Consider the following 55,593-nt stretch of genomic DNA (forward strand, 5'->3'; position numbering starts at 1 on the left):
AGCCCGCTGAGCTCCAGCCCTAGGTTCCCGAGGATGCAATGGCTTAGCTGTACTCCACGCGATGCCATGCAATCGACTTCAAGTACTTGACGACTTAATAGGCCCTGGCTTTGCTGGTAAGTACTAGCTTCCCAGCGCACTCCCGAATGTGCCCTGTGCGCTTCAGACGCTGCAGCGTGCGCGTTACCGTGACACGGGTGGTGGCTGTCATCGCAGCAATTTGTTCATGGGTGAGATGAATGTCAACTAGCAGCCCCTCAGGATGAGGCTGGCCGAGTTGCTGTGCCAGGCGCTCGAACAGCTCTAGGATTCGGTCTTCAGGCTTGCGTGAAGCCAAGCGTATGAAGCGGCTCATCATGATGGCCAGCTTCTGGCTGCTGATCTCGAATAAAGCGGCGCCGAAAGCGGGATGGTCACGAAATACCGCCGTCATGTCGGGCAAGGTGAATTCGATAGTCTGAGTGTCGCACAGCGCGAGCGCGCGCGAGAATTTTTGTGTGGTTGGAAAAGCTGAACCCTCGCCCAGGACAGTGTTCGGGCCCATGAGCTCGAGGATCAGTTCCAGCCCATCGGCGGTGATCATGGACACCTGAACCATACCGGAGCGTATGAGATGAAAGCCGAGCGTATGGCTTCCCTGTTCGTACAAGACCTGCCCGGCGCGGTAACGACGTTCCCGGCCCAGGTGAGCGTGTTCCATGAGCAGGGTGATTTGCTCTGTAGGCAGGCGCCAAGTGCCGTGCTCAGTTGCCATAGCATCGATTGGAAGGGACCGGTGAAAGGGAATATTTGTTGGTATCTCGGTATACCGATGACCATGCATGTTGCCACATATAGTATCCCCATTCATCGATTTCAGCGTCAAGCAAGTGTAAGGTCACTTTATATGGATGTCATCATGAGCCGGGTGCGGGAAGGCAGTGAAAACCCAACACTTAAGGCAGTAAGCGCGATCGTTCCGTGGTTGCGCGAGCAGGCGGGCCGCATCGAGTCCGAACGTCGAATTCCATCCGACGTACTCGAGCGGCTGACCGAAACAGGGCTGTTTCGTGTCGCTATTCCCAAGCAGCATGGCGGGCTGGGTCTGCCGTTGGATCACATATGGGAAGCGGTGCTGGCGGTGGGTGAAGGCTGCTCTTCTTGCGGCTGGATCTCCGGCCTGGGCAGTGCCAACCTTCTCATGCTCGGGAAATTCAGCCATGAGGCGCAGGCTGAGGTTTTCGGCGGTGCGCAGCCGGTGATCGTACCGGTGTTGACAGGCGGTGTTGGGCGAGACGTAAAGGTCGAGCTTCGCGACGGAGGGCTGCAGCTGTCTGGTCATTGGCGGTATGCGTCGGGCATAGACGTCGCCAGCTGGGTGGCACTGCTGGTAGATGTTCCGCAGGTCTGCGGTTCGCAAGTGACGCCGCATGTCGTGCTGGTGCCTCGCAGCGAGTTCGGGGTCGACCACGACAGCTGGCAGGTGCTGGGCATGCGCGGTACGGGCAGTAAAGACGTGTGGCTCGATGGAACGTTCGTGCCCGAGCATCGCTGGATGCCGTGGGAGGTGATACAGCAGGGCGGCCGGCACGAAGACTCTCGCAATGGCGCGGCGATCTATGCCAGCCCGGTTAATCAACTTTTCATGTTGTCGGGTCTTGCGGCAATTCTGGGTGTGGCTAGTGGTGTGGCGCATGAATTCCGTCGCTTGGTCGGAAACCGGGTGCGGGCCGCCACGCGTACAAGGCAGATCGACGAACCGGTGTCCCAGATAGATCTGGCTACAGGTACCGCCACTATCCAACTGCTGTGCGACAGCCTGTTGCTGGAGTCACGCCGCATGGAGCAAGCCTTGGCTCAAGGTGCTGGGCTCGATACTGCGGATCGCGCGGCAATGCGCATGCGCATGGTGCTGGCATTGCGGATGGCCGTCGGAAGTGCGCAACGTATGTTCACGGCATGCGGCGGTTCGCTGCTGCCGCAGGGCGCAACCATGGAGCGGCTGTTCCGTGATCTACATGCCATGAGCACACATTTTCTGTTTCAACCCGAACCAATAGGTGAACTGTACGGCAAGCTCCTACTGGGAATCGAATTGCCCCAGGGTACCCGCATATGACATGTACTTGAACTGGATGAGGTAACGGATGAAGCAAGCATACAACCCCACGGATCCGCAATTTCTGACTTCCGATGGCAAACAAACCATTTTCGAATGCTTCGGCTATTCGGCCGCTGTGCGCGGTGGTGATTACATATACATATCTGGCCAAATCGGTCTGGCGCCGGATGGCAGCATTCCCGAGGATGTAGAGGTTCAGATACGCTGCGCGTTTGAGCGTTTGGGGCTTGTGCTTGCCGGGGCTGGTGTCGGCTTTGACGATCTGATCGAGCTGGTGTCCTACCACGTCGGGCTCGCCGATCAGCTCGCGCAGTTCACGCAAATCAAGCGCGAATACGTGTCCGAGGAGCCCGCTCCTGCCTGGACCATTCTCGAGGTAGCGGGCCTGGCGAGGCCAGGGCTTGTCGTAGAGATCAAGGCGGTGGCCTATGCGCCACGCAACTAAGTAACCAAGCATGTAGCCGTTCGACAATACGTTCGACAATATGGAGGAAGACAACCATGTATAAGATCACCAAGTGGCTGGGTATGGCCAGTCTGGCAATGGGACTGTCGGCGGGCGCGCCGGCCATAGGCGGAGAGGTGACGGAGCTAACCGTATCGTCCTGGCTGCCGCCCGGCTACTTCTTTGTCACCAAGGCGCTCCGCCCTTGGGCGGAAAGTGTCGAGCAAGAGACTCAAGGCCGTGTAAAAATCACCATCCTTCCCGCAGCGCTGGGCCGCCCTGCTGCCGCATTCGATGTGGTGCGTCAGGGCCAAGCGGATATTTCCTATGGTGTGCATGGTTACCAGCCCGGCCGCTTCGAGCTATCTAAGGCGGTGGAGCTTCCGTTCACTGGTAACTCTGGCGAGGCGATATCTGCCGCATACTGGCGTATTTTCAAAAAGTACTTCGAGCAGGCTGGCGAGCACCGCGGCGTACAGGTGCTGAGCGTATACACCCACACGCCTGGTCACATCTTTCATACGTCCCGGCCCATGACCACAATAGAAGATCTTCAAGGGCAGAAAATGAGGGTCAGTGGTGGAATTGTCAACGAGGTGGCACAGGCGCTCGGCTTCAGCCCGTTGCTGCAGCCAGCTTCAGAGGTCTATCAAATTCTATCTAATCGGGTAGCCGATGGCGTGCTGTTTACCAACGACTCCATCGAAGGTTTCAAGCTGTCCAGCGTAATCAAGTACTCCACACAGATACCGGGTGGGCTGTACAACACTTCGTTTTTCTTCATCATGAACCAAGATAAGTTCCAAAGTCTGTCTAAGGAGGACCAGGACATTGTCATGCGCTTGTCGGGAGAAGAGTTCGCGCGCATGGCGGGCCGCTCTTACGACGATGTCGCCAAGACTGCATTTGACTACATGAAGACGCACGGCATCGAAGTACAAACCGCTTCCGACACCCTATTGAGTGCCATCCGTGAGCGCTCCGAGCCAGTGGAGGCCGGTTGGATGGAGCAAGCACAGAAGCGTGGCGTCGATGGCAAGCAGGCATTGCACGAGTTACGCACGCTTGCTGCAGAACTGGCTCAATAGAAAAAGTAAGCGAACCGTTCGGCGGACTAGAACAAAAGTCACAGGACGCAATTATAAAAGTCACAGGGCGCAATTATGTTCACAATAAAAAAATGGTTGAGTTTGGCCACGCTGGCTATAGGCGGTGCATTGGGCCCAAACGCGCCGGTTCTAGCCACCACCGAGTTGACGGTATCCTCATGGCTCCCGCCCGGCTACTTCTTCATGTCCAGGGTGCTCCGACCATGGGCCGAAAGCGTCGAAAGAGAAACCGAGGGGCGCGTCAAGGTCGTTATTTTGCCTGCAGCCTTGGGACGCCCCGCGGCCGCGTTCGACGTTGTGCGACAGGGCCAAGCTGACATTTCCTACGGCGTGCATGGCTACCAGCCAGGGCGCTTTGAACTCTCTAAGGCGGTGGAACTGCCATTCACTGGCAACCATGGCGAGGCAGTGGCGGCTGCGTACTGGCGCATCTACAAAAAGTACTTTGAGCAGGCTGGCGAGCATCGCGGGGTGCAAGTACTAAGCGTATACACTCATACGCCTGGCCATATCTTTCATACCATGCGTCCTATGACGACGATGGAAGACCTGCAAGGGCAGAAGATGAGAGTAAGTGGCGGTATCGTCAACGAAGTAGCGCAGGCACTTGGCTTCAGCCCGCTGATGCAACCGGCTTCGGAGGTATATCAGGTTCTTGCCAATCGGGTGGCCGACGGTGTGCTGTTTACCAATGATTCCATCGAAGGGTTCAAGCTATCGAGTGTGATCGCGCATTCCACGCAAATACCCGGTGGACTGTACAACACTTCGTTTTTCTTCATTATGAATGAAGAAAAATTTCGCGGTCTGACCAAAGAAGATCAGGACACCATAATGCGTCTGTCAGGTGAGAATTACGCGCGTATGGCGGGGCGCTCGTTCGACGAGATGGCAGCCAATGCCTTCGAGCATATGGAGGGGCATAACATCGAGGTGCAGACTGCCAGTGATGGCTTGTTGGACGCTATACGCGAGCGCACGTCGCCGGTTGAGGCAAGCTGGGTCGAACAGGCTGAAAAACGAGGCGTCGATGGCAGGAAGGCACTTGACGAGCTGCGCAGTATAGCAATGGAGATCTCGGCTGAAATTGAGAGCCGCAAGCCATGACAGGCCGTCTTTATTCCTTGCTCGACGGGCTGATAGATCATGCAGCCCAATGGTTGCGCATGGCAGTAGCTTTAGTGTTGTGCGGCATGATGTTGTTGACCGTCGTCGACGTGTTTGGACGGTATATATTTAATCGCCCAGTGTTGGGGTCATTTGAAATTACTGAAGTATTGCTGGCGGGCTTGGTGTTCTGCACGCTGCCACTTGTATCGCTAGCTCGTGAGCACATTGCCGTTGATCTTCTTGAGCATCTGTTCAAAGGCTACGCGGCAATCGTGCAAGAGCGCGTGGTGGCCCTGTTGTGCGCAGGTTGCATGGCCTTCTTGGCATGGCATCTGGCAGGCAAGGCGCGCGAGGCGATGGAATACGGTGATGTCACGGCGGCCCTGCTCATCCCAATGGGACCATTGGCCTGGCTGATGTGCGCCATGAGCGCCCTGGCAGCATTTATCATGTTGATGCAAGCGCTGCGTGGACGGTCGATGTCTCGTGCTCAAACAGCGGTGTCTAGCACCGAGCATGCGTCGGCTGCAACTTCGGACGACACACTACCATGACCGCCACTCTGCTTGGATTCGTCGTGTTATTCACGCTGATGGGGCTGCGGGTGCCTATTGCCTTCGCTATGGGCTTGGTCGGTTTTGCAGGCTTCGGGCTATTGGTGAATTGGGGCGCTGCAGCGGCCATGGTGACCAACACCGCGTATGAAACTGGCTTGACATATAGCTTGGCGGTCGTGCCACTGTTCATCCTAATGGGCAACCTGATTACCCAGGCAGGGTTGTCGCAACAATTGTATGCGGCCTCGTACGCTTTGCTGGGCCATTATCGCGGTGGCTTGGCCATGGCGACTATCCTGGCCTGTGGCGGGTTCAGTGCGATTTGCGGCTCCAGCCTCGCTACCGCCGCCACCATGGCCAAGGTGTCCATGCCGTCCATGCGGAAGTACGGATACTCGCCCAGCCTGGCCGGTGGGTCGATCGCGGCCGGAGGCACACTGGGTATTTTAATCCCGCCCAGCGTGATCCTCATCATCTATGGGCTCATGACTGAACAGGACATCGGTAAGTTGTTTATTGCTGGACTGTTACCGGGCATACTGGCCGTCGTCCTGTATTTGTTCGCCATTATGGTGGTGACATTGATAGACCCTAAAGCCGGGCCGCCGGGCCGCCGCCAGACTCTGCGCGAGCGCCTGCGTGCGATTAAAGACGTATGGGCTATCGGAGCGCTGTTCTTACTTGTCATTGGCGGTATCTACGGCGGCGTCTTCACACCAAACGAAGCGGCTGGCATCGGGGCCGCTGGAGCTCTTGTGATCGCGTTGACGCGTAGATCATTGACTTGGCGAATGTTTTTTAACATTCTCACTGACACCGCACGCACCACTGGCATGGTTTTCGCTGTGCTGATCGGCGCCATTGTGTTTTCCAATATGATCAACATGAGCCAGACTCCCCTGTTGCTGACGGATTGGATTTTGGCACATGGCTTCTCACCGTTGCTCGTCATACTCGTGATTGTCGCGTCATACCTAGTGCTGGGTTGCGTCATGGAAAGCATGTCCATGATCTTGCTCACCGTGCCAGTGTTCTACCCGATCATCGCAGCATTGGATCTGAGCTTTATGATGCCGCCCGAACTGGTGCTTATATGGTTTGGCATTGTGGTGGTCGTGGTAACGGAAATCAGCCTGATCACGCCACCGGTAGGCATGAATGTGTTCATCATTCGAGCGGTAATCCCGGACGTTTCCACGGCCACTATCTACCGCGGGGTAACGCCGTTTTGGCTAGTCGATATCGTGCGCCTTGCCCTGCTCGTATTCGTGCCGTCCATCTCGCTCTGGCTGCCGTCGATGATGAAATAAGTTAAGGCACGTGGCAGCTAAAAATAGCGCGATCAAGTCGATCAGCTTGCAGAAGCTGTCTTATCCGATTGGGGTGGACGGCATTGCGTTTTTCTGTCCTAACAATTGGCTAAAAGTGTCATTACAATGGTAACGACCAACTTCCTTGCTGTGCCGGATGCCCACTTGGTACGGCCGGGTTAATTACATCGAAAGGGTCCACTCCCGATAATGCACGATGCATTTTCAACCATCTGGTCGACGTTGGCGCAAGAGTTTTCCGACGTTGGCGACATGGCCGATGCCACCCGCATCGCCGTGCGCTTGCTTATGGCCGTGCTGCTGGGCGGGCTCATCGGTTACGAACGCGAGCAGCGGCGCAAAGCGGCCGGTCTTCGCACTCATACGCTGGTGGCGTTAGGCGCGGCCGTATTCGTGCTTGCCCCGCTGGAAAGCGGCATGGAAGTGGCAGACCTCAGCCGCGTGATGCAAGGCGTTGTGGCCGGTATCGGCTTTTTGGGCGCGGGCGCCATCATCAAGCTGGATCAAGAAGGCATCATCAAGGGCCTGACGACGGCTGCGTCGATTTGGATGGCGGCGGCAATCGGCGTTACCGTGGCGCTTGGTCGCGAGGTTACCGCCATCATGGCCACGGTGTTGGCTTTGTTCATACTGATTGTTTTGCGCTGGATTGAAAGCAAGCATCCAGGGCGGGATCGTTAACTATTCAACCCGCGCGGCTGGTGGGGCATATAAGCTGTATAGATGGCCGGCATGCCGACCTGAAATTTTTGTTGGATGGGTCTTCGCCGCTGGGCGGCTACGTGTTTTTCCTGCTATTTGGTGCTTTGGCGAGCCCGCCACGCGCCGCAGGCATGAAAAATGCCGGCTCGTCGAGAAGGGCATATACGCATATACTGTAGATAGTAAGACTCAATACGTGCGCGCAGCAGCGATACCAACTCGTTGTTTTTTCTGGTCGACGACCACGCACGGCACTTTCGATTGGGTTCAAGTCATGGAAAATCTAGATCTCGTCGTATTACGCGCCTTGCGCGACTGGCGCTTGGCAGGGCGTCGCGCCCTGTTGGCCACCGTAGTGCGTACCTGGGGTTCGTCGCCCCGCCCCATTGGTTCCATCATGGCCTTATGCGAAGACGGCACGGTGGTGGGCTCAGTGTCGGGCGGCTGTATCGAAGACGACTTAATCTATCGCTTCACTCGCGCTTATTCCGGCGAGGGCGGGGGCGGTGAAATCCCCGAAGGCGCGCCCGAGCTTTTGAAATACGGCATCAAGGCCGACGAAGCCCATCGTTTCGGCCTGCCTTGCGGCGGTACGCTGCAACTGCTGCTGGAATTCGACCCCGAGCCCGAGCCTCTAAGCAAGCTTGTCAGGCAGCTTGAAAACGGCAAGCTCATGCAGCGCGAGGTGAATCTTGCCGATGGCAAGGTTAGCCTGCACACCGCCGAACAACCTTCTGAGCTGTCTCTTTCCGATACGACCTTGCTAAACAATTTCGGGCCCGAGTACCGGATGCTGCTTATCGGCGCCGGCCAGCTAACCGAATACCTGGCCACCATGGCGCTGTTCAACGGGTTCACGGTAACGGTATGCGATCCACGCGAAGAATATCGCGGCAATTGGTCGGTAGACGGCGTCACCCTCACTTCCGAAATGCCCGATGACGTGGTGCGCGAGTTTCGCGCCGACCGCCGCACCGCCATCATAGCCCTTACCCATGACCCCAAGCTTGACGACCTGGCCCTGCTAGAGGCGCTCGAGACAGAGGCGTTCTACGTGGGCGCCATCGGCTCGCGCAGCAACAACAACCTGCGGCGCGAACGCCTTATCGAATACTTCGACCAGACCGAAGAATCGCTGGCCCGTCTGCGCGGCCCCATCGGCATATACATCGGCAGCAAGACGCCGCCCGAGATTGCGGTTAGCATCATGGCCGAGGTGCTGGCAGTGAAGAACGGTGTGACGTTGCCGCGCGATTTGGACGTGGCCGCTGCAAAAGACAACATAGGTGTGCCGCCCAACGATACGGAATTGGTCTGCGCGATCTAAGGTAACTTGGCTATCGGCAGTTCAACCCAGTTCTCCACGCATTTAGATCTGGTCGTCATCCCTATACCAGCCGGTCAGGCTCCAGCGCACACGCCGGGCTGGCAGAACCTCATGGGGAATTGTGTCGCTTCGAAATAGCACCAGCCGGCCCGCTTGAGGCAGAAGCTTCGCTGCGGATGCCTCGGCTGGCAGAGGCGGTGCCTCGTGCGTTGGCGCAGAGGTTGTGTCAGAAGCCGGCGCAGGCGTGGACTCTTGCTCCGGCCCTATCGTCGGTTCGGCATCGTACAAGCAGAGCTCGCCGCCGTCGCCGGCTTCCCAATCTTCGTTCAAGTACAACACCAGCGATATTTTGCGCGCGCCTGAGCCTATGTGCTGGTCGACGTGACGGGCATAGCCGTGGCCGGGCTCATAGCGGGCGAAATGAAATTCCTGCGAGCGCAGGCTAAGAAAAAAATGTCGATTTAGATCTTGGCGCAACTGGTGCGCCCAAGCCTGGAATTCAACGATCGGCGCAGCAGGGGACTTCTCATCAAGCCAACAGATGGCGTCGCCGCGGACATCGGGGTCGTGGACCAAGCCGGCGTTGCGGCCAACCGAAGCAGGCTTGAAAAAGCCCTGCTGCCACAATTGGTGGGCGTGGTTATATAGAGCCTGGGTAAGCGCCGGAAGAACAATGCGATCACTGATCGCCCAGCCTTGCTCTTCGAGCGACTGGAACAGCACATCTTGAGTGGCCATTGGGGTTAGACCGCCTAAAGCAGGTATTGTTTCACAGAAACGTCTGTCAAGATCGGCTGCCGGGGCATCTTTGTATCAATGGCGTTAACATAGGCACATGTTCAAGTCTTGCAATGCGTATACGATATGACGTCCGGTGAAATCATCGTTTTGCTGCTTTTTGCAGTGGGTCTGGTCTGTTCGCTGACTTTGCTTACTTGGTTAGTGCGGCTAGTGCGCCGCGATGCCAAGAAGTCACGAGACTCTTAACCATGGCGCTCGGGGCGGATACTCGGCGTCAAGCTGTCCCTGAACAGACGCCGACAGCTACGCCGGCGGCGCTACCACTTGAAAGTCAAGTCGAAGCAGGCGCCCGTATGCCTGCCGAACATTTGGTGCATATCGAGCCATCCACTTATCCCGTCGAGATAGACCTGGTCTACGCCGGCTCCAACAATTTTGTCTGCTTGCCCATCTATGCGGCTGATGCGCCGTGCCTGCTGCATCGGGATGCGGCCGCCTGCTTGATGCGAGCGGCTGTTGCGGCGCGACGATCAGGGCTTACGCTAAAAATCTTCGATGCGTATCGGCCGCCGGCGGCACAAGAAGTCTTGTGGCGCTTGTGCCCGAATCCGCAGTATGTGGCGGACCCGGCTGTGGGATCGAACCATAGCCGAGGGGTGGCAGTGGATGTGACTTTGCTCGATGAAAGCGGCAAGGCTCTGGACATGGGCACGGGTTTCGACGAGATGCGCGAGCAATCGCATCACGACCGCGATGATCTTCCGGCGCCGGCTCAGCGGAATCGGACTTTACTGCTGGGAATAATGCTGCACGCGGGGTTTGCGTCTTTGCCTACCGAGTGGTGGCATTACCAGTTGAATGATGCGGCAAAGTATCCATTGCGGTTCGAGGAAGGTGTTTCGCTAGTTGAAAAAACGCGTTGATCCGCGATTTTTTTTAGATACAATGGTCGCGGGTTTCGGTTTCATTTGATGCCGGAAGGTTAAATGTATTGGTCGGGCCGCCAATGCGATTTGCTGACGACCTCCTATGGACCTTGCCGCCCGCCACGCGAATTGCATACTTCGCTTACCACTTTCTACTTGCTCGCGCCGTCGATTTTTCGAGGCCGAGAGCCAAGCCCGCCTTCCCTTCTCGCTAGTCCGTTTCGTCTTATGCGTCAATAGCGTACGAGACGTTTCGACGCGCGCGCCTGCCCCTGCGCAGCCCTATAGCATGCGCGTACTGAAGCGGGCAGTACTGTTTAGTCCTTTGAGGCGCCGATGACATTACTGTCTATCTTATCGCTTGCCTGCTTTGGCTCTGTCGTGGGATGGCGTGTCGCGTTGCTCGAAGGAACGTTGACCCGCTATTTGCCCGCGCTTCTGCCGGTTGGATTGTTTATTGCGTTTGCACAATATGTTCGCTCAGTTGCCGCCGGAGAGGTCGTAAGTGAGTTCTTGCCGTGGGTGCCGTCGCTGGATGTGGTGTTCTCGTTGCGTCTTGATGGTTTTTCGCTCTTATTCGCGTTGTTGATTACGGGCATAGGCACTTTAGTGGTTCTTTATGCGACCGCATATTTCTCTACCGCTGCCAGGCGTGATCGAGCGAGATTCACCTTCCTCATCTTGGCTTTCATGGCCACGATGTTGGGCACCGTGCTTTCGGACGATCTCATTGTGATGTTCGTCTTCTGGGAGGCCACGAGTTTTCTTTCGTTCCTCTTGATTGGATTCGAGTCGCACAAGGCAGGCGCGCGCAAAGCCGCGTTGCAGTCATTGCTGGTCACAGGGTCAGGCGGGCTGGCATTATTCGCGGGAATATTGCTGGTTGGAATCGATATGGGCACCTTTTCGCTGACAGAGATCAGCGAACGCGCTGACGAATTGCTGGCCAGCCAATGGCTGGCACCCGCTGTGATCTTGATTATGTTGGGCGCCTTTGCAAAATCAGCCCAGTTCCCCTTTCATTTTTGGCTTCCACAGGCAATGGCCGCACCGACCCCGGCGTCGGCTTACCTTCATTCGGCCACGATGGTGAAGTTAGGCGTATACCTCTTGGCTCGCTTTGATCATATTCTGGCAGACCTGTGGTGGTATGGCGATACCCTGGTAATCATTGGCATGGCAACGATGTTGGTGGCGGCGGCCCATGCTATACGCTCCACCGGGTATAAGGCTGTACTCGCCCAGTCTACTGTCGCGTCGCTAGGGATTCTTGTGATGCTCATCGGTTTGAACGGCCCGACGGCGGTGATGGCTGCCTGCGCGTTCATGCTGGCCCACGCATTTTATAAGGCCGCCTTGTTCTTCTGCGCGGGCACGGCAATCCATGCAACAAGTATTAGTGACCTGCGCAGGCTCGGAGGTTTAGGCCGGTTTTTGCCGTTTACCGCCTTGGCGGCGATTTTGGCAAGCATGTCGATGGCCGGATTTCCCCCGTTTCTAGGGTTCATCTCTAAAGAATTTCTTTTCGAAGCGCAACTTGGCAGCAACTGGAACGCCATACCCGTTGTCGTCGCAGTGATCGTCAATAGCGTCATGGTCGCCATTGCCGCGGTGGTCTCGTTGAGGCCATTTGTTCGCAGCCGGCATAGGCCTGCCTCCGTGCTGCATGGCGAGTCGCCCGGATTGCTGGCAGGGCCTTTGGTTCTAGGATTTCTGGGAGTCGTTGTGGGGGTGGCTCCCGGGTTCTTCTCCACCTACCTGATTACCCCAGCCGTGGTTGCTATTTATGGCGCGCCTGTTGAGATGTCCATTTCGTTATGGCATGGACTTACGCCCATGCTGGCCCTGAGCGGTGTGGTTATCCTGCTTGGAACCGTCCTGGCATGGAAGTGGGACGCTGTGCATCATGGCTTGGCAAATACGAAATTATTGTCTCGCGTGGAAGCGAATGCGGTTTACCAGGCAGTGGTCGATGTGATTTTGGCGAGTGCCCGCTGGTCTACACAGCAACTGCAAAACGGTGACATGCGGCGGTATACCTTGATGACAAGTCTTGCGCTTGTGGGTATTTCTGCATGGTCCATTAGTCATAGTACTGACGGAACTCTTTCTTTTGGCGGGAAGCTGTATCTGTTGCCGGCGGCCCTGTTGATTTTCGCGGTGCTGGGCGCCGTAACTGCGGCCTGTTCCCGGGAGCTCTTGCTGGGCTTGATAGGCGTGGGAGTCGTTGGCTATGGCTCTGCGTTGATTTTCCTGCTGCACGGCGCTCCCGACTTGGCGCTGACTCAGTTCGCGGTCGAAACACTCGTATTGATTGTGCTTATGGCCGTAATGGTCCGGCTTCCCGATCGCGTGAAAACCGGGCGTAGCGCCCGAGAGCGTACCGTCGACCTGGTTGTTGCTGCCGCTTTCGGGATTGTGGTGTTTGTCGCCTTGGCCAGCATGCTGGCCCAGCCATTCGACAGCCGCTTGTCTGAATTCTTCGGGGCCTCCAGCTTTTTTGAAGCACACGGCCGAAATGTGGTCAATGTCATCATCGTCGATTACCGGGCTTTGGACACCCTCGGAGAGATTGCCGTGGTCGGATTCGCCACACTAGGGGTGTGGGGCCTATTAAGGCGGCGCAACCGCACACGCAGCCCCAAGACTGCTGGCCAGCACAACGTCAGGAAGATGTCATGAATTCTTTGATTTTTTCGACGACTGCCCGACTGCTATTTTGGGCAATGATGGCTGCCTCGCTCGTGATCCTCTGGCGGGGACACAACGAGCCCGGCGGTGGGTTTGTTGGAGGGCTGGTCGCCGCAATGGCCATCAGTTTGATCGCCTTGTCTCAAGGTGTCCAAAGGGCGCGCGAGGTATTGCGAATTTCACCCGTCGTGTTGGCGGGGGCAGGCGTGGCCTTCGCCATTCTCAGCGGCGTTCCGGGCATGGTTGCCGGAGACGGCTTTCTGACACATAAATGGCTGATTTTCGACAACGGCTTCAAACTTGGCACGACATTGTTGTTTGATATTGGCGTTTATTGCACTGTCATGGGTGGCATGCTTTGTATGGTGCTGCGCCTCTACGAGAACGAGGAATAACGTGAATCTGATCTATGCGGCCTGTATCGCGGCAATTATGGCTGTAGGCCTGTATTTGCTGCTATCCCGGCATATCGTCCGGATGATCTTTGGAATCATGTTGATATCCGCGGCCGTCAACCTGGTAATTTTCTTGGCGGGCCGTATTGGGCGTAACCCGCCACCCGTGATGGCTGGGCTTGAGGAAGTGCTTACTGCGGGGTCTGCCAATCCTCTGCCGCAAGCCTTGGTGTTGACAGCAATTGTGATTGGCTTTTCGTTAATTTCCTTCGTGGCTGCACTTGCCCTTAGAATTTATCGCGACACTGGCACGCTCGACAACCGTGATCTGAACGATGCTGAAGCTTTAGGAAGCGCCATTGACAGCCACGCAAAGCTTTCTGAAAAGCAACGAGCACAGGGGGCGCCAGAGTGATCCAGGTGCTGGAAGCCCACATCATTTTGTGGCCTGTCTTAATTCCCATGGCGGCGTCGGCGCTATGCATGGTGCTGTGGCGGCAGCCAGGTGCGCAGCGCATTGTGTACTTATCCGCGCTTGCGCTCATGTTGGGCGCAGCCTTTGCGCTGTTGTGGCAGGTGTCCGTAAACGATGTGCTGGCTATGACAATAGGCGGCTGGCAGGCGCCGTTTGGCATCAGCTTTGTTGCAGATCGCTTAGGTGCGGCGATGGTGGCTGTTACTGGCACGCTGGCCTTGGCCATTGGTGTGTACAGCCTTTCGGTCACTCGGCGGCGACACGTGCGCAATGGTGTGTACCCGTTGATGTTCGGACTCTTAGCCGCCGTCAATGGCGCCTTTCTTACAGGCGATATTTTCAACCTGTATGTCTGGTTCGAAATCATATTGATCACCTCGTTGGGCTTGCTGGTCATTGATCACAGCCGAGCCCAGCTCGATGGCGCCATCAAGTACGCGGCACTGAATCTGCTGAGCACATTATTGTTTTTGCTGGCAATTGCAATTCTTTACGGCGTTACCGGGACGCTCAATATGGCTGATTTGGCTCGAGTGCTGCCCCAGACCGAGGCCAGTATCGCATTGACAACATCCGCCGCGTTTTTCTTGCTGGGCTTCGGTATTAAAGCCGGCTATTTTCCGATTTTTTTCTGGCTGCCCGCGTCCTACCATACGATCTCGATTGCGATTTTGGCCATTTTTGCCGGCCTGCTCACCAAGGTCGGTGTCTACGCCTGCTTCCGTGTGTTTTCACTTTTATTTTTGGGCGGCGCTCAGTTGCGCGAAATCATTGCCCTGATGGCTGCGGGCACGATGCTTTTCGGCGTTTTCGGTGCAGCGGTGCAGTGGGATATACGGCGAATCTTGTCATTTCATATCATCAGCCAGATCGGCTACATTCTTCTTGGCCTTGCGCTGGGAACCACCGCGGCGATGGCAGGAGCCATTTTCTACATCGTGCATCACATTATCGTCAAGGCCAATTTGTTCCTGATTGCGGGCGCCGTGCATCGCACTACGGGTACTTATGATTTACGGCGCGCGGGCGGTTTGATGCGCAGTCAGCCATTATTGGCATTGCTTTTTGCGATACCGGCTCTTTCCTTGGCTGGAATACCACCGCTATCCGGCTTCTGGGCCAAGTTTTTGATTATTGACGCGGCATTCGAAGCAGATGCGGCGTGGTTGGCGGCGATAGGACTATTTGTCGGTTTGTTGACTATTTTTTCAATGAGCAAGATCTGGATCGAAGCGTTCTGGAAGCCCGCAAAGTTTGAACGTACTTTCGCCTGCCGCGTGCCCGGGCCCATGAAAGCGGGAATTGGCGCCTTGGCGTTGGTCACGCTGTGGCTAGGCTTGCAGCCCGAGGCATTGATCACATTCTCGCAGTTGGCGGCCGATTCGTTGTTGAACCCCGACCATTACATATCCACGACGCTCGACTCATCTCATTCCACGATGGGAGTCTCGCCATGAAGCCAGGCTTTTTTCGCCGAGCCGTAGCGTGCCTTAAGCTTTGCGTAATATTTTTGCGCGAGCTGATGCTTTCTTCCTGGTCAGTGGCTCGGGCGGTATTCGCGTCTGATCAGGCTTTTCGATCAGCGGTCATTGCGGTACCGATACGGGTGAAAACCGATATGGGTATAGCCACGCTGGCCAACCTTATTTCCCTTACTCCAGGTACAACTTCTTTGTACGTTGGCGATGATCGGAAATGCCTGTACGTGCACTGCCTGGATGTCGACTCAGAAGAAGAAATCGTTAACGGCATACGCGGTGCGTTCGAAGACACGATTTTGGTGATTGAAGGATGACAGACCTACTTATACAGCTCACTGACATTGTGACGATGGTTTCTCGAGCTCTGCTTGTTGCTTTGATCGCGCCATTGGCTATGACTATAGTTCGAATGCTTCGCGGGCCGACACATGCCGATCGTTTCGTTGCCTTGGATATGCTGACCGGATTGGCGGTGGCGGCGGCCGCTTTAACGATGGGTGCGACGGGACGTCGCGAGTTTCTGGACGTGGGGCTTGGGCTGGCGGTCTTTGGCTTTATGGGTACCTGTGCGTTGGCGATCTTTCTCGAGAAGAAGGGCAGGCAATGAATATGGCCAACGTGTTATTGATACTAGCCTTGCTGCTGCAGCTTTCCGGCTTCGCCTTTTTATTTACCGCAAGCCTGGGGGTGCTGCGCTTTAAGGATCCGTTGCAACGCATGCATGCGGCTACAAAGGCTGGAACGATTGGGGCGGGCCTAACCGTTGCGGGTGTAGCGCTCGCAAGCCGCGATGCTTATACGATGGGTATCGCTGCGCTTGCTGTCCTTTTTCTGGTGTTCTCTATTCCTGTCGCAGGGCACTTGCTGGGCCGCGCCATCTACTTCTCCGGAGCATCTTCGCTGGGGAAGCATAGCCGGGATGACTTGAAGAAAAAGCCAAACCCTTAAGCGTTTTACCCACGTGAGCCGGCTTATAACAATGTGCCCGCCAGTGTTGCGACGATCAGCATCACGCCCACCGTCATGTTCGAGCGAAACAGCATGAAGTTGCGGTCGGGCCGTGCGAGGTTGAAGGTGAACATCTGCCACAGGAAATGGCCGCCTATAACCGCCAGCACCACAAAGTACGCAATATGATGCCCCAGGGCCAAGCCGCCGTACAGCCATAGCAGGAAGGTGGCCAGGTAGAAGCCGCTGATCCAGAGCTTGCCGTGTTCGGCGAAACGCATGGCGGTAGACTTGACGCCCACCTTGAGGTCGTCGCGCACATCGACATAGGCGTAGATCGAGTCATAGCCCACTTGCCACAGCACCGCGCCGACCCACATGGCTACGCCGGCAAGCGGAATATAGTTTTGCGTGTCGGACCAGGCCATCAGCATGCCCCAATTGAAGCCGATGCCCAGAACGATCTGAGGCCAATAAGTAAAGCGCTTGCACAGCGGATAGATGATGACGATGGGCACCAGCGCCACGGCCAGCCAGCGGCTGTATTCGTTGATGGCGAAGAGCAGCAGCGCGCAGATGGCAAACTGGCCCAGCAAAAAATACAGCGCATTGCGCAGTGTGATCTGTCCGCTGGTCAGGGGGCGGAAGCGGGTGCGTTCGACCTGGTGGTCAAGATCGCGATCAAAGATGTCATTGAGCGTGCAGCCGATGCCGCGCATCAACAGCGCACCCAAAGAAAAAATAAACAGGCGCCACAGCGTGGGCCAGCCCTCGGCGGCCTGCACCAGCGCGGCCAGGCATGGCAGCAGGGTCAGCCAAGTGCCCACGGGCCGATCCAGCCGGCATAGCCGCGCATAAGGCCCCCACGACCTTGGCAGCCAGCGTTCGACCCAATCGTCGTGGCGCATGTCTGACAGGTCGGGTAGCGGGTTGGAGGCGTGGTTGTCCGGTGGAGGCTGGTGTATCGACGACATACGGGAAAATCAGACTGCCGGCTGGCCGGCGGCGGAGGGGTTGACGGCGTTGTCGGGCGCGGCAGCCAAGGCCATGGACGCGGCATCTGCTTCATCGAGCGCCTTCGCTTCCGTTTCGCTATCTGTGGCTTCGCTTTCAGCGATCAGGCGGCCCAACACCGCGATGCCTTCGCGAATGCGGGCCTCGGGAACGGTGACGAAACTTAAGCGCAGCGTATTGTGCCGCGCCTCGTCGGCAAAGAAGGGCGCGCCGGGCACGAAAGCGACTTTCTGTTCAATGGCTTGGGCCAGTAACGCTTGCGCGTCGATGTGCGACGGCAGGGTGACCCAGATGAACATGCCCCCTTCAGGCCGTGTCCAGGTGGCAGTTGAAGGGAAGTGAGCCTGCATGGCGTCGAGCATGTAGCCGCATTGTTCGCGGTAGATGTCGCGCACGGCCGGAAGATGCTGGTCTAGGAAACCGTCTTTAATGGTTTCGTATACGGCCATCTGTGTCAGCGTTGATGTGTGCAGGTCGGTGGCTTGCTTGATTTGCACGAGCTTGCTGATGATGGGCGCCGGGGCAACGATATAGCCCAGTCGCAGGCCCGGGGCCAGTACTTTCGAGAACGAGCCCAGCCGAATCACGGTGGCGCCGGCCTGACGGCCCAGGGCGAATAACCCGGGCAGGGCTTCGCCTGCGTAGCGCAGATCGCCATAGGGGTCGTCTTCAATAATGGGCAGGCCCGCTTGGGCGCAACGTTGGACGAGCTTCTTGCGGCGCTCCAGCCCCAGCGTGCGGCCGGTGGGGTTTTGAAAATTCGGCAAGGCGTAGATGAAGCGCGCTTCGCGCATTTGCTGCTCGGATAAGCCTTCGGGAATAAGGCCGCCTTCGTCGGTGGGCACGGTAAGGTACTGGGGCTCGTACAGCGAGAACGATTGCAGGGCGCCCAAATAGCTGGGCGCTTCCACCAGCACCTTGCTGCCCGGATCGATGAACAACTTGCCCAATAGATCAAGCGCCTGCTGCGACCCGGACACGATCAAAACCTCGTCAATACTGACGCCCTGCGCGCCGCGTCGTTGCATGTCTTGCGCCACCCACTCGCGCAGCGGCTTATAGCCTTCGGTGGGGCCGTACTGCAAGGCGGAGTGTCCGCTTTCACGCAAGACGCGGTCGATGGCCTGGTTTACGTTCGCAATCGGAAACCCGACGGGCGCGGGCAGGCCGCCGGCGAACGAGATGATCTCGGGCCGTTCGGTAACCTTGAGGATTTCGCGAATGGTCGAACTGGTGATGTTTTTCGCGCGTTGCGAGAACGTGTACGCAGAAGGGGTGGGCATGATGAAAGCAGGTCCGAAAAAGAGCGATCCAACCGCTTAGAATACTTCAGATCGCCCAGCTACGCAGCCCGCAGGGGCCTTATCAGGCGCCTCAACTTCAGTGCGGCGTTTCATCTCGGAGTCGTGAGCCCCCGTATCATGATCGCGGGATGCTTGGCCGCTACGGCAGATGCTCGCCCGTTGATCGTCCCTTGATTTACCCGCGCCTGCCCTCATTTACTTGGCGAAGGCCAGGCGCCTTCTGGGTGGTAAACGGCAAAAACAGCTAAAATCACGCGTTATCCGTGGTTTTCATAGTCTGATTCGGCCGATGCCACTATCCGGGCTGATGCTATGCCGCGCGTCGCACGTTAAGCGCGACCCCAGGGCGGCAGCCGGCGGTTTTCCTTAGACTATTTTTCTTGGGATTTTTTTCCGTGCCTATCTATGCATACAAATGCAGCGATTGCGGTCATGCGCAAGACGTTCTGCAAAAGATGTCCGACCCCATTCTTACCGATTGTCCCCAGTGCGGTAAAAGCACCTATGTCAAACAAGTTACCGCTGCAGGCTTCCAGCTTAAAGGCTCGGGCTGGTATGTAACCGATTTCCGCGACGGCGGCAAAAAACCGAGCGGGGCCGCCGAGGGTTCCTCCAGCGGCGACTCTTCCGCCTCGTCGACTGCGCCGGCTTCCAAGCCCGCCGACACCACGTCTGCTACGGCATCCACACCGGCGGCCGCCACCTGATTCCCATCGGCGCCCTGGCGGCGCCGCGTTCCGCGGACCAGGGCCATTGCGGCCCTGCCGCCGACACCAACAGATTCAACAATACGGAGCACTCCTTCATGCGTACCTGCTACACCGGCGAGGTCAGTCGAGAACAACTGGACCAGACAGTCACCTTGTTTGGCTGGGTGCATCGGCGCCGCGATCATGGCGGCGTCATCTTCATCGACTTACGCGACCGTGCCGGCCTGGCGCAGGTGGTGGTAGACCCTGACAATATCGAAGCCTTTGCCACGGCCGAGCGCATCCGCAACGAATTTTGCCTGCGCATCACCGGCTTGGTGCGCCTGAGGCCGGAAGGCACCAGCAATGCCGAACTGGCCTCGGGCGAAATCGAGATTCTGTGCCGCGAGATAGAGATCTTGAACGTTTCGGTGACGCCGCCCTTCCAGCTTGACGACGACAACCTTTCCGAGACCACGCGCCTTACCCATCGGGTGCTCGACTTGCGCCGCCCCCAAATGCAGCAGAACCTGATGTTGCGCTACCGGGTCTCGATCGAGGTGCGCAAATATCTGGACAGCCTGGGCTTCATCGATATCGAAACCCCGATGCTGACCAAAAGCACGCCAGAAGGCGCGCGCGATTACCTCGTGCCGTCGCGCGTGAACCCCGGCGAATTTTTTGCCCTGCCGCAATCGCCCCAGCTTTTCAAGCAGATGCTGATGGTGGCCGGCTTTGACCGCTACTACCAGATCACCAAGTGCTTCCGGGACGAAGACCTGCGCGCTGACCGCCAGCCCGAGTTCACCCAGATCGACTGCGAAACTTCTTTCCTCAACGAAGAGCAGATTCGCGAGATTTTCGAGGGCATGCTGCGCCACGTGTTCAGCCAGGTGCAGGGCGTAACCTTGCCCGAATCTTTCCCCACCATGACGTGGGAAGAGGCAATGCGCCGCTTTGGTTCCGACAAGCCCGACCTGCGCGTGAAGCTCGAGTTCACCGATGTGTCCGACCTGATGGCCGATGTCGACTTCAAGGTGTTTTCCGCGCCGGCCCAAGACCCTGCCTGCCGCGTTGTGGCGTTGCGTGTTCCCGGCGGCGGCGCCATGGCTCGCAGCGAAATCGACGCCTACACCAAGTTCGTCGGCATCTATGGCGCGAAGGGCCTGGCCTATATCAAGGTCAATGATGCAGCCGCGATACCCGAGGGATTGCAGTCGCCCATCGTCAAGAACATACATGCTCAGGCGCTGACGCAGCTTATCGAGCGCACCGGAGCGCAAAACGGCGACTTGATCTTCTTCGGGGCCGACAAGACCAAGGTGGTGAACGACGCCATGGGTGCGTTGCGCGTGCGTATCGGCCATAGCGACCTGGGCAAGGAAAAAGGCCTGTTCGAAGCGGGCTGGCAGCCCCTGTGGGTCGTCGACTTTCCCATGTTCGAATACGATGAGCAAGAGGGCCGCTACTTTGCCGCCCACCACCCGTTCACCAGCCCCAAGGACGGCCACGAGGAATTGCTCGAGACCGAGCCTTCGAAGGCCCTGGCCAAGGCCTACGACATTGTTCTCAATGGATGGGAGATCGGCGGAGGCTCGGTGCGTATCCACCGCGCCGACGTGCAGAACAAGGTTTTCCAGGCGCTCAACATCGATGCCGAAGAGGCTCGTGAGAAGTTCGGCTTTTTGCTTGACGCGTTGCAGTATGGCGCGCCGCCGCATGGCGGTGTGGCATTTGGCCTTGACCGCCTGGTTACCCTGATGGCGGGCGCTGAAAGCATCCGCGACGTCATCGCTTTCCCCAAGACCCAGCGCGCGCAAGATCTACTTACGCACGCGCCTTCGCCGGTGGACGAGAAGCAACTGCGCGAATTGCACATACGCTTGCGTCCGACCGAGGCGAAATAGCCCCGCGACGGGAGGCCGGCCATGTCTATCCTGCGCATTGTTAGCTACAACATCCACAAGGGCCGCTCGACAACCGGCTCGCGTGAATCGTTGTCGCAGTTGCGTTTGGGTTTGTATGGCCTGCATCCCGACCTGCTGTTTCTGCAAGAGGTGCAGGGGCGCAATGAGCGGCAAGGCAGTCTGCACGCGCAGCACGAGTCGCTGGGCGCTGCCTTGGGCATGGATTATTGCTACGGTTGCAATGTCGTTCATCCCCAGACTGATCATGGGAATGCGCTGTTATCGCGCTACGACATTCTCAGCTACGAAAATCAGGATATTTCGGATCACAAGCTTGAGCAGCGCGGTCTGCTTCATGCGACCATCATGGTGGATGACACCAAGGTGCATTGCCTGGTTGTCCATCTGGGCCTGTTTGCGGGCGGACGCACACGCCAGATCATGGCGCTGGTCGAACGCATCAAGCGCATGGTTCCTGCCGATGCGCCGATGATCATTGCGGGCGACTTCAACGACTGGACGAATCGTCTGGCGCCTCTGTTTGTACAGCAGTTGGGGCTTTACGAGGTGTTTGCGGTGTCGCCGCAAGGGTTGGCCACGCGTTCCATGCCGCTGCATCACACGGTGCGGCGTTTGGGTCGCAACTTGCGTAGTCGCAGTGGGATCGCGGGCTCGGTGCACGAGCTGGGTGTGAACGGCTTGGCGCGCATGACGCCGCCGCCGCGTACTTTTCCATCGGCCTTTCCGTGGTTACGACTTGATCGCATCTATCAACGGGGGTTTGCTGTGCGCAAGGCTCGTGTTTTGCATGGGAGGCCTTGGCGGCAGTTGTCTGATCATTCGCCTATATTTGCTGAGCTTGAGTTGCCTTGAGTTTTGGATATTGAGAGCTCGATTGCGGCGGGTGCGCACGTGTGCGGCGCTTGGGTTGCAGGCACTTATCTAACACATAGCTGACGGGGAAGTGATGGCACGCAAAGAGGCCCGGCTGGTGTGGCGAGACGGGAATTGTATTGAGCTGCTCGAGAACGGCGGCGAGTTTTTTCCTGCGCTGTGTCGGGATATCGATGAGGCGCAGGCCAGTGTCCATCTTGAGACTTATATCTTCACGCTTGACGACACCGGCCAAAGGGTGTTGAAACACTTGCGTGCGGCCTGTGAGCGCGGTGTGAAGGTGCGTGTTGTCATCGACGGGTTTGGCAGTTACGAGAACGCGGTCGAGATATCCCGCTTGCTTGAGGAGATGGGCGCGCAGGTTCGTGTGTATCGCCCCGAGCCCGCGGGTTTGGATCGCTTCCGTTTCAGGCGCAAGCGCTTGCGTCGCCTGCATCGCAAGGTAACGGTAATCGATCGGCGGATAGGGTTTGTGGGTGGCATCAATATTATTGATGACCTGGAAGACGTGCCCGATGACGGGCAGGGCCCGAAGCCGCGATTCGACTTTGCAGTCCGGATGCGGGGCCCATTGGTTCAAGATCTGGTCAGGGCACAAAGTGATTTATGGATGCGCATGGCCTGGCGTCGGCGCGATGGCTGGAGCGAGAATTGGGGCGAGTTCTACGAGCGTGTAAAAGGCTGGCGTGAACGGCGGGCCCGGGTTCTGGCCGAAGAGCAAGAGCAGTTCGACCCAGGCATGCGGGGCACAGTGCTGATGCGCGATAATCTGCGCTTTCGCACCACGATAGAGAGCGTCTACATTCAGGCGCTGGAAACGGCTACGCAGGATGTCCTGATCGCCAACTCGTATTTTTTTCCGGGTCGCCGCCTGAAGGCGGCGTTGCGCCGTGCGGCGCGCCGGGGTGTGCGTGTGCGCCTGCTGCTTCAGGGCAGGGCCGAGTATGCATTGCAATACCGGGCATGCCGCAGCATGTATACGCGAGTACTGGCGGGCGGCATAGAAATCTACGAGTACCAGCCCAGCTATCTGCACGCCAAAGTGGCGGTGATTGATGGTTGCGCGATGGTGGGTTCGTCGAATATGGATCCGTTCAGCCTGTTGCTGGCACGAGAAACCAATGTCTTCATCAGCGATCAAGGCTTTGCGGCGCAATTGAAGGCCGCCTTGGAACACGAGCTGTCGAACAGTTGCAATCGGGTCACGGTGGAATCCAATGCGCGCCACTCGTGGCTTGAACGATGGTGCGACGATGTGTCGCATTTTCTGCTGAAGATAGGCGTGGCCCTTACCGGGCACGCCTCAGAGTTTTGAAAAACGCCTTGCCCGGCGCACATTTGAGCGTGCGTCGCGGCAAGGCGTGCAAGCATGGAGCTTCGCGGCTGATCGATTGCCGCCCGGCCTGCTTCGTAAGCCCGCTTTTTGCTTTTTAATCGGCGCCCTTGCTGCAGCCGATGTGGGCGGTGGCTTCGATCTCGACCAGGATTTCGGGCTTGGCCAGCGAGCTTACCTCGACCAGGGTGCAGGCGGGGAAGTCGCCGGTGAAGAACTCTTTGCGGGCATCCCAGATTTTGGTGTTCTGCCCGATGCGGGTGACGAAGATGGTCATCTTGACCACGTCGTCCATCACGCCGCCCGCTGCTTCGACGAGGTCTTTGATTTTTTGGAAGATGACCTTCGACTGACCGTATTCATCTTCGCCCAATACTGTCTGGCCGTCGGGCCCCCGCGCTGTCATGCCGGAAACGTAGGCCACGTCGCCGACAACCATGCAGTTGGACCAGAGTTGCGGCGCCGGCTCTTTGACGGCGGGTGAAGTAATACGTTGCTTGTTCATAGTGTTTCCTTAAAAAATCCCGCTTATAGCGAAATACGGTTGTCCCAGGGCGTTTCGCCGCTCCAGTTGATGGCCACGCTTTGACGGCGCATATAGCCCTTCCAGGAGTCGGAGCCGGCGGTACGGCCGCCGCCAGTGGCTTTCTCGCCTCCGAAGGCCGCGCCGACGTCGGCGCCGGTGGTGCCTGAGTTCACCTTTGCGATGCCGCAGTCGCTGCCGGCGGCCGACAGGAAGTATTCAATGTTGAAGATGTTGGTGCTGTGGATGCCCGAGGCCAGGCCCTGGCTGACGTTGTTGTGAATCTCCATGGCCTCTTCGAGGGTGTCGAAGGGAATCACCGACACGATCGGGGCGAAAGTTTCATTCTGGGCGCATTCCCAACTGGGGTCGACCCCAGTCAGGATGGCGCCTTCAACGTAGTAGCCCGGACGGTCGATGCGCTTGCCGCCGTAAACCAGCTTGGCGCCTTGCTCAAGAGCCTTCTTGATGGTGTTTTCGTAGTCATTGAGGGCTGCGGCGTCGATCAGGGGGCCGACCACCGAATCTTCGTCGCGTGGGTCGCCAATCTTGATCTGCGCGAACGACTTCTTCAGCAGCTCAACCAGGTCGTCGTGCACTGAACGGTGAACGATGACGCGGCGCATGCTGGTGCAGCGCTGGCCGGTCGTGCCGATCGAGCTGAACGTAAGGTTGCGGGCGGTTTGTTTCAGGTCGGCGGTGTCGTCGACGATGACGGCGCTGTTGCCCGAGCACTCGAGCATGTAGCGGCGGCCAAGGGTTTCGCTGACGATGGAAGCCACTTTCTTGCCCACGCCGGTGGAACCGGTGAACGAGACCAGGTTGACGCGGGTGTCGCGCACCAGCACTTCGGCCAGGGCATCGTCCGAAGGCGTGAACAACGAGAACACGCCTTCCATGCCCATTTCTTTTTCCGCTTGCGCGGCCAGCTGCTGCACGGCAATGGCGGTAAGAGGCACTTTGGGGCTGGGTTTCCAGATTACGGTGTTGCCCGCAATGGCGGAAAGGAAGCCGTTCTGGGCCCACACGGCGGCCGGGAAGTTATAGGCCGAGATCACCGCCGCCACGCCCAGGGGCAGCCACTGGTCGTACATGCGGTGCTTGGGGCGCTGCGACTGCTGGGTGAAGCCGTACAGCATGCGCGACTGGCCTGCCGCCAGCGTGCCCATGTCGATGCTTTCCTTCAGCTCGGCGCGACATTCCATCAACGACTTGCCGGTGTCCAGCGCCACAATGGCGGCCAGGTCGTCGATGTTCTCGTTCATCAGCTGGCTGATGCGCAGCACAAGCTCGCCACGACGGGGCGCGGGCACCATGCGCCACGTTTTCTGGGCTTCAACCGCGGCTTCGATGATGCGGTCGTATTCTTCCTTATTCGAGCCCACCACCTTGGCAACGACTTCTCCGTCGGCGGGGAAGATGGCGTCGAAGGTGGTGCGTCCATCAACGGCGCCCCAGCCGTGCGTGTGCACATAGGCGCCGGAGTGCGGCTTATCCAGGTTGAACCTGGCAAGGGCGCGCTCGGTATTGAAGGCGGCGGGCTTTTCTTGGACAGCTGTGGTGTTCATAAACAATAACCTCGGTTTTATTTCTGCAAGAATCCGCTGATGGATTCGTCTGTATGGAATACCGGCTTTTCCGCGTAATGGGGGCCGTCGTAAATTTCGATAAGTACGCTGCGCTCGTGCGCAATGGTGGGGCCGTGGGCGTTGCCCTTGGGGTTCATGTAGAACGAGCCGGGCCGCAGCCGCATGCCCACGTCGGTGTATTCATAATCGCCTTCCAGGCAATACATGAACTGGTTCGACGCATGCGTGTGCTTGATGGGGATGTTTCCCCCTTTTTCGTATTCGAGCAGGGCGATGCTGGCCCCCGTCTCTTCGTTTTTCCATAGAAAATACTGGCGAAAGCCATAGTCGGGAAAGTCGATCCACTTTTCAGGGTCGAGTTCGTCGCGGTTGACCATGGTCTCGAGCGATTTCATGAAATCAGCGTTCATGTTCAGTTCTCCTGTTGAGGACGGCCGGCAGCCGTCCAACGGTCATACTCTTCACGGCTTTCGGGCGTAGCCGGAAACAGGCCAAAAATGGATCGGCCCTTGTCGATCTGCAGGCCCGCGTATTCTTCGTACTGGGCGGCGTCAAGCGCCTCTTCGGCGATTTCGTCCACCAGGGCGCGCGGAATGGCCACTACGCCTTCGCCATCGCCCACGATGACGTCGCCGGGATAGATGGCGACACCGGCGCAGCCAACGGGGCCGTTCAGTTCGATGGGATGCATGGCGATGGGTGTGGCGGGCGGCGCGCTGCGCTGCTGATAGCAGGGCAGGCCGATATCCCGGATGGCGGGCGCGTCGCGATAACCGCCATCGGTGACCACGCCTTCGACACCACGGAACTTCAGTCGGGCGGCCATCATGTCGCCCATGGCCGCCGAGCGGGTTGTGCCCATGGCGTCGATGACCAGCACCGCGCCTGGGGGGCACTCTTCGATGGCGCGCCGGTGCAGGTTGTCGTCACGGCCGTAGTTGGCCATGGTGTCGATGTCTTCGCGCGCCGGCATGAAGCGCAGCGTGTAGGCGGGGCCGATCAGCATTGCCTGATTGGGAGACAGCGGCGCCACACCCAATAGATACACGTTGCGGAATCCTCTTTTGAGCAAGGCATTGGCGATGTTGGCAGTGCCGACGCGGCTCAGGCGGCTGCGAGTTGCCGACGACAGCGGTTCGACTGCCGGTGAGCCGTCGTTGGCCGCTGTTGTCTTGTTGCTAGGGTTGGTGCTCATATCGATCCATGCATTCATGGTTGGGTTTGAAGCGATGCCAGGCAGCGGGCGGTTGTGCCTCCCATGCCTGACGGGCGCTACATAAAGAAGTCGGACGGCGGTTCCATGCCCCACTGCGTGGTTTCTTGTGCAGTGCCGTTAAAGATCGCAGGCTTATAGCTGGCATCCACGACGTCTCCGTCGGTGTAATGCTCGATGCGGAAACCGAATGGATCCTTCCAGTAATCGAATATCTGGCTGCCCAGCAAATGGCGGCCCACGCCGCAGTCAAGCTGCCAACCCTTTGAATGCAGGTAGTCGTGCGCCGACATGATGGAGTCCAGGTCCTGTACTTCGTAAGAGGTGTGGTGCACCGTGACCCGGTCGGCTTGCAGCACCAGCAGGCAGTGGTGGTCGACCAGTTGCGTGCCCAGATTGCAACGCAGGAAGGTACCGACGATGGGGCTGTCCTGGCCGGGCGGGGCGAAGTGGTCTGAAGGCAGGAACTTGAATCGCTCTTGCAGCCAAGCCACGGTCTCATCGTGATTCGACACGTGTATTACGAAATGGCCCAGCCGGATCACCGGACTGGGTTCGGGCCGAGCCCGCACAGACGCGTTCACACGTGTCTTGATCTGGCCGGCATTAAAGGAATGCGGTGAGCGCAGTGGGAGCAGCTCGGCGCGCTCGCGGCCCCACACGGCGTTGATTTCGAAACCGTCGGGCGATGTCATGCGGACCACCCATCCGCCTCCGGGCTCGTCGTTGGCTTGTACGGGTGATGAACCCGGCAGCGCCGCAAGCTCGTCCAGGTCTTCGCGCGAGGACACCTCGAAGGCCGCGCCGATGAAGCGCGCATCAGGGCCGAGGCGGGTTTCATGGATGTGGTGCTGGGCGCCCGTGCCGCGCATGAACAGCGCGCTTTCCCGACGTTCAGCGGGCGCCAGGCCGAAATCAAGAAGCGTCTGCTCCATGAGATCGAGGTCGGGCACCTGGTAGATTACTTTGGCAAGATCAACTGCTTTGGCCATCTCTATATCACTCCAGATGGGTCAGGCGGCCATAGCGGCCGCTGTGAAACAGCAAGGGCTCAGGCGTGTCTTCCAGCAGATGCAGCGCCTTCACCTCGCCGACGAACAAAGTGTGGTCGCCGCAGGGGTAGGCATGGCGCAACTCGGCGCCCAACTGCATTACCGCGTCGGCGATCACTTGCACGGAATCCAGCTGTTCGAACTCGGGCTTGCCTTCGGCCATCGGGCGGCCCGCAAAATGGTTGCTGGTCCGCTCTTGATGCTGGGCCAGTATGCTGATGCCGAATCGTCCGGTCTTCTGGATTTTTTCGTGCATGCGGGCGGTACGCGCCACCGATACCAGCACCAGCGGAGGCTCGAGCGAGCCCGACATGAACGCATTGGCGGTCATGGCGTGGACATCGCCGCTGCTTTCGGCCGTAATGACGACGACTCCGGTGGCGAACTGCCCCATGGCATCGCGGAACTGGCGCGGCGTGAACGTTGGTTCGTTGGATAGGCTTCGCGGCATGGTGGTGTGATCGTTGCGGATGGCTGTGCTGACTGAGGCCATGAGAAGATCCTCCTTGCGATTTATTTGCTCAGGATGCTGACGTCGTCGGGGTTGATCAGGTCGGGCACGGTCCAGCCGTCAAGGTCGTATTCGTTCAGGCACGAATCAGCGAATTCCTTGAACCTGGCGAGGTTGCCCGAGCCTTGCGCGGCCCACAAGTTGGTCATGCGCGTAACGTCGTTACTGCCGATGTAGTTGATCTCGTACAGTTCGTGGCGTGCGCCGAATTCGGTGCCGATGGCATCCCACAGCGCCTTCATGACCTTGACGCGCTCGATCGAGTCGATGCCGCCCGTGCCGCGCAGGTACTTATCCAAATAGGGGCGAATCTCGGGCTGCTTGAAGTCGGCCGTGTGCGAATTCAGATAGATCAGGCCGCTGGCCACGATCTCTTCGATGATGTTCTTGATCTTGGGCATGGCAATTTGGTTCATCACGCGATAGGCGCCGGCGTGGTGCGCATCGGGACGAATCATGCCGTTCCAGGGCTGAGCGCTCTTGGCCATGGCATCAGACAGCGCCCAGAACGTGTTGCGCCAGGCGATGACTTCGCCCAGCTTCGATTGCACGCCATGGAAGCCGCTGGCGCCGGTGATATCCAGTGCCTTGGCAAGCAGGCCCACAATGAAGTCGAGCTTGACGGCGAAGCGCGTGCAGCCATGCATCGAGGCGCGCTCAAGATAACCCGAGCCGGTGTTGTACTGGTTCGACAACTCGACGTTGTTGTGCATGAACACGTCTTCCCAGGGGATAAATACGTTGTCCAGCACCAGGATGGCGTCGTTCTCGTCCAGACGGCTGGAAAGCGGGTAGTCGAAGGGGCTGCCCAGGACGGCCGCGCGGTATTCGTTCGAAACACGGCACAACAGTTTTACTCCGGGCGCCCCTGTGGGCACGATGAAAACCGGAGCGAACTTGGGGTCTTGCATGGGCACTTGGGTGATGTGCGCCACAAAGGTGTAGTGCGTAAGCGCCGAGCCGGTGGCCACCACCTTTGCGCCGCTGACGTAGATGCCCGCATCGGTTTCCTTGACCACGCGCACGAACACATCGGAGCCGTCGGCGGAGGGGTTGGAGCGGTCCACCGGCGGATGCATGATGGCGTGGTTCACATACCAGGTTTTTTCCTGCGCCTTGCGATACCAGTTGCGTGCGTTTTGTTCAAAACCCTTGTAGAAATCGGCGTTGGCGCCCAAAGTGCCAAGGAAGCAGCCCTTGTAGTCGGGCGAGCGGCCCATCCAGCCCCAGGCCATGCGCTGCCATTCAGCGATGGCGTCCCGCGACGCAACCTGCTCTTCGATGTTGGAAGCGGCGCGATAAAAACGGTGGGTGAAGCCGCCCCATTCGGTCGGCATCGTCAAAATTTCTTTGCGCTTGGGGTCGTGCAAAGCGTCGTACATGCGCGCGATCATGCGGGCAGAGTTACGGAACGCCGGGTGCTCGGCGATGTTCTTGACACGCTCACCATAGATCCACACTTCGCGCCCGTCGTCCAGGCTTTTCAGGAACTCCTGGCCGGTAAAGGGAATGTGGTCGGCGTTGACTGTGGGGCTTTGTTGCTGCAAAGGCGCGTTCATAAGCTTCTCCTGGAGAAATGCGTTGAGTTTTGAGTGATCCGTCAGCGTCTGGACAGTGCCATTGCCAGGATCAAGATCGAGCCGATGACCATCGTTTGCGCATAGGCTCCGATCTGCATCAGGTTCATGCCGTTTTGTACGAAGACGATAAGCAAGGTGCCTACTACCACGGCAAGGGTTCGTCCCACTCCGCCCGACAGGGCGACGCCCGCGATCACGCACGCGGCGATTGATTCAAGCGGCAGAGTGGAACCGATGTTGGATTCTCCGGTGTCCAGCCGGGCGGTGAGCAATAGCCCGGTCAGGGCCGACAGGACGCCGGCCACCACGAATGCAATGATGATCACCCGCGAGGTGCGTACGCCGGAAAGCTCGGCCGCCCGCAGGTTGCCGCCCGCGGCGTACAGGTGTCGGCCGAAGCGGGTCCATTCCAGCAATGCATAGACCACAGCCACGATGGCCAGGGCCACCAGCACGGGAATGGGAATGCCGGCCAGCTTGCCAAAGCCGAAAGTGGCGCCGAACTCTGGCGGAAGCCCATAGATGGGAATGCCGCCGCTGATGAAAAGCGTAATGCCGAACACCACCGAGGACATGCCCAAGGTCATCATGAAGGCGGGAATGCGCAGCACGGCTGTGCCCAGCCCGTTGACCAGGCCTACCAGACCTCCGGCCACCATGCCGGCGGCCGAGCCGGCCAAAATAGCCAGCGCGGGCGAGTCGGGATACGCTTCAAGCACGGATGCCATCACGGTGGCGCCGATAACCGAGGCCAGTGCCACGATCATGCCGACTGAAAGATCGAGGCCCCCGCCGATCAGCACAATCAGCTGCGCCATCGACACGATCAGCAGATAGACAGACTGCCGTCCAACATTGGTGAAGTTGTCCACGCTCAGAAAGCCCGGGGCGAACAGCGCAAACACCAAGAGCGACCCGAAAAATAGTGCCAGCAGCACCACGGCCGATTGATGGTCTCGAAGCCATTGCCGCGTGAAAACCTTCTTTGGGGTTGTCATGGGTGTGGGGGCTGAAGTAGTTACGGTATTCATAGGAAGTGCTCAAGCGAAAAACTGTTCGAGTATGGCCTGCTGATTGAAGTCCGCGCGTTCGAACTGCGCCACGGTCTCGCCTTTGCGCATGACGAACATGCGGTGGCAAAGCCCAAGCAGCTCGGGAAGGTCGGATGAGATCAGCAAAATGGCCGCGCCCTTGGCGCTGAGCTGGGCCAGGTAGCGGTAGATGGCCTGGCGTGCGCCCACGTCGACGCCCACCGTGGGTTCGTCGAAAATATAAATATCAATGTCTTGCGCCAGCCCTTTGGCCAGCATCACCTTTTGCTGGTTGCCGCCGGAGAAGTTGGATACGGGCTCGTTCCTTCGGACGAAAGGAAACTCTACGTGCCCCGCCAGTTTCGATACCAGGCCGGCTTCACGGCGCGGCTTGCGCAGCCGGCTTTTCTCCTGCCCGAACATCAAGGAGGACAGCGCCATATTATCGAAGGCGGTGCGCACCAGTGCCAAGCCGTCGTGCTTGCGGTCAGGCGGGCTATACCAGATTCCGTTTTCGATCGCTTCGCTGGGGTGATTAAAGCGCACTTGGCGGCCATCCAGCAAAATTTGCCCGGTCGCCAGTTTGTTTGCGCCGAATATGGCTTGTCCCAATTCGCTCTTGCCGCAGCCTACGAGGCCGGCCACGCCGACGATCTCTCCGGCCCGCACGTCGAGGCTGGCATCGACCACACAGTTATCGCGAGTAGCCAAACCCTGTAGCGACAGCCGCACTGCGCCCAGCTTGGTGGTTGGGGCGGGGTAGATATCAGCCAAGGTCCGGCCGGTCATGAGGCGGATCAAGGTATCTTCAGTGGTGTCGGCGCCTACCGTCGCGACAATCTGGCCGTCGCGCAGCACGGTAACTGTGTCACCGATGGCGGCGATCTCGTGCATGCGGTGCGTGATATAGACAATGGCCGTGCCCTCGGCCTTCAAGCGGTTCACCAAAGTGAACAGCGCTTGTGTATCGTGCTCTGAGAGCGACGCGGTGGGCTCGTCCAGGATCAGCACGCGGGGGCCTTGGCCCACAGCTTTGCAGATCTCGACCATTTGCTGCTTGCCTCGGGGCAGCAGCGCAACCAAGGCATCGGGGTCCAGTTCGAACCCCAAGTCGCCGATCAATTTGGCGGCCTTGGCGCGCATCAGCCTCTTGGCCAATACGCCGAGCCCGTTCGCCTCTTCTTCTCCAAGCGAGATGTTGTCTGAAACACTCAGGTGCGGAATCAGTGAGAACTCCTGGAACACGGCGCGGATGCCCAGGTTCCGGGCGATGGCCACGGAATCAAGCTCGACGCGAGCTCCGTCGATCTCGATATGGCCTTCACTGGGCTGGTTGGCGCCGGCAAGCATCGAAATAAGCGTCGACTTGCCTGCGCCGTTCTCGCCGAACAGCACGTGCACCTCGCCGGGAACCAGCGCGAGGTTGACGTTGCGCAGCGCATGGTGATTTCCATAGCGCTTGCCCAGGTTGTGTACGCACAGCAGAGGCTTTGCGTATTCGGCAGCATCTTGCGGCGCTGCATCAGGCCTGGTGTTCAGCGTGGCGTGCATTATTTTGCCTCGACGCGGAAGACCGGGCGGAAGGTGCGGGGCGCCAAGACTGAGTCGATGTCCAGAGTCGCAGTGTCTTCTTTCTGGTAGACCTTGCCGACGGGGCCGATGTTGCGCTGCACGTCTTTCTTCTCGATCAGGCGCACGGCCTGGTCGACGGCAATGCGACCGACAGTAACGACTGGGGCCATGCCGGCCGCTTCGATGGCGCCGGACTTGACACCTTGATAGACGCCGGGCGTTGTGTAGACCGACACGACCTTGACCTTGTTCGTCAGGTCACGGGCGCGCAGCACAGGAACGGCGGCTTCCGCGGTGACGGCGGTGCCCACCACGTAGTCGATGTCGGAATGTGTTTGCAGCATGTCTTCGATCAGGCGTGCCTGGATTTCCTTGCCGGTATCGCCGTATTTGGTTTCTGCGATTTCGACCGCGCTGCCTTCGATGCCTTCGAGGAAGCCGCTGTTGAACAGCTCTACCCAACCGGCGCCGGCTGGGCCGGGCAGCCAGGCGACTTTCACTTTGTCGCTGCCGGCCGGATGGCGTTCGGCCAGGTAACGGCCGGCGCGCAGGCCTTCATCGCTGGGGATGGTCAACACGTGGGCGTCTACGCCTTCGGACGTGATGCCGTTGTACGCATCGACCACATAGACGCCTTTGGATTTGAGGTCGGCAACCAGGTTGCCCAGGCCGTCTTGCGAGATGGCGCCGATCACAACCGCTTGGGCTCCGCCGGCGACGCAGTTCTCGATCTGCGAGATCTGATTATTCAGTTGCGTGTAGCCGCCGGCGTCGAGCACCTGCAGGTTGATACCCAGCCGCTTGGCCTCTTCCGTGACGCCGTAGTCAGCCGCCAGCCAGAACGAGTCTTTCATGTGCGGGAATGAAACGCAGACGTTCCAAGGCTTTTCCGCCTTGTCCAGCGCGACATAGGTTGCCGGCGTGCGGCTGCCGTCAGCTTCCAGGGCTTCGACTTCCAGCGGGAACCATTCGGCATGGGCGGACAGGGAACCCATCAGCAGCATTGCTGCGCCGGTGGCCTTCAAACTGGTTTTCAATATTTTCATTACGATCTCCTCTCGTGGGCGTTATGGGGCCCTGTCGGTATGGGCGTTTCTTGATGCGAGAGGCCAGTTTCTTTCGTGGCACAGGTGCAGTCCATTGACTTTTTGATGCATACTTATAACCAATTGGTTATAAATGAAAGGGGGTTCTTGCCCATGGCAAAGCTGGATTGGTATATCCGCTCGAGCCTGAAACTCTCGCATTTCCAGCTTCTAGTGGCTTTGGACGAGTTTCGCAATATCGGTAAAGTGGCGGCGCACTTGAATGTGAGTCAGCCGGCGGTGTCCAAGAATTTATCTGCCCTTGAAACAAATCTAGGGTTTCCCCTATTCAAAAGAACGACCCGGGGAATGGAGCCATCGGAGCATGGAGAGTGTTTAATCCGGCACGCTCATGATATTTTGCGTCGCCTTTCCACCATCGAGGACGAACTGCGCGACATCAGCGATGGGCGCATTGGGCGGGTTTCTCTTGGGGTGCTGCCTTCGGCTGCCACCGTTCTATTGCCCCGTTTTGTCGCCCACCTGAATCGTCTGAATGCAGAGATCACTATTTCGGTGCGGGAAGGCACCATGGAAAACCTGCTGCCGCGCTTGCGAACGGGAGACGTCGATTTTGTGGTGGGTACTCAGCCGCGACGGCGCCTGGGAGAAGAGTTCGGAACCGAGTTGCTGTATGAAGACCCCATTGTTGTGGTCGTGGGCCCCAGCCATCCGCTGGCCAATGCGCCTCGGCCCCAATGGCGCATGCTGGGCGGATACCCCATGGTATTGCCCACGCAGGACGCATCGACGCGCTCGGTCATTGAAGAGTTCCTGCTCGACCAGAAGTTGAAGGTACCCAGCCAGCACTTGGAATCGCTCTCGACCCTGACGAATATCGGCGTATTGCAATACACCGACTCGGTCGGGTTCATGACCCGTGTCCTGGCGCAGTATTTCCAGGACCTGGGCTTGCTGAGCGTACTGCCGTTGCAGGTTCCTTATGCCACGATGCACGTGGGCCTGGTGTGGATGGCTGACCGGGGCAAGACGAAGGTGCATGAAGTTATCCTGGAAGAGTTCCGGTCAACGCGAGACATGCTGGTGCGCGACTTCCTGCTTAATCCTCTTTGAATTCGTCAGCGGCACAACTCGTTGCAGGTGAACCCACGCCTCACGTACTACACTAAAGCCAATGCCATCCCTTCTTTATCTGAACGGAGCGAAGTCTATGCAAACCAGTCATGCAGGCCAGTTTCATATCCGCAAGGTGGCGGTATGCGGCGCGGGGGTAATGGGGGCGCAAATTGCCGCCCATTGTGTAAACGCGGGAGTGCCCGTGGTGTTGTTCGACTTGCCCGCCAAAGAAGGCAAGCCCAATGGCATCGTCGACAAGGCCATCGCGCAGCTTCGCAAGGCCAAGCCGGCTCCGCTGGGCACGCCAGAGCTTGCCGACCTGATCACTGCGGCAAACTACCAGGACGATCTGCACCGCTTGGCTGAATGCGACCTGGTCATCGAGGCCATCGCCGAGCGCATGGATTGGAAGCAAGACCTCTACAAGCAATTGGCGCCCGCCATCAAGCCGGGGGCCATTGTGGCCAGCAATACTTCGGGGCTGTCCGTTACGCAACTGGCTCAGTCCTTGCCGGAGTCTTTGCGCTCGCGGTTTTGCGGGGTTCATTTCTTCAACCCGCCCCGTTATATGTCGCTGGTCGAGCTGATACCCACCGCCGACACTCAGCCCGTGCTGCTTGATGTGCTGGAAGCTTTTCTTGCCACCAGCCTGGGCAAAGGCGTGGTGCGCGCCAAAGATACGCCCAACTTCATCGGCAACCGCATTGGCGTATTTGGCATTTTGTCGGTGTTTGCACAGGCCGAGAAATACGGGCTCACCTACGAGCAGGTTGACGAGCTTACCGGCACCCGGCTGGGCCGGGCGAAATCCGGCACATTCCGCACCGCCGACGTGGTGGGGCTGGATACACTGGCCCACGTCATTCGCACCATGTGGGATCAATTGCCCAACGACCCTTTCCACGCGGCCTTCGCCATGCCGCCGGTGATAGAGGCACTGATCGAAAAAGGCGCGTTGGGGCAAAAGACCGGCGCCGGTTTCTACCGCAAAGAGGGCAAGGCCATATTGCGGCTTGACCCCAAGAAAGGTGAATACGTGCCTGCCGATGCCAAAGTGGACGAAGGCGTGGCGGCGCTGCTGGCAGAGCGTGATGCAGGCAAGCGGCTGCGCGGATTGCGGCAATCCGATCATCCGCAGGCGCAATTTGTATGGGCAGTGTTGCGCGATATTTTCCATTACAGCGCCTTCCACCTGGCCGGCATCGCCGATACGGCGCGGCAGGTCGACCAAGCCATGATCTGGGGTTTCGGCCACAGCCAGGGGCCGTTCGAGGTCTGGCAGTCGGCGGGATGGCGTGAGGTGGCGCAGTGGGTCGCCGACGACATTCGCGATGGCAAGGCATTGGCGCCGGCCCCTTTGCCTGATTGGGTCTTCAATGGCCCGGTTGACCAGGCCCAGGGCGTGCATACCGCGCAAGGGTCCTGGAACCCCACGGCGCAAGACTTTCAGCAGCGCAGTGCCTTGCCCGTGTACGAGCGGCAGATCGGTGCGCCTCGCCTGGTGGGCGAAGCCAGCGACCTCAACGCCGAAGTCGTCTTCGAGGACGAGGCCGTAAAGTGCTGGACGCTGCCGGCGCCGCACCCGTCAGATGTGCTTATCGTGTCGTTCAAGACCAAGATGCACACGCTAAGCCCCGAGGTACTGAAAGGCGTTGAGCATGCCGTTGACCTTGCCGAGGGCTCGTTCAAGGCGCTGGTCGTCGGCCAACTGACTGACCCGTTCTCGGCCGGCGCCGACCTGAAATCCATGTTGCCGCTGTTTGCGGCGGGCGGCCCCAAGGCGGTCGAGCCGGTTGAGCGCGCCATGCAAGATATGGCGATGCGCCTGCGCTACGCCCAGGTACCGGTGGTGGCTGCGCTGGCGGGCATGGCCTTGGGCGGCGGCTGCGAACTTGCGCTGCACTGCGCACGCCGAGTCGCCCATTTTGAAACCTATATGGGTCTGGTCGAAGCCGGGCTGGGCCTGGTGCCCGGCGCCGGCGGGCTGGCGTGGAGTGCCCGGCGGGCGGCCGAGCTGCAGGCCCAGGGTGCGCCCGATGCGCCTCTTCTGGCCTACCTCAAGCGCTTTGCCTTCCCCATTGCACAGGCCACCGTTGCCACCTCGGCGCTGCATGCGCGCGATATCGGCTATCTGCTGCCATCCGACCCTGTCGTGATGAACCGCCACGAACTGCTTTATGTGGCCGTGCGCGAAGCTCATGCCATGGCCGAGGCCGGCTGGCGCCCGCCCATGCCCGTGCCGTTTCCCGTGGCCGGGCGCGACGGCATTGCCACGCTCAAAGGGCAACTGGTCAACATGCGCGTGGGCGGCTTCATCTCCGAGCACGACTATCACGTGGCAGCCACCGTCGCCCAAGTGATGTGCGGCGGCGATCTCGACCCGGGGGAGCGCGTCGACGAAGCCTGGATGCTGACGCGCGAACGCGAAGCCTTTCTTGGTTTGCTGGCCCATCCCAAAACACAGGAACGCATCATGGGCTTTGTGAAAACCGGCAAGCCGGTGCGTAACTGAGGCCAAAGGAGACGACACATGACCACATTGCAACAAGCGTACATCGTTGCCGCCACGCGCAGCCCCATAGGCAAGGCGCCGCGAGGCACCCTGGCCCACTATCGCCCCGACGATCTTCTGGCCCAGGTATTGCAAGGCCTGCTGGCGCAAGCGCCCGGCCTTGATCCGGCTGCGGTCGAAGACGTCATCGTGGGTTGCGCAATACCCGAAGGCCCGCAGGGGTTCAACGTGGCGCGCCTGGGCGTTTTGCTGGCCGGTTTGCCGGATACCGTGCCGGGTGTAACGGTCAACCGCTTTTGCGCATCCGGCCTTACCGCCTTGGCCATGGCGGCTGACCGCATCCGCGTGGGCGAGGCCGATGTAATGATCGCCGCGGGCACCGAATCCATGAGCCAGGTGCCCATCATCGGCCCCAACACCACTTTCAGCCCCCGCATTTTCGAGCGCGATGAGAACCTTGGCATTGCCTACGGCATGGGCCAGACGGCCGAGCAAGTGGCCGAGCAATGGAAGGTGTCCCGCGAAGACCAGGACGCGTTCGCATTGCAGTCACATCAGCGCGCCCTGGCCGCGCAAAAGGCGGGGGAATTCAACGACGAGATCATGCCCGTCGAAGTGGTACGGCGCACGCCCAACCTGGCGGCCGACGAAGTGGTGGAAACGCGCAAGAACTTCTCTTTGGACGAAGGGCCGCGCGCCGACACCAGCATCGAGGCGCTGGCCAGGCTTAGGCCTGTGTTTGCGGCCAAGGGCAGCGTCACGGCGGGCAACAGCTCGCAGATGTCTGACGGCGCAGGCGCCTTGCTGGTGGTGTCCGAGCGTGCGCTCAAGGCGCACAACCTGACGCCGCTGGCTCGTTTTGTGTCTTTTGCCGTGCGGGGGGTGCCGCCCCAGATAATGGGCATAGGGCCCAAGTTCGCCATACCGGAAGTATTGCAGCGCGCGGGCCTTACCCTGGACAAAATGGGTTGGATCGAGCTGAACGAGGCCTTTGCGGCACAGGCTCTGGCCGTTATACGAGACCTCGACCTCAATCCGAAGGTCGTCAACCCCATGGGCGGCGCCATCGCCCTGGGCCACCCTCTGGGCGCCACCGGCGCCATCCGCTCGGCGACGGTCGTGCATGCCATGCAGCGGCACAAGCTGGATTACGGCATGGTGACGATGTGCGTGGGCACCGGCATGGGGGCGGCGGGAATCTTTGAGCGCGTCTAAATAGAACGGTTCGGACCAGCGTCAGAAACGTTCGCATCGATCAAGCGGGGCCAGCCCTTTGCAATGCGGCCCCGCTTGATTGATGCTGATCTAACCCATTTGCCGCGCGTTTTTCTACGGGTTCTGCCAGCGCAGTAGTTTCCTCTCGGCCAAGGCCAGCAGGCCATTGGCCGCGAACCCTATGGCTCCCAGCAAAACGACCCCGGCGAACAGCTCGCTGGCGCGAAACGATCGGGCCGCCAGCAGCACAGCCTGGCCCAGGCCTGACTGCGAGGCGATCATTTCGCCCACCACCGCGATGATCAACGACACTGTCATCGACAGCCGCATGCCGGCGAGGATGTCGGGCATGGCGCTTGGCAGGGCGATCTTCCAACTGAACATGGCGCGCGACATTTGCAAGGCCTCGGACACTTCGCGCAGGCGTGGATGCACCGTGGCGAAGCCATGGACGGTAGCCAGCAGCACGGGCCACATCGAACCGAAGGCGACCACGAACAGCACCATCGAGGCATTGAGGCCGAAGATGGAAATAGCAAGCGGCATGATGGCCGAGGCCGGCAGGGGACGAATGAATTCGAGTGTGGGCTGCAACCACGCGCGTGCGGTGCTTGATATGCCTATCAGCGCCCCCAGCACGATGCCGAACAACGAGGCCAGCAGCCAGCCAAGCAGCATGCGGTTGATGGTGTCGAGGGTGTTGCCTATTAAGGCGCCGTCGAACAGCCCTTCAGACAGGCTGGCCAGCGTGGCTTCGGGGGTGGGCAGAAACACCTTGCTGACCCACTCTTGGTGACTTGCAAGCCACCACAAGGCGATAATGGCCAGAAACACCAGCAAGGATTCAATTACGCCTGCGATGCGGGAACGCGCGTTCATGGTCGGCCTCCCATGCGCCGGTCGACTTGTGCTTGCAGCAGCAGGGCCAGTTCGTTGATCACATATCCGACGACGCCGATCCAGAACAGCCAGGCGAGCATCAGCGCAGGTTGCAGGCTTTGCTGGGCAATCATGATGGCATAGCCCATGCCGTGAGGGTTGGCCACGATCTCGACCGTAACGGCCACGACCAGTGCGATGGCGACGCCTTGGCGTAGAGCGACAAATAGCCTGGGCAGCATGGATGGCAGAATGATCTTCCACACTTGCTGCCTGTAGGTAAGTTGCAAGGCCTGCGATACTTCGAGCAATATGGGTTCTACTTGGCGCGCGGCGGCCTGCGTCAGGATCAACATGGGCCAGAAGGTGGCGAAGGCAATAACGCTTACTTCCATGTTGACGCCGAAGCCGAATATCAGCATGGCAAGCGGAATAAGCGCCACCGAGGGTATGGGTCGAAACACCTCTATTGAAAAGAAGCTCATGCGAGCAGCGCGGGGTGACAGCCCCAATACAATGCCAAGCCCGATGCCGGCGATGCAGGCCAGCGCCAGGCCAAGCCCGGCCGACATCAATGTGAAGCCGGTGGCGGAAATAATATCGCCGTTGAACAGGGCGTCGATGAACGCGCTGAGCGCTTCCGACGGCGGTGCGAGGGCATCGCTATTAGGGGCCACGCGCCGCGTATAGATTTCAAGCGCACCGATCAGCAGGGCGGGAAAGACAAGGGGCCTGAGCCAGCGAAACAAGGTTCCTGCCATGTCAATCGTGCCCCAGATATTGGTATAGCTCGCGTCGCAGGCGCAGGAAGTCGGGGTGCTCTTTGGTTGATAGCTGATCGCGTGGATGAGGAATAGCCACGTCGATGACCGCCGCCAGACTGGGAAGTGCGGGCGTGGGGTTGCTGCGCAAGGCAATGACGCGGTCGCCCAAGTAGATGGCCTCTTCAAGGTCGTGGGTGACGAACAGCACGGTAAGGTTTTGCTCGCGTACCAGGCGCAGCAATTCATCTTGAAGGCTTTCGCGGGTCATTGCGTCGAGGGCGCCAAAGGGCTCGTCCATCATCAGCAGTTCGGGCTCTTGCGCCAGACATCGCGCAATTTGTACCCGCTGCTGCATGCCGCCCGACAACTGCGTGGGAAACTTGGCGGCGTGCGCGCCCAGGCCCACGGTTTCCAGCACTTTGGCGATGCGCGCGGGGCGCTGGCCGGCGGGCACGCCCGCCGCCTCGAGAGCCAGGCTGATGTTGCCCTCGACGGTGCGCCATGGCAGCAGGGCGCGGCCGTAATCCTGGAAGACAAATGCCACTTCGCGTGAGGGGCCTGTAACGGTCTTGCCTTGATGAACCACCGACCCGCCCGACGGCGTCACGAACCCGGCGGCGGCGCGCAGCAAGGTGGTCTTGCCGCAGCCCGAGGGCCCGATGATGGAAATGAACTCGCCTTTTTCCACCTCGAACCGGGTGGGCGACAAGATTTCGCGTCCGCCCAGGTGAATCGCGACGTCGTTGAAGCTGAGAATAGCCATTGGTGTTTACGAAATAATCAGCTTGGAAAGATCGAGCTTGTTCTTGAGCATGTCTTGTTGCTCCATGGTTTCCACCCAGTGGTTCAATTGCTCCGTTGTAATTGACGGGCTGGGCGGGTTGATTTCCATGGTGGCCAGCACCGGGGGCGGCAGCTTGATGTATTTGCCAAGCTGTTCGCGCACGGCCTTGTCGTTGGCAGGCTCGGTTACGAATTCAGCGCTTTGTGCAATAGCTTGCTGGAATGCTTTTACCTGGTCGGGGTTCTTTTCGGCCCAGTCGCGACGCGCGGCGAACACCATGGTTGGCATGCCTTCGGGCAACTCGGACAAATAGTGCGACATCAGGCGGCCGTTGCCGCTGGAGGTAATACGGCCCATGAAGGGATCGACCGTGACGACGCCGTCTATAGAGCCGCCGCGCAGCAAGTCGTTGTGCTGCGGGAAGGCGGCCTCGACAAACTTCACCTTGGTGTCGTCGACGCCGTTCTGGCGCAGCCATTTTCGGAAGGCCACGTGAAGCAGAGCCCCCAGGCCCGGCGCGCCGATGGTCTTGCCCACGCAATCTTGCGCGGTTTTGATGCCACTGGCTTCACTGACGACAAAGCCCGCGCCGGTTGTACCCTTTGTCAGTTGGGCCAGGCCTGCGATGATGACGTGGTCGAGGCCGCCGTCAACCGCTTGCAGAAACACCGAGGGGGTTTCAAGCGCGATGGTCAGCGAGCCGGATTGGACGGCCGGGGGCAGCGATGGGTTCAAGGGAATGAATCGGGCTTCAACGTCCAGGCCCCGCTCGTTGAAATAGCCTTCCTCGATGGCGCTGAACAAATATGCGGCGTCGGCCACAGTGGTGTAGCCCACCGATACCTTGGTGTTGGCAAACGCCCGGCCGGGCAAGGAGGCGTAAGTGAGCAGCGCAGCGGTGGCGCCTAGGAATTCTCTACGTTTCATGGTGTCTCCAGCAATGCATGTATTAGACAGGTTTATTCGAAAATGGCTACGGCTCGGGTCCAACCCGCCGACGCACCGCGAATCTTGTGGGGAAAGCAGCTGATGATAAAACCGTTGGGCGGCAAGGCTTCCAGGTTGTGCAGCTTTTCAAGATGGCAATAGCCGATGTCCTTGCCGGCTTTGTGGCCTTCCCACAGCAGGCTGGTGTCGCCGGTTTCAGCGAACTTCTTGGCCGTGTAGGAAAAGGGGGCGTCCCAGCTCCAGGCGTCGGTGCCGGTCAGGCGCACACCGCGTTCCAGCAGGTACATGGTGGCTTCGTAGCCCATGCCGCAACCCGTATTGATGTAGTCGTCATGACCATAGCGTGAGCCGGCACGAGTGTTCACCACCACAATCTCCAAAGGCTTCAGTGTATGGTCTATGCGCTTGAGTTCGGCCTCTACATCTGCGGCCGTAACCACATAGCCATCGGGCAAGTGCCTGAAATCAAGTTTCACGCCGGGCTGAAAGCACCACTCGAGCGGTACTTGGTCGATAGTGATCGAAGGCTTGGCTTCGCCCGATTTGCCGTCCATGGTCGAATGAAAATGCCAGGGCGCGTCAAGGTGGGTGCCGCTATGGGTGGTCAGGCGAACCCATTCTGATGCTGCGGCTTCGCCATCGGGATAGTCTTCCGGCCGCGTGCCGGGAAGCAGACGAGTGAACTCGTCGACGGTTTCCTTGTGTGTCTGGTATTCGATCCGGGGCGCCAGAGGCGGCGGATCAGACAAAACGTCGTTCTCAAGATAGATGGATAAGTCTACGAATCGGCGCATGGTGTTCCTTTTAATATGGCTTACGGGGCCGGCGCTTCCACGATGCGCTGGTCGATCACGCCGAACGGGGCGGAGCCGTCCGCGGCGGTGGCCTGCATGCGCACGCGATCACCGAACCGCATGAAAGATGTCTGGGACGCGCCCTGCTCGATAAGCTCGATGGCGCGGCGTTCGGCAATGCAGGCCGAGCCTGCCTCACGCTCAGCGTTCGAGACCGTGCCCGAACCGATGATGGTGCCGGCGGTCAGCTTGCGAGTCAGCGCGGCGTGCGCGATCAGCTGGTCGAAGCCGAAATTCATTTCAGCTCCGTTGGGCTGGCCGAACCACTCGCCGTTATATTCAATGTGCAATGGCAATTTGACCCGAGCGTCTTCCCACGCCGGGCCCAACTCATCCGGGGTGATGGCCACCGGAGCGAAGCTGGAAGATGGCTTGGCATGCAGGAAGCCGAAACCGGTGCGCATCTCGCGCGGGCCGAAACCGCGCAGGCTGACATCGTTGATCTGAACCAGCAGGGCAATGCGTTGCAACGCCTGCTCGGCTGGACAGGACATGGGCACGTGCTCGACGATGACGCCGAACTCGCCTTCGAAGTCGATGCCGTGCGCCTCGTCGGGCAGAGGGATGTCGTCGAGGGCGCCCAGGAAGTCATCGGATGCGCCCTGATACATCAGTGGAATCGTATCCGCATCCGGAATGGGGTCGGTGTTGAAGGCCTTTTCCATCAGGCGCGCATGATTCAGGAAAGCCGAGGCGTCGCACCACTGCGGAGCCCGCGGCAGGGGCGCTGCGGCTTGCGCCGGGTCGAAGTTGAAGGCATCCGCCGATTGGCCGGCATTGAGCTCCTGGTAGATTTGCTGCAGCAAGGGCTCGCATCGGCGCCAGTCTTGCAATGCGGCCAGAAGGTTCGGCGCGACCGCAGCCGCATCCACGGCCCGCGTCAGGTCGCGCGACACAACGACCAGGCGGCCGTCCAGGGTTTCGTTTTTAAGCGTTGCCAGTTTCATAAAGCCAAGCCCTTTGGGATAAAGCGTGCGCCACAGGCCTCGTGGCGGCGGTTCCTTGTTCTACATGGTAGGAAAATGACGCATCTAGCGGAAATCGATTTTGCCGATAGCAGGTATCATCGCGTTCGCACGATGCGGCGTCCCCTGCTATATGATCGGAGGCTGCGTAGGAACTCAAACCGAGGGAATCAGGGCATGCGCTATCAGCGAATCGATCTCAATCTGCTCGTCGCGCTCGACATCCTGCTGGCCGAGCGCAACGTCACGCGCGCCGCAGAGCGGCTTCACATCACTCAATCCGCCGCCAGCGGTGTGCTTGCGCGGCTGCGCGATTACTTTGAAGATCCATTGTTGGTCCAGGTGGGACGCGACATGCGCCTAACCCCGCTGGCCGAAAACCTCGTCGACCAGGTGCGCGACATTATCGTGCGTATCGACAGCACCATGGAATCGCGCCCCGAATTCGTGCCCGCCGAGGCCGAGCGTCATTTCATCATCATTGCATCGGACTACGTGTCGCGGGTGTTGATGGCGGACGTCTTGCAACGCATAAGCACCCTGGCGCCCCGACTTACCTTCGAAGTGAGGCCCACGTCACCCATGATGGTTCGCGATATCGAACAAGGCAGGGTCGACCTGCTGGTGACCCCGGCTCACTTGGTCAGCGCCGACCACCCGCATACGATGCTTTTTGATGACTCGTACACCGTGGTGGCATGGGACCAGAACCCGCTGTGCAAAGAAGGCCTTACGCTCGAAGCCTACCGTTCCGCCGGTCACGTCGCCTATCGCGTCGGCCGTGGCGGCAACCCGTGGTTTGAGCAGTGGTACGCCAACCAGCATCCCGACTCGCGCCGGGTCGAGGTCATTACCCACGACTTCAACCTTATCTCTCGCTTTGTCATCGGTACGAACCGGCTTGCCACCGTGCAGACCCGCCTTGCCACTCAGTTCGAAGAGTCGATGCCGGTGCGGCTGCTTCCGCTGCCCATGGAGACCCCCCGTCTGGTCGAGGTTTTACAGTGGCACACATACCGAGATTCTGACCCCGGTTGTGCATGGCTGCGCGAGCAGATCATAGAAACTGCCCGGCGGCTGCCTGATATTAGCGATTGAAACCCCGCCAGTGCCCATTTTGCGGGCAGGCATTTCCCCTGAATACACAAGGCCTGGCGCCGCGCACGCTCACTAGCGCCGTGTAGTTGCTGTGCATCCTATGCTGTGTCGGCGGGATATGCTCGCATGGATAAAAGTGTCGAGAGGCCCTTGCCAATGTGGCTGCTTGATGATATATTCTTTTGATATATACCTATGCGGGGTGGTTCTCATGGACATAGCCAAGATATTTTGGTCGGGCCGCTCCCAGGCGGTTCGGCTGCCAAAAGAATTTCGTTTCAACACTGATGAAGTTCGCATCCGCCGACATGGCAGCAGCGTCATACTCGAACCTATTGCGCAAGACTGGGCATGGCTCGACGAACTCATCGGACCAATCGACGAAGGCTTCGAATCGGCGGTGGCCGAGAAGCAAGAGCCACAGCAGCGTCCCGGCCTGGATTTCTTTGAATGAAATTCCTGCTCGACAGTAATGCTGTAATCGCGCTTTTAAAGGGTAAAACTGTTTTTTTAACCCACATGTTGCGATATAGGCCGTCAGACTTTGCTGTTCCCGCTATCGTGGCGCACGAGCTTTTCTATGGCGCATACAAAGGACAGAGGGTTAGCGAGAATCTAGCGCGGGTGAATGCATTACAGTTTCAAGTGCTTGAATTTGACCGCGAGGATGCCCAGCGGGCGGGCGAGTTGCGTGCGCTTCTTAGTGCGGCAGGCACGCCTATTGGTCCTTACGATATATTGATTGCCGGCCAAGCGTGGGCGCGTGGGCTTACATTGATTACACACAATATGCGTGAATTCCAGCGTGTGCCGCACATCCAGCTTGAAGATTGGGAGGTTTGAATCCGCCACCTCAACGGAGGCAGGCAAGAACGGGCATAGGGGCAGCCAGCATCTTTGAGGGGGTTTAGGCTTACCTGAGGATTGGTGCCCGAAACGCTGGTCTCGTGCCATGCACGAGACCAGGTGTTGAAACCTTATTTGTCGCCGATTACGGCAACAGCTGACACTTCGAGCATCAGGCCGACAAAGGGCAAGCTATGCACAGTGATGGTCGTGCTGGCAGGAAAGTTGCCGTCCGGCCAGAATTCGCGGCGGATGGGTTGCAAGGGTTCCAGCAGCCGAGGATCGGTGAGGTAGACCGTAATGCTGACGACATCTTTGATGCTGCCGCCGGCACGTTTGGCAATGGCATCGATCGATTTGAAGATGGCCCGTGCCTGGCCTTCAAAATTTCCTGCCAGTGAATTGCCGTCTTCGTCTTTGACGCCCACTTGGCCCGACATCCAGACAGTTTTGCCGCCTTCAGTGACAACCGCGGGTGAAATACCCCATGTCTGCGCCAGATCGGTCTTCAAATATTCTTTGGCGTGCACCGGGAGGGCGACCAAAGCGAACAGGCAAGCGAGAAGTGTTGATTTCATGTAGTTATGCATCATTCCCTCATGGTGTTGGAGTTCTGGCAATGCGGGCGGTTAGCTCGGCGCTTGTGCCGAGTAAGTGCATAAGTCCAAGCATTTTTGTGCCCGCCGTTTCGGCGCCGGCTCAGCTACACCGGCTGGGCCAGGATGGCAGCTTTCGTCGACTCCGGTTATGGGGGTAAACCCCCTGCTAGGGCGTTTCCTGAGGCCCGTTCGACAGTGCACTTATTGCACTTATCAGATCATCTGGGTGCACCATCAATTCGCGTACCTGACGCAAAGTTTGATATTGACGCAGCACCGGGCGCCAGCGGGGTGACTCCAGCAGTTCATGCCAGACGGGCTCGAGAATTTTCAGGTCTGCCGGTAGGTTGTTTTTTTGGGTGGCGGCTGTGTTGTCTGCGTGGTCGCTTATTGGGCTATTGGCTTCTTTGTTTGCTATGCCTTCTATGTGCTGGCCTACCCACTTGCCGGCGAACTCCAGGCTGGCGGGCGCCGTCAGTAGCTGCATGCGGCCGGCGGGGTTAAGCGGGCGTGGCATGGTTTCCGCCGGCGCGTCGGTGCAATACAGCACTGTGCCCTTTAGTTCGGCTTGCTCCGTCGTCAGCGCGTTTAACGACGCGCCGTGCAAGCGTACTGTTTCCTCTTGCGCCGCAAAGGAATAGATGGCGGCGCCGTCGGCCTGCGCCAACAACTGCAGGCCTCGCAATAAACGCGGAAAATCTGTCGTGGCGGCGTCTGCCGATGCTTTTGCCTCGACCAGCAAACAGATGTTCCATATTGGATCGTCAGCGTCGCGTTTTGGGGCTTTGCGCAGCAGCACGACGTCCCATTCCGCCTTACTTAGTTGAGCGTCGATCATCAAAACAGCCGGAACACGCAGCGAGGTTGCGATGCGGTATGTGTCCGGGCTTCCCTCGGCCAGGTTGAGCATGTCAGCCAGGTTCTGTAATGCCTGCGCGGCCAGCGCCTCGACCCCGGCGCCGCGTTTTTTAGAGGCGCGGCCTTGCGCGGCGGCGGCGTCGCTGCCGGAGCGAGGGCCATTCTGCTCCCGTAATGCTCGATAGTGCTGTACGAGCTGGTCCGGCTCCAGCTTCTCGGCCCGTATCAGGCGCGCCAACGCCGCGCCGTCGCGTATCTGGGTCACACCGTGAATCAAGCCGGAATCGCCCGCGATTTCGGGCGATTCAATAATATGTTGTGCCGTGGCGTGCAGCGTCGTCCACGACTGCGAGGAGGCCGCCTCATAAAGGCGGCTTAATACTGCCCTTTTCTCGGCGGAATTGGACCGCTCCAATTTGGCGGGATGCGCCACCGCATTCACGGCCGCCAGAACAAGGCGACGATCTTGTGTGGACTGTGCCGACAGAGACGCATACTCGCGAACCTGCTGCGCATGATGCTCAAGCACCGTGGCCTGGAAGGCCGGGTCGCCCGAATTTACCTGCATGGCGTTGCGGATCATGTGGGCGAGCGCCTCCAGAAAGCGCTGCTTTACCGCTTCGTTTGGCGTGTCGCCCTGATCGATGGTTACGCGCGCCGCCTCCATCGTCACCGCCACCAGCGCGGCAGGACCAGCATCTTGCCCTTGCAACGCGGACATTGCTGGCACGCGATAACGGCGGATGACGTTGCGTAGGATTTTTTCAAGTAGAGAAGGGTGTTTTCCGCCGGGCAATTCGACCCCTGATATGGTTGAATATATACATAGCCGATGGTGTGTGTTAGCTACCGTACAGACGAGTGAGCATGGCCGGGGTACCTTGAGGATGTAGGGTTTAACAGCCCCCTTTGCGGTACGTTTTAGCAACACGGCCGCCGACTCTCGGAGAATTATTATCAATTACGAAAATCGCGATACTTTAGGCATATACAAGTCAATCAAAAGCAATCCTTCCAAGGTCGCTAATGAGTACGGCCCGGGCCCTTACCTTATGGGCGCTGAAACATTGATCGGCAATAACGTGTACAACAAGCAAGCTGAGAGCCTTGGCGACATCAAAGAGATCATGCTCGACATGCGCCATGGCCATGTAAGCTATGCTGTACTAGAGTTTGGTGGCTTCTTGGGCATGGGCACAAAGCTTTTTGCCGTACCTCGGAGCGCCTTGACTCTGGACACTGCCGAAAAGCGCTTTGTCCTTGATGTTAATAAAGAGAGCCTGAAAAACGCTCCCGGCTTTGAAAAAGATCATTGGCCCGATATGGCTGATGACGTGTGGGAAAAAAGCATACACGATTACTACGGTACGGCACCGTACAGCATGCCCGTCTGAAGTTGATGTCTGGCTTCGTGCTTGCTATTCGTGGCAAGCACGATTTATTTTCGCCCGAATGAAATTTCGGGCAACAGTCGATCATATTCTTTTTTGACGACAGCGTAGCATTCGCATGTGCGCTTTTCCAGACCGGCGCGATCAAGCACAGTAATGTGACCCCGGCGATAACTTATGAGGCCTGCTCGTTGCAGATTCCCTGCGGCTTCGGTGACTCCTTCGCGTCTGACTCCCAGCATGCTGGCAATAAGCTCCTGGGTCGTAATCAGTTTGTTGGTGTAGAGCCTGTCGAGGCTCAGCAATAGCCACCTGCAAAGTTGTTGGTCCAGAAGATGATGCCGGCTACACGCCGATGTTTGGCGTACTTCAGATGGCGCCGAAGTCATGTGCATTCTCCTAACTAGTCGCCATGCGGGCGTGCCGCGCAGCAACATTGAAAAGGCACGTTAAATAACCTGATGAGTTACGTTATATATGCGCCAGAATTGTTATTTGACGCGAAGGCTTAATTGCTTCGTGGGTATAACTGCACATATTCAAACAAAGCTTTGAAAATATATTAACCTGGTGTCCATCGAGGCTAATAAAGTGATGATTGTTTTATATTTTCCCCATTAGCAATAGTATTATTAGCACGACAACGATCACGCCAACCGCTCCGCTAGGACCATAGCCCCATGAGCGGCTGTACGACCACCTGGGCATAGCGCCTGCCAGTATCAGAACCAGCACGATTAGCAGTATTAATCCTAATGACATGAAAACTCCTTATGTTTGCAACAAACTTGGTGTGTTGAAATTTATAATGTATTCATTGTAAAGCCCGCAACCAGGGTCGATCTTTAAATGATTGGAGTTTTTATTCAATCTAAAAATAACATTTAGATTGCTCGTTCTCAATATACGCTAATGTCCAGATATATCCTAACTAAAAATCGGCGATTATTGGGAACCACTCAATAGGATTGCAATCCGCTCATTGCTCTGGAACTGATGGCGGGCCTACTGATCGTGGTGGGTGACGGTAATCTAACTTCCCATCACTTCCGGTGCTGACGTAAAATCATCGGTTTTCGACGCAGGTAGGCATGGTTACAGAACTGCCGCGGCGTACGAGCTTTAGTGGTCCGGCGCTCGTGCGCCTGCTTTCTCGTTTGGCGCGGGTCGAAGTGACTGAGCCTAGGCAGCCGCCCGCGGCTCGGCTGGATGAGTGGCTGGGCTGGGCGGAGTCAATACAGTTGTCCAAGGTGCTGAATGCCGCCGCGCCGTCTTCGGCGGTGCAGCGCGGTGCAGGCGCGGGCGCCGGCGGCTCCGATGGCAATGCCGACATAATCGATGTCATCGAGCTGGCCAGGGCCGAATACACTCGGGTGCGGGCCACGCTGGAGCAGGCGATTGCGGCGGCGGTGGCTCCACCGGCGGCTGTGCCGGCCTTGCAGCGCAGGCAGTTCCGTGGTGCGCCCAAGGTAATGGGAGACGTTGATTTCCCATCGTATCGCCGACGCTATTCTTTGCTCCAACAGAAGATGGAAAGCGGCATTGCCGCTTTGCGCGGCCATCTGCGCGGCCTGCTGGCGGCACGGTCGCTCGAGTCGGCGCGCCTGGCGGCGATGGATGCGGCGATGGAGCAGGCGCTGGCCGAGCACGAGCTTCGGCTACTAATGGGTGTGCCGCGTCTGCTTGAGAGCCATTTCGAGCGCTTGCGGCACGATAGCCAGGCAGCAGCCAGGGAGGAGTCCGGCGCCCAGGCACGAGATGATCCGTCTTTACCGGATGCGAGAGCGGGTGCTTGGCTGGATACCTTCCGTCACGACATGGGCCAGGTGATGCGGGCAGAATTGGACCTTCGCCTGCAACCTGTGGAAGGGATGTTATCCGCGATTTCAATAGAACAAAATACTTTATGAACCGAGTCCTTTATTTTCTGGCGTTTGTTGCAGGCCTGGCGGTTGTTTGTTGGGTGGGCATGGGCTATGTGGCCTTGAGCCCGCTAGCCTTGGCGGTGACGGCGATTATTGCCGTTGTCTATATATTGGGGGCGCTTGAGCTGTATCGCTACCAGCAGGCTACGCATACGCTTGACCGTGCGCTGGAAGGGCTATCCGAGACGCCGGCCAGCCTGGCGCAGTGGCTTTCCACGTTAGACCCAAGCTTGCGCGATGCGGCGCGGGCGCGGGTGGAAGGCGAGCGGGTGGGGTTGCCGGGGCCGTCGCTTACACCTTACCTGGTCGGTTTGCTGGTGTTGCTTGGCATGTTGGGCACCTTCCTGGGCATGGTCGCCACCCTGCGTGGAACGGGGCTGGCGCTAGAGAACGCCACCGACCTTCAAGCGATCCGGGCATCGCTGGCCGCCCCAATAACCGGCTTGGGTTTTGCCTTTGGCACGTCGGTGGCCGGCGTGGCCGCGTCCGCCATGCTAGGGCTGCTGTCGGCGTTGTGCAGACGCGATCGAGCGCGGGCCGCGCGAAGGCTCGATGCTAGCGCGGCCGATACACTGCGTGTCTATTCCCAGGCGCATCAGCGTGAAGAAAGCGTGCGGCTGCTTCAAGAGCAGGCGCAGGCGCTGCCCCTGGTGGTCGACCGCTTGCAGGCGATGCTAACCGCCATGGAGCAACACAGCCAAGCGCTGAACGATAAACTGGTCGCCGGCCAGGAAGCTTTTTACGCCAAGAGCGATGCCCGGCAGGCGGCCCTAGAGCAGCAAAACGAGAACTTGAGCGAGCGTTTTATTGCCGGCCAAGAGGCGCAGGACGCCAAGAATGAGGCGGCTTTGGCGGCGATAGAGCAGCACACGCTGGCCTTAAGTGAGCGTCTCGCTGCCAGTCAGGAAGCGCTGCAATCCAGGGCCGAGACGGCTTATTCAGCGCTGGAACAGCACGGCCAAGCCTTGAGCGAACGACTGGCTGCACAGCAGGAAGCGTTTCATGACACCACCGAGCTGGCTTATTCCAGGCTGATCACGTCGGCGGAAACCGTGCACTCGAAGCTGGCCGCCTCAACCGAAGCGTCTTATTCAGGCTTGGCCTCTTCACTGGACCAGTCCTTGAAGAACAGCTTAACGGAAGCGACCCGCGCGGCGGGTTTGGCGATTCAGCCAGTGGTCGAGGCGACTCTTGCCGGGCTCGCACGCGAGAATGTCGCGCTGCAAAAAGCCATACAAGAGTCGGTGCAACAGCAACTGGTTGCGCTAACGACAACTTTTGAGCAGCGTTCCACTTCCTTGGTGGACAGCATTGCCGCACGCTTGGAAGAGACCAGTACGCAGCTTGCGGATGGCTGGGGCACGGCCATGACCCAGCAGCAAAGCGCAAGCCAGAAGCTCGCAGCGGATAACCAGCAGGCGCTGGCCGGCGCGATCGCCTCGCTGGAAAAGCACGCGGCCTCGCTGGTGCGACAGGTGGGTGAGTCGAATGACTCTCTGCGCGACGCCATGTGCTCGCAAGATTCACAGCGCCTGGCCGCGTGGGCCGAAGCATTTGAAGCCACCACCGCCGCGGTGCGCGATGAATGGCGGAAAACCGCTGAAACCACCGCCCGCATGCAAAAAGAAGTGTGCGACACGCTGGCACATACCGCCGGCGAAATCGCCACGCAGACGGGCGAACATGCCGTCCGCACCATTGCCGAGATCGAACGCTTGATCACGGCCGCCTCTGAAGCGCCCAAGATAGCGGCCGAAGTGGTGGCCGAGGTGCGCGACAAGCTTTCAGACAGCATGGCGCGCGACAATGCCATGCTGGAAGAGCGCGGCCGCTTGCTTGAAACGCTTGCCACGCTGCTCGACGCCGTCAATCACGCGTCCAATGAACAGCGCACGGCGGTCGACGCCTTGCTCACAAGCTCTTCCAGCTTGCTGGATCGCATTGGCACGCAGGTTACCGACAAGGTCGAAGCAGAGGCTGGAAAACTGGGCTATATGGCTTCGCAGGTTAGCGGCAGTGCCATCGAGATCGCCAACCTTGGCGACACCTTCGGCAAGGCCGTGCAGTCATTTGGCGAATCCAGCGCCTCGCTGATGCAGCATTTACAGCGGGTCGAAGAAACCTTGGGCAAATCCATTACGCGCAGCGATGAGCAGCTTGCCTACTACGTCGCCCAGGCGCGCGAAGTGGTCGACTTGAGCCTGCTGTCTCAAAAGCAGATTCTCGAGCAATTGCAGCAGGCCGCCGACGCCAATGGATCGAAAGGCGCAAGACCGGCATGAGAGACGACATCGAATCCGGCGTAGACTCAACCACACCTGTCTGGGCCGTCTTCGGCGACCTGATGTCGGTGTTGCTGGGTGCTTTCGTGCTGGTCTTGGTGGGCGTCATCGCCATGCAACTGCAATTGTCGAACCGGCTGGAAGAAGAAATCCAGCAGCGACAAGAAGAAACCGAGCGCCGCCAGACGCTGGAGCAGGCCTTGGCCCGGCCGCTGGCCGAAGGGCGCGTCACCTTGGTGGACGGCCGCATCGGCATCAGCGGAAGCGTGCTGTTTGCTTTGAACTCCGCCCAACTGCAGGACGAAGGCCGCGAGGTGCTGGAGTCGTTGGTCGAGCCTTTGTCCGACTATCTGCACAATGGAGATCAGGCGCTGATGGTAAGCGGCTTTACCGACGATCAGGCCATACACGGTGACAACCGCCGCTTCGCCGACAACTGGGAGCTTTCCGCCCAACGCGCGCTGACAGTCACCCGGGCACTGATCGAGTCGGGCATCCCAGCCTCAAAAGTGTTCGCCGCCGCTTTCGGTTCCGAGCAGCCCATCAGTTCCAACGTCGACGAGGCCGGCCGCGCCCGCAATAGACGCGTGGAAATCTCGCCCGTGCCCGCCCCGACACTTGCCGTGCAGAGCGCTCAGACCGTTCAGTCGCGCCACGCAGAGCAGACACAGGAGACACAGCAGGGCGGCCCACAAGAAACACTTGAAAATCACAAACCGAATGATTAAGGACAAGAAGGACAAAGACCAGGGTCTGCCCAGGCCCGGCAGCGATTCCCAAGTCGGCGCCGGCCCCTTGGCGGAACTTCTTGTCTACATGTCCGGCCTGGCGCCAGGAAAAAAAATAGACGATAAGACGCTGGGCGAACCGCCCGAAATCGAGTACTTTCAGAAAACCTGGGAAAGGCTCAGCACCGGCCTGCGGCTTCAGCAGGCTCGGCAGCAGGTGCCCGAAAACGCCGGCCCCTTGAACTCGACCCAGCTTATCCACCGTGCCCTGATATCAATGCAGGAGATCTCACCGTCCTATTTGCAGCATTTCCTCTCCTATGTGGAGACGCTTTCGTGGATGGAGCAACTAGAAGCAAGCACCTCGACATCACCCGCCAAAACTGTTGCTAAAGCTGCGGCCAGTGCTTCCCCAAAACCGAAAGTCGCCGGCAAAACGGCGAGCAAAACTGCATCGAAATCGATATCGAAATCAGCATCTAAATCGGCCACAAAAACCGCATCAAAAAACGGCATCTAGAACTGAACTGCACCCCAAAAGTTGGACATAAATCCAACCTTTGGGGTGTTTTTCATGACGAAGTACGATGCGACATTCCGTCACCGAATAGTTGCTCAGTATCTGGCGGGAGGAGCCGGGGTCAAGGCCTTGGCTAAATTAAAACCTTGACGCCACAAGTTGCGCCAAGCCATTTTCATTGGCGTCTCATAGGCGCGGCGCGGCAAAGGGCTCCAATTTGCAACCTCTCTTTCACCTGCCTATCAGGGAAATCCCCACGCAATTTCCCATTGCGCGCTGCCTTTTATTTCTTTAGTGTACGTAGGTATATGCAAGTGCATAGATAAATGAAGCGACGCCTCGAGCGGTTGGTTGAGTTTTATCGAAGCGTCGTTGCGGGCCGGTTAATAGCGGCCTTTCAACGGAGGCAGGGCATGGAGATTGCGGTACTTGGCGGCGGCCACGGGTGTTATGCGGCGGCGGCCGATTTAAGTGAACAGGGCCACACCATACGCCTATGGCGGCGCGACGCAAACGCCCTGAAGCCGGTGCTTGAATCGTCGACCATCTTCCTGAAAGACGATCATGGCGAACGCCAGGTCATCATTGACCAGGCAACCGCCGATATCGGCGAGGCCATCAACGGCGCCCAGCTTATTCTGATTCCGTCGCCCGCCATCGCACAGCAAGATATTGCCCGCGCGCTGGCCCCCCATTTGAAAGACGGTCAGGTCGTCTTCCTGCCGCCGGGCACTTTCGGCAGCTACATCATGAGCGAAACCGTCCGCGAACTGGGCTGCACGGCTGACGTTGCCTGGGCCGAAACCGGTACCCTGCCGTGGCTGGCGCGCAAGCACGGGCCCAATACGGTGGCCATTACCATGCGCGCCACGCGCTTGCCCACCGGCGTGTACCCCGCACGTCGCGCCGACCATGCCATGCAGGTCATCGCCGAGGCTTTTCCAAGCATCGAGCCCTGCGAAGACGCCCTGTCGGGCGCCCTGATGAACGCCGGGCCCATCATCCACCCGCCTCTCATCATGATGAACGCCGCGCCCTTGCAGCACTTTCCCGAATGGGATATTCACAACGAGGGCACACAGCCTGCGGTACGCGCTGTTACCACCGCGCTCGACAACGAGCGCATCGCCATCCGCGAAGCCATTGGCTACGGGGCGCCGCATTTTCCGCTGTCGGACCATTACGAAAACGACCAATGGATGTACGGCGACTCGCATAAAAAACTGGTCGACTCGGGCGATTGGCGCGAGCACATCGACCTCTACACCCACCGCTACATGACAGAAGACACAGTGCTTGGCCTGGCCCTGATGGCCTCGGTGGCCGATTGGGTCGGCTGCGACGCGCCGGTTGCCAAAGGCTTGCTCGCCATTGCGGGCGGCATCCTGGGCAAAGATCTACGCCAGGGCGAACGCACTCTTGGCACACTGGGCCTTAGCAAGCTCTCGGTCGAAGAAATGCGCCAGATGCTTCTACAGGGCAAATCATGAGCACCGCAACAAGCGCCTCAACCGCAACCGTGCCATCCCAGGCCGGCACGCCCGGCGGCGATTCATACGCGCCCATCGTCGCCCTGGGCGCCGGCCGTATGGGGCGCGGCATTGCGTTGGCCTATGCCATGCGCGGGCACGCCGTGGCCATTGTCGACTTCAAGCCGCGCGACGAGCAGGCCTTCGAAGAATTGCGGCAAAGCGTCTTCCGCGAGTTGCGGC

The 55,593-nt window shown here is 58.9% G+C and carries 57 protein-coding genes and 1 pseudogene (2 of these 58 running past the window's edge); 34 read left to right on the forward strand and 24 right to left on the reverse strand.

What is annotated here, in order from left to right:
• On the forward strand, positions 1–23 hold the final stretch of the coding sequence (locus ACIY1O_RS07580; protein WP_397474486.1) for a flavin reductase family protein. It extends 472 nt beyond the left edge of the window; 23 of the gene's 495 nt are visible here — the last part of the coding sequence; the start codon falls outside the window, past its left edge; it ends in the stop codon at positions 21–23.
• A 71-nt stretch (positions 24–94) separates the two neighbouring features.
• On the opposite strand, the gene ACIY1O_RS07585 is transcribed toward ACIY1O_RS07580, so the two are convergent.
• Positions 95–754 carry a Crp/Fnr family transcriptional regulator gene (locus ACIY1O_RS07585; protein ID WP_397474487.1) on the reverse strand — a complete coding sequence of 220 codons (660 nt, stop codon included), beginning with the start codon at positions 752–754 and terminating at the stop codon, positions 95–97.
• 132 nt (positions 755–886) lie between these two features.
• Between ACIY1O_RS07585 and ACIY1O_RS07590 the strand changes: the two genes are divergently transcribed.
• From ACIY1O_RS07590 to ACIY1O_RS07625, 8 genes are all read left to right on the forward strand, one after another.
• On the forward strand, positions 887–2,098 hold the full coding sequence (locus ACIY1O_RS07590) for an acyl-CoA dehydrogenase family protein (RefSeq protein WP_397474488.1): 1,212 nt from the start codon (positions 887–889) through the stop codon (positions 2,096–2,098).
• A 28-nt stretch (positions 2,099–2,126) separates the two neighbouring features.
• Complete coding sequence (locus ACIY1O_RS07595) at positions 2,127–2,546, forward strand: RidA family protein (RefSeq protein WP_397474489.1); 420 nt, start codon at positions 2,127–2,129, stop codon at positions 2,544–2,546.
• Between the two features lie 56 nt (positions 2,547–2,602).
• Positions 2,603–3,634, forward strand: coding sequence for a TRAP transporter substrate-binding protein (locus ACIY1O_RS07600; RefSeq protein ID WP_397474490.1), 1,032 nt, complete (start codon positions 2,603–2,605; stop codon positions 3,632–3,634).
• 75 nt (positions 3,635–3,709) lie between these two features.
• On the forward strand, positions 3,710–4,762 hold the full coding sequence (locus tag ACIY1O_RS07605; RefSeq protein WP_397474491.1) for a TRAP transporter substrate-binding protein: 1,053 nt from the start codon (positions 3,710–3,712) through the stop codon (positions 4,760–4,762).
• Positions 4,759–5,319 (forward strand): TRAP transporter small permease, encoded by a 561-nt coding sequence (locus ACIY1O_RS07610; RefSeq protein WP_397474492.1) that lies wholly within the window; start codon positions 4,759–4,761, stop codon positions 5,317–5,319. Before ACIY1O_RS07605 ends, ACIY1O_RS07610 begins: the two co-directional genes overlap by 4 nt.
• Positions 5,316–6,632, forward strand: a complete 1,317-nt coding sequence (locus ACIY1O_RS07615; protein ID WP_397474493.1) for a TRAP transporter large permease — start codon at positions 5,316–5,318, stop codon at positions 6,630–6,632. The genes ACIY1O_RS07610 and ACIY1O_RS07615 overlap by 4 nt, the downstream gene beginning before the upstream one ends.
• 210 nt (positions 6,633–6,842) lie before the next feature.
• Positions 6,843–7,334, forward strand: coding sequence for an MgtC/SapB family protein (locus ACIY1O_RS07620; protein WP_397474494.1), 492 nt, complete (start codon positions 6,843–6,845; stop codon positions 7,332–7,334).
• 295 nt (positions 7,335–7,629) lie between these two features.
• Entirely contained in the window at positions 7,630–8,682 is a 1,053-nt protein-coding gene (locus ACIY1O_RS07625; RefSeq protein ID WP_397474495.1) for an XdhC family protein, read from the forward strand.
• Between the two features lie 42 nt (positions 8,683–8,724).
• Here the strand turns inward: ACIY1O_RS07625 and ACIY1O_RS07630 are convergent, their stop codons facing one another.
• On the reverse strand, positions 8,725–9,420 hold the full coding sequence (locus ACIY1O_RS07630; RefSeq protein WP_397474496.1) for a 2OG-Fe(II) oxygenase: 696 nt from the start codon (positions 9,418–9,420) through the stop codon (positions 8,725–8,727).
• A gap of 356 nt (positions 9,421–9,776) precedes the next feature.
• Here ACIY1O_RS07630 and ddpX point away from each other — a divergent pair, with 356 nt between their 5' ends.
• The 8 genes from ddpX (at position 9,777) to mnhG (ending at position 16,339) form a co-directional block, all read left to right on the forward strand.
• Positions 9,777–10,346 (forward strand): D-alanyl-D-alanine dipeptidase, encoded by a 570-nt coding sequence (ddpX, locus tag ACIY1O_RS07635; RefSeq protein WP_397474497.1) that lies wholly within the window; start codon positions 9,777–9,779, stop codon positions 10,344–10,346.
• 339 nt (positions 10,347–10,685) lie between these two features.
• Positions 10,686–13,031 (forward strand): hydrogen gas-evolving membrane-bound hydrogenase subunit E, encoded by a 2,346-nt coding sequence (gene mbhE / locus ACIY1O_RS07640; protein ID WP_397474498.1) that lies wholly within the window; start codon positions 10,686–10,688, stop codon positions 13,029–13,031.
• On the forward strand, positions 13,028–13,435 hold the full coding sequence (locus ACIY1O_RS07645; protein ID WP_397474499.1) for an MnhB domain-containing protein: 408 nt from the start codon (positions 13,028–13,030) through the stop codon (positions 13,433–13,435). Before mbhE ends, ACIY1O_RS07645 begins: the two co-directional genes overlap by 4 nt.
• A 1-nt stretch (position 13,436) precedes the next feature.
• Positions 13,437–13,850 (forward strand): sodium:proton antiporter, encoded by a 414-nt coding sequence (locus ACIY1O_RS07650; RefSeq protein ID WP_397474500.1) that lies wholly within the window; start codon positions 13,437–13,439, stop codon positions 13,848–13,850.
• A complete protein-coding gene (locus tag ACIY1O_RS07655; protein ID WP_397474501.1) occupies positions 13,847–15,367 on the forward strand; it encodes a proton-conducting transporter transmembrane domain-containing protein in 1,521 nt (506 codons plus the stop codon). Before ACIY1O_RS07650 ends, ACIY1O_RS07655 begins: the two co-directional genes overlap by 4 nt.
• A complete protein-coding gene (locus ACIY1O_RS07660) occupies positions 15,364–15,705 on the forward strand; it encodes a Na+/H+ antiporter subunit E (RefSeq protein WP_397474502.1) in 342 nt (113 codons plus the stop codon). The genes ACIY1O_RS07655 and ACIY1O_RS07660 overlap by 4 nt, the downstream gene beginning before the upstream one ends.
• 80 nt (positions 15,706–15,785) lie before the next feature.
• Positions 15,786–15,998 carry an MrpF/PhaF family protein gene (locus tag ACIY1O_RS07665; protein ID WP_397474503.1) on the forward strand — a complete coding sequence of 71 codons (213 nt, stop codon included), beginning with the start codon at positions 15,786–15,788 and terminating at the stop codon, positions 15,996–15,998.
• 2 nt (positions 15,999–16,000) lie between these two features.
• Positions 16,001–16,339 carry a monovalent cation/H(+) antiporter subunit G gene (gene mnhG / locus ACIY1O_RS07670; protein WP_397474504.1) on the forward strand — a complete coding sequence of 113 codons (339 nt, stop codon included), beginning with the start codon at positions 16,001–16,003 and terminating at the stop codon, positions 16,337–16,339.
• 23 nt (positions 16,340–16,362) lie between these two features.
• Here the strand turns inward: mnhG and ubiA are convergent, their stop codons facing one another.
• Positions 16,363–17,313 (reverse strand): 4-hydroxybenzoate octaprenyltransferase, encoded by a 951-nt coding sequence (gene ubiA, locus ACIY1O_RS07675; protein WP_397474505.1) that lies wholly within the window; start codon positions 17,311–17,313, stop codon positions 16,363–16,365.
• A 9-nt stretch (positions 17,314–17,322) separates the two neighbouring features.
• On the reverse strand, positions 17,323–18,636 hold the full coding sequence (locus ACIY1O_RS07680; RefSeq protein ID WP_397474506.1) for an aminotransferase-like domain-containing protein: 1,314 nt from the start codon (positions 18,634–18,636) through the stop codon (positions 17,323–17,325).
• Between the two features lie 416 nt (positions 18,637–19,052).
• Between ACIY1O_RS07680 and ACIY1O_RS07685 the strand changes: the two genes are divergently transcribed.
• The 4 genes from ACIY1O_RS07685 to clsB all read left to right on the forward strand — a co-directional run bounded on the left by ACIY1O_RS07685 (position 19,053) and on the right by clsB (position 23,462).
• On the forward strand, positions 19,053–19,364 hold the full coding sequence (locus ACIY1O_RS07685; RefSeq protein ID WP_397474507.1) for an FmdB family zinc ribbon protein: 312 nt from the start codon (positions 19,053–19,055) through the stop codon (positions 19,362–19,364).
• 98 nt (positions 19,365–19,462) lie between these two features.
• The gene (aspS, locus tag ACIY1O_RS07690; protein ID WP_397474508.1) at positions 19,463–21,253 is read left to right on the forward strand and encodes an aspartate--tRNA ligase; all 1,791 of its coding nucleotides are present in this window, start codon (positions 19,463–19,465) and stop codon (positions 21,251–21,253) included.
• A gap of 21 nt (positions 21,254–21,274) precedes the next feature.
• Positions 21,275–22,126, forward strand: coding sequence for an endonuclease/exonuclease/phosphatase family protein (locus tag ACIY1O_RS07695; RefSeq protein WP_397474509.1), 852 nt, complete (start codon positions 21,275–21,277; stop codon positions 22,124–22,126).
• Between the two features lie 94 nt (positions 22,127–22,220).
• On the forward strand, positions 22,221–23,462 hold the full coding sequence (gene clsB, locus ACIY1O_RS07700; RefSeq protein WP_397474510.1) for a cardiolipin synthase ClsB: 1,242 nt from the start codon (positions 22,221–22,223) through the stop codon (positions 23,460–23,462).
• 115 nt (positions 23,463–23,577) lie between these two features.
• Here clsB and ACIY1O_RS07705 read toward each other — a convergent pair whose 3' ends face one another.
• The 10 genes from ACIY1O_RS07705 to torT all read right to left on the reverse strand — a co-directional run bounded on the left by ACIY1O_RS07705 (position 23,578) and on the right by torT (position 33,597).
• On the reverse strand, positions 23,578–23,985 hold the full coding sequence (locus ACIY1O_RS07705; RefSeq protein ID WP_397474511.1) for a RidA family protein: 408 nt from the start codon (positions 23,983–23,985) through the stop codon (positions 23,578–23,580).
• A 23-nt stretch (positions 23,986–24,008) separates the two neighbouring features.
• Positions 24,009–25,571 carry an aldehyde dehydrogenase family protein gene (locus ACIY1O_RS07710; RefSeq protein WP_397474512.1) on the reverse strand — a complete coding sequence of 521 codons (1,563 nt, stop codon included), beginning with the start codon at positions 25,569–25,571 and terminating at the stop codon, positions 24,009–24,011.
• Positions 25,572–25,588: 17 nt separating this feature from the next.
• Positions 25,589–26,002 (reverse strand): cupin domain-containing protein, encoded by a 414-nt coding sequence (locus tag ACIY1O_RS07715; protein ID WP_397474513.1) that lies wholly within the window; start codon positions 26,000–26,002, stop codon positions 25,589–25,591.
• 2 nt (positions 26,003–26,004) lie between these two features.
• A complete protein-coding gene (locus ACIY1O_RS07720; RefSeq protein ID WP_397474514.1) occupies positions 26,005–26,787 on the reverse strand; it encodes a ribonuclease activity regulator RraA in 783 nt (260 codons plus the stop codon).
• A gap of 77 nt (positions 26,788–26,864) precedes the next feature.
• Complete coding sequence (locus tag ACIY1O_RS07725; RefSeq protein ID WP_397474515.1) at positions 26,865–27,797, reverse strand: VOC family protein; 933 nt, start codon at positions 27,795–27,797, stop codon at positions 26,865–26,867.
• 7 nt (positions 27,798–27,804) lie between these two features.
• A complete protein-coding gene (locus tag ACIY1O_RS07730; protein ID WP_397474516.1) occupies positions 27,805–28,350 on the reverse strand; it encodes a flavin reductase family protein in 546 nt (181 codons plus the stop codon).
• A 20-nt stretch (positions 28,351–28,370) separates the two neighbouring features.
• Positions 28,371–29,927: a 4-hydroxyphenylacetate 3-hydroxylase N-terminal domain-containing protein gene (locus ACIY1O_RS07735; protein ID WP_397474517.1), complete on the reverse strand. Its 1,557-nt coding sequence runs from the start codon at positions 29,925–29,927 to the stop codon at positions 28,371–28,373.
• A gap of 41 nt (positions 29,928–29,968) precedes the next feature.
• Positions 29,969–30,979, reverse strand: coding sequence for an ABC transporter permease (locus ACIY1O_RS07740; protein ID WP_397474518.1), 1,011 nt, complete (start codon positions 30,977–30,979; stop codon positions 29,969–29,971).
• A gap of 9 nt (positions 30,980–30,988) precedes the next feature.
• Complete coding sequence (locus ACIY1O_RS07745) at positions 30,989–32,530, reverse strand: sugar ABC transporter ATP-binding protein (protein ID WP_397474519.1); 1,542 nt, start codon at positions 32,528–32,530, stop codon at positions 30,989–30,991.
• Positions 32,530–33,597, reverse strand: a complete 1,068-nt coding sequence (torT, locus tag ACIY1O_RS07750) for a TMAO reductase system periplasmic protein TorT (protein ID WP_397474520.1) — start codon at positions 33,595–33,597, stop codon at positions 32,530–32,532. The genes ACIY1O_RS07745 and torT overlap by 1 nt, the downstream gene beginning before the upstream one ends.
• A 153-nt stretch (positions 33,598–33,750) precedes the next feature.
• On the opposite strand from torT, the gene ACIY1O_RS07755 reads away from it, so the two are divergent.
• The 3 genes from ACIY1O_RS07755 (at position 33,751) to ACIY1O_RS07765 (ending at position 38,440) form a co-directional block, all read left to right on the forward strand.
• A complete protein-coding gene (locus ACIY1O_RS07755) occupies positions 33,751–34,710 on the forward strand; it encodes a LysR family transcriptional regulator (protein ID WP_397474521.1) in 960 nt (319 codons plus the stop codon).
• Between the two features lie 97 nt (positions 34,711–34,807).
• Entirely contained in the window at positions 34,808–37,225 is a 2,418-nt protein-coding gene (locus ACIY1O_RS07760) for a 3-hydroxyacyl-CoA dehydrogenase NAD-binding domain-containing protein (RefSeq protein ID WP_397474522.1), read from the forward strand.
• A gap of 18 nt (positions 37,226–37,243) precedes the next feature.
• On the forward strand, positions 37,244–38,440 hold the full coding sequence (locus ACIY1O_RS07765) for an acetyl-CoA C-acyltransferase (protein WP_397474523.1): 1,197 nt from the start codon (positions 37,244–37,246) through the stop codon (positions 38,438–38,440).
• Positions 38,441–38,554: 114 nt separating this feature from the next.
• Here ACIY1O_RS07765 and ACIY1O_RS07770 read toward each other — a convergent pair whose 3' ends face one another.
• From ACIY1O_RS07770 to ACIY1O_RS07795, 6 genes are read right to left on the reverse strand one after another with little or no spacing between them, the layout of a single operon-like run.
• A complete protein-coding gene (locus tag ACIY1O_RS07770; RefSeq protein ID WP_397474524.1) occupies positions 38,555–39,319 on the reverse strand; it encodes an ABC transporter permease in 765 nt (254 codons plus the stop codon).
• Positions 39,316–40,080: an ABC transporter permease gene (locus tag ACIY1O_RS07775; protein WP_397474525.1), complete on the reverse strand. Its 765-nt coding sequence runs from the start codon at positions 40,078–40,080 to the stop codon at positions 39,316–39,318. Before ACIY1O_RS07775 ends, ACIY1O_RS07770 begins: the two co-directional genes overlap by 4 nt.
• Position 40,081: 1 nt before the next feature.
• Complete coding sequence (locus ACIY1O_RS07780) at positions 40,082–40,846, reverse strand: ABC transporter ATP-binding protein (RefSeq protein ID WP_397474526.1); 765 nt, start codon at positions 40,844–40,846, stop codon at positions 40,082–40,084.
• 6 nt (positions 40,847–40,852) lie between these two features.
• The gene (locus tag ACIY1O_RS07785) at positions 40,853–41,794 is read right to left on the reverse strand and encodes an ABC transporter substrate-binding protein (RefSeq protein ID WP_397474527.1); all 942 of its coding nucleotides are present in this window, start codon (positions 41,792–41,794) and stop codon (positions 40,853–40,855) included.
• Positions 41,795–41,826: 32 nt separating this feature from the next.
• On the reverse strand, positions 41,827–42,609 hold the full coding sequence (locus ACIY1O_RS07790; protein WP_397474528.1) for a cyclase family protein: 783 nt from the start codon (positions 42,607–42,609) through the stop codon (positions 41,827–41,829).
• A 20-nt stretch (positions 42,610–42,629) separates the two neighbouring features.
• Positions 42,630–43,616: a fumarylacetoacetate hydrolase family protein gene (locus ACIY1O_RS07795; RefSeq protein WP_397474529.1), complete on the reverse strand. Its 987-nt coding sequence runs from the start codon at positions 43,614–43,616 to the stop codon at positions 42,630–42,632.
• A 195-nt stretch (positions 43,617–43,811) separates the two neighbouring features.
• Here ACIY1O_RS07795 and ACIY1O_RS07800 point away from each other — a divergent pair, with 195 nt between their 5' ends.
• From ACIY1O_RS07800 to ACIY1O_RS07810, 3 genes are all read left to right on the forward strand, one after another.
• Entirely contained in the window at positions 43,812–44,732 is a 921-nt protein-coding gene (locus ACIY1O_RS07800) for a LysR family transcriptional regulator (protein WP_397474530.1), read from the forward strand.
• Between the two features lie 211 nt (positions 44,733–44,943).
• Positions 44,944–45,186 carry an antitoxin gene (locus ACIY1O_RS07805; protein ID WP_397474531.1) on the forward strand — a complete coding sequence of 81 codons (243 nt, stop codon included), beginning with the start codon at positions 44,944–44,946 and terminating at the stop codon, positions 45,184–45,186.
• Positions 45,183–45,575, forward strand: a complete 393-nt coding sequence (locus ACIY1O_RS07810; RefSeq protein WP_397474532.1) for a type II toxin-antitoxin system VapC family toxin — start codon at positions 45,183–45,185, stop codon at positions 45,573–45,575. The genes ACIY1O_RS07805 and ACIY1O_RS07810 overlap by 4 nt, the downstream gene beginning before the upstream one ends.
• A gap of 134 nt (positions 45,576–45,709) precedes the next feature.
• Here ACIY1O_RS07810 and ACIY1O_RS07815 read toward each other — a convergent pair whose 3' ends face one another.
• Both ACIY1O_RS07815 and ACIY1O_RS07820 read right to left on the reverse strand, forming a co-directional pair.
• Positions 45,710–46,156: a RidA family protein gene (locus tag ACIY1O_RS07815; protein WP_397474533.1), complete on the reverse strand. Its 447-nt coding sequence runs from the start codon at positions 46,154–46,156 to the stop codon at positions 45,710–45,712.
• Positions 46,157–46,343: 187 nt separating this feature from the next.
• Positions 46,344–47,756 (reverse strand): 3-deoxy-D-arabino-heptulosonate 7-phosphate synthase, encoded by a 1,413-nt coding sequence (locus tag ACIY1O_RS07820; protein WP_397474534.1) that lies wholly within the window; start codon positions 47,754–47,756, stop codon positions 46,344–46,346.
• Between the two features lie 331 nt (positions 47,757–48,087).
• On the opposite strand from ACIY1O_RS07820, the gene ACIY1O_RS07825 reads away from it, so the two are divergent.
• Positions 48,088–48,429 (forward strand): PRC-barrel domain-containing protein, encoded by a 342-nt coding sequence (locus ACIY1O_RS07825; RefSeq protein ID WP_397474535.1) that lies wholly within the window; start codon positions 48,088–48,090, stop codon positions 48,427–48,429.
• A gap of 44 nt (positions 48,430–48,473) precedes the next feature.
• Here ACIY1O_RS07825 and ACIY1O_RS07830 read toward each other — a convergent pair.
• Together ACIY1O_RS07830 and ACIY1O_RS07835 are read right to left on the reverse strand one after the other, a co-directional pair.
• Positions 48,474–48,788, reverse strand: a pseudogene (locus tag ACIY1O_RS07830) (Crp/Fnr family transcriptional regulator); the annotation flags it as partial.
• Positions 48,789–49,029: 241 nt separating this feature from the next.
• The gene (locus tag ACIY1O_RS07835) at positions 49,030–49,188 is read right to left on the reverse strand and encodes a DUF3309 family protein (RefSeq protein WP_397474536.1); all 159 of its coding nucleotides are present in this window, start codon (positions 49,186–49,188) and stop codon (positions 49,030–49,032) included.
• Positions 49,189–49,517: 329 nt separating this feature from the next.
• Between ACIY1O_RS07835 and ACIY1O_RS07840 the strand changes: the two genes are divergently transcribed.
• From ACIY1O_RS07840 to ACIY1O_RS07865, 6 genes are all read left to right on the forward strand, one after another.
• Positions 49,518–50,336: a DUF3348 family protein gene (locus tag ACIY1O_RS07840; RefSeq protein WP_397474537.1), complete on the forward strand. Its 819-nt coding sequence runs from the start codon at positions 49,518–49,520 to the stop codon at positions 50,334–50,336.
• Positions 50,333–52,633 carry a DUF802 domain-containing protein gene (locus ACIY1O_RS07845; protein ID WP_397474538.1) on the forward strand — a complete coding sequence of 767 codons (2,301 nt, stop codon included), beginning with the start codon at positions 50,333–50,335 and terminating at the stop codon, positions 52,631–52,633. Before ACIY1O_RS07840 ends, ACIY1O_RS07845 begins: the two co-directional genes overlap by 4 nt.
• The gene (locus tag ACIY1O_RS07850; protein WP_397474539.1) at positions 52,630–53,361 is read left to right on the forward strand and encodes an OmpA family protein; all 732 of its coding nucleotides are present in this window, start codon (positions 52,630–52,632) and stop codon (positions 53,359–53,361) included. Before ACIY1O_RS07845 ends, ACIY1O_RS07850 begins: the two co-directional genes overlap by 4 nt.
• The gene (locus ACIY1O_RS07855; protein ID WP_397474540.1) at positions 53,336–53,881 is read left to right on the forward strand and encodes a DUF2894 domain-containing protein; all 546 of its coding nucleotides are present in this window, start codon (positions 53,336–53,338) and stop codon (positions 53,879–53,881) included. The genes ACIY1O_RS07850 and ACIY1O_RS07855 overlap by 26 nt, the downstream gene beginning before the upstream one ends.
• A 413-nt stretch (positions 53,882–54,294) precedes the next feature.
• Positions 54,295–55,371 (forward strand): NAD/NADP-dependent octopine/nopaline dehydrogenase family protein, encoded by a 1,077-nt coding sequence (locus ACIY1O_RS07860; protein ID WP_397474541.1) that lies wholly within the window; start codon positions 54,295–54,297, stop codon positions 55,369–55,371.
• A protein-coding gene (locus ACIY1O_RS07865) for a 3-hydroxybutyryl-CoA dehydrogenase (protein WP_397474542.1) crosses the window boundary here: on the forward strand, positions 55,368–55,593 show its 5' end (the start). 839 nt of this gene lie beyond the right edge of the window; only the first 226 of its 1,065 coding nucleotides appear in the window; its start codon is at positions 55,368–55,370; its stop codon lies beyond the right edge, outside the window. Before ACIY1O_RS07860 ends, ACIY1O_RS07865 begins: the two co-directional genes overlap by 4 nt.

It is taken from the genome of Pusillimonas sp. (assembly GCF_044464525.1).
Lineage (GTDB): Bacteria > Pseudomonadota > Gammaproteobacteria > Burkholderiales > Burkholderiaceae_B > Pusillimonas.

Coding starts and splice junctions, on each gene's coding strand:
- ACIY1O_RS07585 (WP_397474487.1), bottom strand. CDS start 754: ATGGCAACTGAGCACGGCACTTGGCGCCTGCCTACAGAGCAAATCACC.
- ACIY1O_RS07590 (WP_397474488.1), top strand. CDS start 887: ATGGATGTCATCATGAGCCGGGTGCGGGAAGGCAGTGAAAACCCAACA.
- ACIY1O_RS07595 (WP_397474489.1), top strand. CDS start 2,127: ATGAAGCAAGCATACAACCCCACGGATCCGCAATTTCTGACTTCCGAT.
- ACIY1O_RS07600 (WP_397474490.1), top strand. CDS start 2,603: ATGTATAAGATCACCAAGTGGCTGGGTATGGCCAGTCTGGCAATGGGA.
- ACIY1O_RS07605 (WP_397474491.1), top strand. CDS start 3,710: ATGTTCACAATAAAAAAATGGTTGAGTTTGGCCACGCTGGCTATAGGC.
- ACIY1O_RS07610 (WP_397474492.1), top strand. CDS start 4,759: ATGACAGGCCGTCTTTATTCCTTGCTCGACGGGCTGATAGATCATGCA.
- ACIY1O_RS07615 (WP_397474493.1), top strand. CDS start 5,316: ATGACCGCCACTCTGCTTGGATTCGTCGTGTTATTCACGCTGATGGGG.
- ACIY1O_RS07620 (WP_397474494.1), top strand. CDS start 6,843: ATGCACGATGCATTTTCAACCATCTGGTCGACGTTGGCGCAAGAGTTT.
- ACIY1O_RS07625 (WP_397474495.1), top strand. CDS start 7,630: ATGGAAAATCTAGATCTCGTCGTATTACGCGCCTTGCGCGACTGGCGC.
- ACIY1O_RS07630 (WP_397474496.1), bottom strand. CDS start 9,420: ATGGCCACTCAAGATGTGCTGTTCCAGTCGCTCGAAGAGCAAGGCTGG.
- ddpX (WP_397474497.1), top strand. CDS start 9,777: ATGCCTGCCGAACATTTGGTGCATATCGAGCCATCCACTTATCCCGTC.
- mbhE (WP_397474498.1), top strand. CDS start 10,686: ATGACATTACTGTCTATCTTATCGCTTGCCTGCTTTGGCTCTGTCGTG.
- ACIY1O_RS07645 (WP_397474499.1), top strand. CDS start 13,028: ATGAATTCTTTGATTTTTTCGACGACTGCCCGACTGCTATTTTGGGCA.
- ACIY1O_RS07660 (WP_397474502.1), top strand. CDS start 15,364: ATGAAGCCAGGCTTTTTTCGCCGAGCCGTAGCGTGCCTTAAGCTTTGC.
- ACIY1O_RS07665 (WP_397474503.1), top strand. CDS start 15,786: ATGACTATAGTTCGAATGCTTCGCGGGCCGACACATGCCGATCGTTTC.
- mnhG (WP_397474504.1), top strand. CDS start 16,001: ATGGCCAACGTGTTATTGATACTAGCCTTGCTGCTGCAGCTTTCCGGC.
- ubiA (WP_397474505.1), bottom strand. CDS start 17,313: ATGTCGTCGATACACCAGCCTCCACCGGACAACCACGCCTCCAACCCG.
- ACIY1O_RS07680 (WP_397474506.1), bottom strand. CDS start 18,636: ATGCCCACCCCTTCTGCGTACACGTTCTCGCAACGCGCGAAAAACATC.
- aspS (WP_397474508.1), top strand. CDS start 19,463: ATGCGTACCTGCTACACCGGCGAGGTCAGTCGAGAACAACTGGACCAG.
- ACIY1O_RS07695 (WP_397474509.1), top strand. CDS start 21,275: ATGTCTATCCTGCGCATTGTTAGCTACAACATCCACAAGGGCCGCTCG.
- clsB (WP_397474510.1), top strand. CDS start 22,221: ATGGCACGCAAAGAGGCCCGGCTGGTGTGGCGAGACGGGAATTGTATT.
- ACIY1O_RS07705 (WP_397474511.1), bottom strand. CDS start 23,985: ATGAACAAGCAACGTATTACTTCACCCGCCGTCAAAGAGCCGGCGCCG.
- ACIY1O_RS07710 (WP_397474512.1), bottom strand. CDS start 25,571: ATGAACACCACAGCTGTCCAAGAAAAGCCCGCCGCCTTCAATACCGAG.
- ACIY1O_RS07715 (WP_397474513.1), bottom strand. CDS start 26,002: ATGAACGCTGATTTCATGAAATCGCTCGAGACCATGGTCAACCGCGAC.
- ACIY1O_RS07720 (WP_397474514.1), bottom strand. CDS start 26,787: ATGAGCACCAACCCTAGCAACAAGACAACAGCGGCCAACGACGGCTCA.
- ACIY1O_RS07725 (WP_397474515.1), bottom strand. CDS start 27,797: ATGGCCAAAGCAGTTGATCTTGCCAAAGTAATCTACCAGGTGCCCGAC.
- ACIY1O_RS07730 (WP_397474516.1), bottom strand. CDS start 28,350: ATGGCCTCAGTCAGCACAGCCATCCGCAACGATCACACCACCATGCCG.
- ACIY1O_RS07735 (WP_397474517.1), bottom strand. CDS start 29,927: ATGAACGCGCCTTTGCAGCAACAAAGCCCCACAGTCAACGCCGACCAC.
- ACIY1O_RS07740 (WP_397474518.1), bottom strand. CDS start 30,979: ATGAATACCGTAACTACTTCAGCCCCCACACCCATGACAACCCCAAAG.
- ACIY1O_RS07745 (WP_397474519.1), bottom strand. CDS start 32,530: ATGCACGCCACGCTGAACACCAGGCCTGATGCAGCGCCGCAAGATGCT.
- torT (WP_397474520.1), bottom strand. CDS start 33,597: ATGAAAATATTGAAAACCAGTTTGAAGGCCACCGGCGCAGCAATGCTG.
- ACIY1O_RS07755 (WP_397474521.1), top strand. CDS start 33,751: ATGGCAAAGCTGGATTGGTATATCCGCTCGAGCCTGAAACTCTCGCAT.
- ACIY1O_RS07760 (WP_397474522.1), top strand. CDS start 34,808: ATGCAAACCAGTCATGCAGGCCAGTTTCATATCCGCAAGGTGGCGGTA.
- ACIY1O_RS07765 (WP_397474523.1), top strand. CDS start 37,244: ATGACCACATTGCAACAAGCGTACATCGTTGCCGCCACGCGCAGCCCC.
- ACIY1O_RS07770 (WP_397474524.1), bottom strand. CDS start 39,319: ATGAACGCGCGTTCCCGCATCGCAGGCGTAATTGAATCCTTGCTGGTG.
- ACIY1O_RS07775 (WP_397474525.1), bottom strand. CDS start 40,080: ATGGCAGGAACCTTGTTTCGCTGGCTCAGGCCCCTTGTCTTTCCCGCC.
- ACIY1O_RS07780 (WP_397474526.1), bottom strand. CDS start 40,846: ATGGCTATTCTCAGCTTCAACGACGTCGCGATTCACCTGGGCGGACGC.
- ACIY1O_RS07785 (WP_397474527.1), bottom strand. CDS start 41,794: ATGAAACGTAGAGAATTCCTAGGCGCCACCGCTGCGCTGCTCACTTAC.
- ACIY1O_RS07790 (WP_397474528.1), bottom strand. CDS start 42,609: ATGCGCCGATTCGTAGACTTATCCATCTATCTTGAGAACGACGTTTTG.
- ACIY1O_RS07795 (WP_397474529.1), bottom strand. CDS start 43,616: ATGAAACTGGCAACGCTTAAAAACGAAACCCTGGACGGCCGCCTGGTC.
- ACIY1O_RS07800 (WP_397474530.1), top strand. CDS start 43,812: ATGCGCTATCAGCGAATCGATCTCAATCTGCTCGTCGCGCTCGACATC.
- ACIY1O_RS07805 (WP_397474531.1), top strand. CDS start 44,944: ATGGACATAGCCAAGATATTTTGGTCGGGCCGCTCCCAGGCGGTTCGG.
- ACIY1O_RS07810 (WP_397474532.1), top strand. CDS start 45,183: ATGAAATTCCTGCTCGACAGTAATGCTGTAATCGCGCTTTTAAAGGGT.
- ACIY1O_RS07815 (WP_397474533.1), bottom strand. CDS start 46,156: ATGAAATCAACACTTCTCGCTTGCCTGTTCGCTTTGGTCGCCCTCCCG.
- ACIY1O_RS07820 (WP_397474534.1), bottom strand. CDS start 47,756: ATGTCCGCGTTGCAAGGGCAAGATGCTGGTCCTGCCGCGCTGGTGGCG.
- ACIY1O_RS07825 (WP_397474535.1), top strand. CDS start 48,088: ATGGGCGCTGAAACATTGATCGGCAATAACGTGTACAACAAGCAAGCT.
- ACIY1O_RS07835 (WP_397474536.1), bottom strand. CDS start 49,188: ATGTCATTAGGATTAATACTGCTAATCGTGCTGGTTCTGATACTGGCA.
- ACIY1O_RS07840 (WP_397474537.1), top strand. CDS start 49,518: ATGGTTACAGAACTGCCGCGGCGTACGAGCTTTAGTGGTCCGGCGCTC.
- ACIY1O_RS07845 (WP_397474538.1), top strand. CDS start 50,333: ATGAACCGAGTCCTTTATTTTCTGGCGTTTGTTGCAGGCCTGGCGGTT.
- ACIY1O_RS07850 (WP_397474539.1), top strand. CDS start 52,630: ATGAGAGACGACATCGAATCCGGCGTAGACTCAACCACACCTGTCTGG.
- ACIY1O_RS07860 (WP_397474541.1), top strand. CDS start 54,295: ATGGAGATTGCGGTACTTGGCGGCGGCCACGGGTGTTATGCGGCGGCG.